Source organism: Micromonospora sp. WMMA2032 (genome assembly GCF_002688545.1).
Classification (GTDB): Bacteria; Actinomycetota; Actinomycetes; order Mycobacteriales; family Micromonosporaceae; genus Micromonospora; species Micromonospora sediminicola.
The window spans coordinates 456918-513153 of the sequence record NZ_CP024052.1; the positions used below are offsets into that span (position 1 = coordinate 456918).

Sequence of the window (56236 nt, forward strand, 5' to 3'; positions counted from 1 at the left end):
GTGCCACGGTGGTCCAGGCGTCTGGGACTACCTCGGTCAGGTCGCCCGGCTGGTCGACGACCATGCCCGCGTCATCCGGTGGGACCAGCGTGGGTGCGGACGCTCCGAGCGGCGCGGGCCCTACACGGTCGACCGTTTCGTCGCCGACCTCGACGCGGTACGCGAGCACCTGGCCGGGCCGCGAACGGCCCTGCTGGGCCACTCGTGGGGTGCCCACCTGGCGCTGCGGTACGCGCTCGACCACCCCGAGCGGGTCAGTCACCTGATCTACGTCTCGGGAACCGGCATCGACTCTGACCGCGGCTGGCACCCGCACTACGAACGGAACCTGCGACGGCGGCTCGGTGCGCACCTGTCCCGGTGGGAGGCGCTCGGCACCCGTGCCGGCACCCCGGCCGAGGAACGCGAACGGGCGGTCCTGCAATGGTCGGCCGACTTCGCCGTCCCCGACACCGCGCTGCGTCACGCCGACGACATGGCCACGCCGTGGCTGGGGGTGAACGCAGAGTGCAACCGGGCTCTCGGTGCCGAGGTGAAGCGGGAGCTGAGCGAATCCGACGTGACCGCGCGGTGTCGAATGCTGGAGGTGCCGGTGCTGATTGTCGACGGCACCGAGGACATCCGTCCCCGCTGGGGCGTCGACTCACTGCACCGGGCGTTGCCGAACGCCGAGCGGGTGACCCTGGTCGGGGCCGGCCACCTGCCGTGGGTCGAGGATCCGCAGGGCTTCCGTCGCGCAGTGACCGGGTTCCTGACCACGCCCTGACGGGCCGGTCGGATCTGCGACCCGGTCGGAGGTAGCGGCAAGATCCGGTCTGGTGCAGGCTGTCCGATGTGAAGGCCTTCGTCGGCGTGACCGACGCGAAATGGCATCGGTTTCTGGCGGCCCGGCCCGACCTGACCGAGGTCAACTTCTGGCGGCCCTCCGGCGGCGCGTTCCGTGCGTTGACGCCTGGAGAGCCCTTCTTCTTCAAGGCGCACTATCCGCTCAACCGGGTCATCGGTGGTGGCTTCTTCAGTGGCTTCGAGCGGTTGACGATCTCCGAGGCGTGGGAACTCTTCGGCGAAGCCAACGGCGTCGCGAGCCTCGACGAGATGCGCCGGGTGGTCGGCGGCTACCGGCGTGAGCCGATCGCGCCGGCGGAGGACCCCTCCATCGGTTGCATCTTCGTGCGGGACAGCGTCTTCTTTCCCGACGACTCCTTCGCCGATCCGCCGCCGGCCTTCGCGCCGAACGTGGTGCAGGGAAAGACGTACGACCTGGCGGATCCGGTAGCGGCCGACTATTTCGGCCTGCTGCTGCACCGTCTGTTGGGCGGTGTCGTAGAGTTCGACCCGCGCGAGCCGTGGCACCGCCCCGGCCCGGTCTACGGCGATCCGCGGCTCACGCCACAACGCCTGGGTCAGCAGTCCTTCAAGGCCGTGGTCCTGGGCGCCTACGGCCGGCGTTGCGCGATCACCGGGAACAAGGTCCAGCCGGTCCTCCAGGCGGCCCACATCCGTCCCCTGCCGGCGGGCGGCGAGCACCGGATCGACAACGGCATGCTCCTCAAGTCGGACGTGCACATCCTCTTCGATCGGGGATACCTGGGCGTCGATCCGAAGTATCGGTTGTTGGTCAGCCCGCGGCTGCGCAGCGAGTTCGGCAACGGGGACCAGTTCTACGCCAAGGCCGGCTCGGTCATCGAACTCCCGGAGCGGCGGGTCGACCGGCCCGGCGCCGAGTTTCTCGAATGGCACCTGGACACCGTTTTCAAGGCGGCCTGAACCGCCTCCGCCGTAGAAGGAGCCGTCGCGCGTTGTCCACAGGTGAGCGGCGAGCCCTCGGGTTCGGGATAGCGTGACCGTGTGGGAGGACGGGGCCGGTGAGCGTGTGGGGGAACCTGGCGACGCAACTGCCCGCGCTGCTCGGCGTCCTGGTCGGTACGGCGGGCACGATGCTCGTCACGAGCCTCAACGAACGGACCCGGTGGCGGCGGAGTCAGACCGTCCGCTGGGACGAGCGGCGTCTCGACGCGTACGTGGAGCTGACGAAAGCGGTCAAGGAGATCCACGCCGTCGCCACCCAGATGCTCGGTGAGCATCGTCCGGAGGCGCGACGGCCGGCGCTCGACCGGGCCGAGGGGCTGGCCCGGCTGGCCGAGGCGGACGTGCGGCACACGCTGGCCTGGGAGGCGGTGCTCCTGCTCGGTGACGAGGCCACCGTCGAGGCCGCCGCCGAGTGGCGGCACGCGGTCCGCGACATCGAGTCGGCGGCGCGTGGCCTGCCCCGCCCGCCGTCCGACGTGCCCGGGATGATCCATCGGGCCGACGTGGGGCGCGACCGGTTCTACCACGCGGCCCGGCGGAGCCTCGGCGTCCGCGGGGGCTCGGTGGCGCAGGTGAGGCAGCTGCTCCCGGGATCCAGTGGGGCGGAGCCGGTGACGATCGCGCGGCGACGCCCGGCGGACCGGAGAGCGGCGGGCTCGGGGCAGCCATAGACAGACTGTCATTAATGGATGTTCGGCTGGTGTCGGTGCGTCGATCGTCCTGATCGGATGGCGCAACGGACATCGCCGTTCGACGATGACAGGAGGGACCGTGCGCACACCATCCCGTGCGTTGACGGGGACCACCGCGCTGCTCATGGCAGCCGGCATGGTCCTGACCGCCGCAGCCGGCGGCCAGGCGGCACCCCGGGAGGAGACCGCCACCCAGGCCTCACCCGACCACCTGCCGGGGGACCGGCACGACACCAAGGCCAAGGACAACCGGAAGGGCCGGGTCGCCGCCACCGAGCGGCAGCGGGACCGGGCCGCCGCGCTGGGCGCCCGGGTCCGCTGGACCGACTTCGGTACGCCGGCCACGCTCACCTCGACCGGCAAGCCGCTCGCCACCGGCCTGCCGGCCGACCCGGCGGCCGCCGCCCGCGCCTACGTGACGGCGAACCGGGACGTGCTCGGGCTGACCGCCGAGGGCGCCGCCGGACTGGAGCAGTTGACCGTCGCGCCGATGGGGAAGGGTGCGACCGTGCTGTTCCGGCAGCGCTTCGGGGACCTGCCGGCCGCCGTCGACGGCATGCTGGCGATCGGCGTACGCGACGGGTCGGTGTGGCACGTCAGCTCCTCGCTGGCCCGCGACGCCGGTACGCCAGCCCCCGCCACGATCAGCGCCGAGCAGGCCCGCGCGGCTGCCGTCGCCGACGCCGGCCGTGCCGACGCGCGGGTGATGCGTACCTCGCTGGTCGCGGTGCCCACCGCCGACCGGGGGCCGCGCGCGGCGTGGGAGGTGGTGCTCGGCGCGGACACCACCGGCGCGGACCCGGCCGCCTACTCCACCTACGTGGACGCCCGCGACGGCGCCGTGCTGGTCCGCGAGGACCTGATCGACCACGACGCGGACCATCCGTCCTGGGACGTCTTCCCGAACTCGCCGCGCGTCGACCGGTCCTCGGTCGACACCCGGGTGCGCTGGTGCGCCACGCCGGCCCCCGGCTGCCGCGAGGTGGTGGGCGTGCCGGGGCACCCGGCGTGGGACGTGGACCCGGCGACCGGGGCGTCCACCACGACGACCAAGGGCAACAACGCGATCGCGGTGCAGAACTGGTTCAGCAACGACCCGTTCAGCGTCGGCACCGAGACCGCCACGCCCCGGCCGGACCGGGTCTACGCGTACCCGTGGACCAACCAGTGGCAGGAGCGGCGCTGCGACCCGGAGGTGTTCACCACGCCGCAGGCCAACGACATCGACGCGGCCCGGGCCAACCTGTTCGCCATGCACAACCGGATGCACGACTGGACCTACCACCTGGGCTTCACCGAGGAGACCTGGAACCTCCAGCAGGACAACCTCGGCCGGGGTGGCCTCGGCGGCGACGCCGAGCAGGGCAACGCCCAGGCCGGCGGTGTCAGCGGCGGCCCGCCGACGTTCGCGGCGCGTAACAACGCCAACCAGATCACGCCGCCGGACGGGGTCGCGCCGACCACCAACATGTACCTGTGGCAGCCCATCGCCGGGGCGTTCTACGCGCCCTGCGTCGACGGCGACTTCGACATGTCGGTGATCGCCCACGAGTACGGCCACGCGGTCACCAACCGCATGATCGCCGGCCCGAGCGCCGGCGTCAGCTCGCCGCAGGGCATGAGCGAGAGCTGGTCGGACCAGCTCGCCATGGAATACCTCTACGAGCACGGGTACGCCGCACCCGGCCGGCGCGGTTTCACCATCGGCGAGTACACCACCGGAGACCCGAACGCGGGCATCCGCAACTACAACATGAGCGCCAGCCCGCTCAACTACGGCGCGGTCGACTACGACCTCGTCGGCCTTCAGGTGCACGCCTCCGGCGAGTTGTGGAGCGCCACCAACACCGACATCCGGGCGGCCATGATGCGCCGCTGGGGCAGCGGCACGCCGGCCGTGCAGAAGGCCTGCGCGACCGGGGCGCGCGAGGTGACCGCCTGCCCGGGCAACCGGCGCTGGATCCAGCTCGTCTTCGACTCGTTCCTGCTGATGGCGGTCAGCCAGGTCAGCATGGTCGACGCCCGGGACGCGATGCTCGCCGCCGACCGGATCCGCTTCGGCGGGGACAACCAGGACCTGCTCTGGAACGCCTTCGCCACGCGCGGCCTCGGCGAGACCGCGGCCAGCGTCGGCCACACCGACCCCGACCCCACGCCGGGCTTCACCTCGCCGTACGCCCGCGAGGGGTCGCTGCGGTTCCTGCCGATCGGCGAGCGCGGGCCGGTGGCCGGCGCGCAACTGTTCGTCGGGCGCTACCAGGCGCGTGCGGTGCCGGTCGCGGACACCGACGCGGCCACCCCGCTGACCGACCGGGTGGACCTGGTCCCCGGCACCTACGAGTTCGTGGTCCGGGCGCCCGGGTACGGGCACACCCGGATCGGCCCGGTGACGGTCAAGGCCGGCAAGACCCGCACTCTGGCGGTGCCGCTGCGGCCCAACCTGGCCTCGGTCACCGCCGGCGCGACGGTCGGCGGCGACGGGATCAACCTGCCGCAGATCGCCGACGACGACGAGGCCACCAACTGGGCGTCGCTCGGCGCGCCGGTCGCCGGCCGACAGGTCACCGTGGACCTGGCCGGCGGCCTCCAGCAGGTACGCCGGGTGCAGGTCAGCGCGATGCTGCGCCCGCCGGTCGCCGGTGACCCGGACGCCGGCACCCAGAACCGGTACTCGGCGCTGCGCCAGTTCCGGGTCCTGGCGTGTACCGCGAAGGGGTCGGTGACCTGCGCCGACGCGGCCGACTTCCGGCCGGTCTGGACCAGCCGGCCGGATGCCTTCCCGGCCGTGGCGCCGCGCCCCCGGGCGCCGGAGCTGATCCTGCGGTCGTTCGACATCCCGCGCACCAAGGCCACCCACCTGCGGGTCGAGGTGCTGACCAACCAGTGCACCGGCGCGCCGGACTACGCCGGTGAGCAGGACGCCGACCCCCGGGCGGCGACCGACTGCGCCACGGCCAGCCCGCAGGCGCAGAACGTGCGGATCGCCGAGTTCCAGGCGTTCGCGCGCTGACCACGCGGCGGGTGCGGACGGTCTCCGTCCGCACCCGCCATCGTGTGTTCACCAGCGATTCGGGGCGTGGACGCCGGACCGGGACTGTACGCCGGGCAGGATCCTCGGCAGACTGAGCGCCGACCGTCAAACGACGTCGGTCGATGTCCCGTCGGCTCGCTCAAGGAGGATCCCTTGACCCCGTTCCGCGCCGTCGCCACCCGCGTCCGCCGGGCCCTGGCCGCGTCCGCCCTGGTCACCGCCGTGGCCGCCGCCGCGCTCGTCGCCCCGTCCACCGTCTCCACCCGGCTGGCCGAGCCGGCCCGGGCCGCCGTCTACAGCTCGTGCACGCTGTCCCGCTGCGCCGACGCCCGCACCGCCCGCTCCGGCTGGTCGGCGAAGAGCTTCCCGACCAGCCGGGGCTGGTACTCGTGGAGCGGCGGCCGGTGCAACTTCGCCGGCGGCCGGTTCTACAACTACGAGGGGCAGCTGCCCACCAACGCCACCTACTACGAGTACGACGTCTACCCGCGCGCCTGCAACGCCTCCCGCGACGCGTACCGGATCGTGGTCAACAAGAGCACCGGGGCGACCTGGTTCTCGCCCGACCACTACGCCAACTTCTACCGGCTCTGAGCTCCGTCGGCGCCGGCCCTCCCGGCCGGCGCCGGCTCCGGAAAGGACTGACCCATGGGTGTCGCGCCCCCGCAGCCGCCGGCCTGGCTCACCCTGGACGGCCAGGCGGCGTCCGCGCCGGCCGGCGTGCCGGTCCCCGGCCCGGCCACCCGGACCCGGGCGGCCCTGCACGAGACGCTCGCCGACGCCCTGGCGCTGCCCTCCTGGTACGGCCACAACTGGGACGCCCTCGCCGACGCGTTGGCCGACCGGCTCGACACCGGGCCGCTCACCCTGGTCGTCACGGGCGCGGCGAACCTGCTCGCCGACGAGCCACCCGCCCAGCTCGGCACGTTGCTCGACGTCCTCGGCGCGGTCGCCGCCGGTGGCCACGAGACGCTGCGGGTGGTGTTGCGTGAGCAGCCGGACCGGCTGCCCGCCCTGCGTGCCCGGATCGCCGCCGCCCTGGGCGGCCACGTCGGCGCCCCGCCCTCCGACGCGACCTGACCGCCTCGGCCGACGCCGTCCGCTGCGCCGCCGTCCGCGGCCGGGGTCCGGTCCGGCTCGGCGTCCGGAGGCGATGCCTGGTTCTACTGCGGCCACAGCCCGCTGCCGAACCGGCCCGAGGGGCTGCTCGGTGGAACTGAGAGGGCGGCATGGTCGCGCCTGCGGGTGACCGTCGCCCCGCACCCCAGAGCCCTCCGGGAGAATGGGCCGACTTTCAGTCGATATACCGCTGAGTCATAATTATGACTCAGCGGTATATCGTTCTCGATGAGTGTGTCCAGCTGCGAGGCTACGGACAGTGAGTGCTCGGCCCGGAGTGCCGTCTTCGTGCGGTGTCCGTCCTCCCCAGCAGCGCGTTGCCGTGCGGCGGTGCCGGGTCAGTTCGGCTGGTCGAGGATGGCGCTGAACCGCTCCTCGGCGAGGTCGAGCTGGGCGAAGATGTGCCGCTTGACCGGCGCCGAAAGCGGCGTGTCCGGCCGGGCGATCAGATCGCGGAAGACCGGCACCAGCGGCCGGTACTTGGCGGCCGAGGTCGCCACCTTGGGCCCGACCGTGTGGATCACGCCCACGCCGTTGTCGGTGAAGTCCGACACCTTGATCACCCGCGCCCAGGGCTCGCGGTCGAGACTGGCCGCCACGTGCTCCCGGTACTGCGCGTGCCGATCCCGACCCGGGTCGTACGCCGGGTTGGTCACCGCCGCGACGAGCCGCGCCACCCGCGGGCCGAAACGGGCGGCGAGCGTGGCCAGTGCCGCCGCCGTCGGATCGTCCGCCGCGGCACCGGCCAGCTCGGTCGGGTGGTCCTCCACGGCGTCGTGCAGCAGCCCCGCGACGATCACGTCGACGTCGCGCACCTGGTAGTGGTGCATCATCCGGATCGCCACCCGGAGCAGGTGGTTGAGGTACGGCTCGCGGACCCGCCGGTCGTCGCGGTGCAGGTCGGCGGCGAGGTCGAGAGCCTCGGTCAGCCGGTCGCGGGCGGCCTCGTCGAACGCCTCGATCTCCAGCCGGAAGCGGGCCAGCAGACCGGGCTCACCGTGGATCTCGGTGATCGCGTGCATCGGCATCGTGGCGAGGTACGCGGGGAACTCCATGCGTCCCTTATAGCTGATCTTCGCTAGCCGGTGCCGTCGGCTGGCCGACGCGAGGCGGGATCATCGACCGGTGAGGTGCTTGACCAGGCGTACGCAGGTGCCCTCCGGCGTGCCGACGATGGTCGCCTCGTCCATCACCCGGGACATGATCAGCCGCCCCCGGCCCCGGTCGCTGCCGTCGTCGCCGTCGGTCGGCCGCCAGCCGCCGTGGTCGCGTACCTCGATCTCCAACCGGTCGTCGTGCAGTTCCACCCGCAGCGTGGTGATCCCCTCGGGGGCGAAGCGGTAGCCGTGCTCGATGGCGTTGGCGCAGGCTTCCCCGGTGGCGATCAGGACCGTCTCGACGTCCCACTCGCCGACGCCCTGGGCCTGCAACCAGGCACGCAGCCGTTCCCGCGTGGGTGCGAGCCGTCCGGGGTCGGCCGGCAGGTCGATGGTGAGGAGCCGGCTGGTCCCGCCGGTTGTCCCACCCGCCACGTCCGGCCCTCCGTCCCGCGCCCGCCGCCGGGCCTGGGCACCCACTCGCGCTCTCACCGCCCGATTCTCACCCTGTTGTCCCCGATCGCCGCCGAATCAATCCTCCGGCGGACGATCCGCAAAGGTGATCATCGCGCATCCGGGCCCGCATGTCAGCCGACCCCTCCGGGAACGGCGCCGGGCCGGCGCCCCGGGGGAGACGCCGGCCCGGTCGGTGCGGGGATCAGCGGGCGGCTCAGAGCGGCAGTCGACCGGCGCCGGACCAGGCGCCGACGACCAGCGGGACCAGCGGCGTCGGCAGCGGCGGGGCGGCCCGCAGGGTGGGTGTCCAGCCGGCGTCGCCGCCGAGGTCGGGGTCGTGCTCGGCGTTGTACGCGGCGCGCAGGTCCACCGGTCGGGGCCGGCGCTCGCCCTGCCGCACCCAGCTGCCCCGCTCGCTGAGCGCGGTGCCGCCCCAGTCGTACAGCAGGTCGGCCGGGTCGACGTCGTCGGCGAGGGTGAAGAAGTTGTTCTCCGCGTGGATGGCGGACTGCACGCCGACGCCGAGGGCGTACGCGAAGTCCGGCCCGCCGAGCCGGTAGTGGTTCTCGTGCACGTCCACCTGGCCGAACCGCACCCGGGGCAGCCGTTGGAGGTCGCCGTCGAAGAGGTTGTGACGCACGGTGACCTTGAGCCGCCCGACGTCCGGGCCGACCGTGTTCGAGGAACCGATCAGCATCAGCTTGTCCCGGCCGACGAACCGGTTCCAGGAGGCGGTGACCAGGCTGGCGGTGTGCGTGACGTCGAGTGAGCCGTCGTGCACCTGGTAGGGCCGGCCGAAGTGGACGGGCTGGCCGCGGTCCGGGTTGTCGCCGTCGGTGAACGTGTTGTGGTCGACCCAGACGTGCTCGCTGCGCCGTACGGAGATCTGGTCGTACTGGGAGTTCCAGTTGCCGGCGTCGCCGTCGGTGGGGGACCAGGCGGGGAAGCAGTCCCGGGCGTCGGCCAGCTCCAGGTTGCGCACGATGACGTTGGAGACCCGGTCGATCATCAGGGTCAGCCCGGTCAGCCGGGCGCCGCGCAGCCCGATGATCGTGGTGTTCGAGCCGACGTTGATCTGCGTCTGCCGGGTCTGGGCGGCCACCGACCGCACCCGGGCCGCCTCCAGCGGGCCGCTCGGGTCCACCCGGCCCCAGACCGCCGGGTCGTACGCGGCCAGGTACGCCGGCAGCGAGTACTCCGGGTCGGCCAGGTCGGCGCAGTCGAGCGTCGTGCCGTCGGGTCCCTCGAAGCCGTCGACGGTGCCGGCCACGTACACGATCTTGGGGGTGGCGTCGGCGGCGTTGGTGGCGTTGTCGCCGCCGAGGGCGGCGATCAGCTCGGCGCGGGTGCGCACGACGCGTACCCGGTCCGGGGTGGCGGCCGCGCCGCCGGTGGTGCCGGTGCCCTCGGCGGCCCAGCCGTCGTTCGCCGGGAGCGTCTGGCGACCGAGCAGCTCGGCGGCGCGGGACAGCCCGGCGGGCGCGGCCGGCGCCGGCGCGGGGACGGTGATCGTGAGCGCCGCGGCGAGGAGCGCGGCGGCGGCGGTTCGGGTTCGCATCACTGGTTCCGTTCTCTCGACGGTGTTCACGGCAGATCCACCACGTACGGCCGGACCGCCCACGGGACTCCCGTCTCGGAGGGCAGCGCGCCGGTCTCCGCGGCCGTGCGCAGCACCGCCTCGACGCCCCGGATCACCCGGACCCGCTCGGGACCGTCGCCGACCGTCCGGACCAGGTCGCCGCCGAGCAGCGTCGGAACGGGTGCGTCCCGCAGCGCGTCCAGCACGGCGGTGAACGGCTCGGTACGCGCCAGCGGCGCGATCAGCGGCGCACCCGTCGCCCGGTGGTCGAGCAGGTTCGCCAGCAGCCCTCGCCGGCCGGGCACCGCGCGGGCGGTGGGGTCGCCGGGCAGCCGCAGCCGGTCGTTCGGGTACTCCAGCGCCGCCCGCCCCCGCTCGCCGTCGACCAGGACGTCGCCGGCGAGGTACGCCTCGGCGGCGAGGGTGAGCGCGGCCAGCACCGGTGGCCCGGCGTGTGGGGTCAGTCGCAGCACGGCGGTGTCGTCGACCTCGATCGGGCGGACCCGGTAGCGCTCCACCTCGACGCGCGCCGGGCGCGCCGGCGCGCCGGTCACCGCCTCGGCGACGGCCAGGCACTGCATGAGCGCGTGCGCGAGCGGGTTGGCCAGCGCGCCGTCGAGCGCCGGTGCGCCGTCCAGGGAGCGCCGGCCGGCCCAGCGGGAGCGGGCGTAGTAGCCGTCCGGGCGCTGCCACGCCGCCACGGTGGCGATGCGGTGGACCGGGCCGAGCCGCCCGGCGGCCAGCGCGTCGGTCAGCTCGGTCAGCGCCGCCGAGCCGAGGGCCTGGAAGTTGACCTGCACGGCCCGCCCGGCGGACGCGGTCAGCAGCGTGCGGTGCTCGGCCAGGTCGAGCACCGGCGGCTTCTCCAGCAGCAGGTCCGCGCCGGCGTCGAGCGCGTCCAGCGCGATCGGCAGGTGGGTGTGCGGCGGCGTGCAGACCACCACCACGTCCGGCCGGGTCGTGGCGAGCATCGCCCGGTGGTTGGTGAGGACGGCCGCCCGCGGCGGGACCGGCGCGTCCGGTTCGACGGCCGGCGGGCGCACGTCGACGAGCGCGACCAGGCGCAGCCGCCCGGCCGCTTCCAGCTCCGCGATCGTCCGGCGGTGCCACCGGCCGTGCCCGTTCGCGCCGACCAGCGCCACCCGGGGCGGCCCGCCGCCGGTCACCGGGCGCCCGCCAGCGTGGCGCGGACGCCGTGCCGCTCCAGCGCGGTCAGCCAGCCGGTGACGTCGGCGCGCACCTCGTCGTCGGCGGCCAGGTCGGCCGGGAACACCTCGCGGACCGCGAAGACGGCGTCCACCACCCCGGCCGGGGTGTGCCGGCCGGCGGCCAGCGCGGCGCGCAGCCGGCCGGCGAGCGGGTCGTCCAGCGGCAGCGGCCGGCCGTCGTCGGCGTACCCGAGCAGGAACCGCAGCCACGCGGCCACCACCAGCGCGCTCCACCGCGCCGACCGGCCGGCCGCCCGCAGGTCGGCCACGGTGTGCAGAACCCGCTGCGGCAGCTTCTGCGAGCCGTCCATGGCGACCTGGAGGGTGCGGTGCCGGATCGCCGGGTTGCCGAAGCGGGCGAGCACCTGTTCGCCGTAGGCGGTCACGTCGACGCCGGGCGGGGGTGCGAAGCTCGGGGCGACCTCCTCGACGACCAGTCGGCGCAGCACCCCGTCCAGGTGCGGCAGCGCCAGCGCCTCGGCCACCGTCTCCGCGCCGGCCAGAGCGCCCAGGTAGGCGGTGGCGGAGTGCACACCGTTGAGCGCCCGCAGCTTCAGCCGCTCCCACGGGCCGGCGTCGTCGGTGAGCACCGCCCCGGACCGCTCCCAGGCCGGTCGGCCGCCCGGGAAGTCGTCCTCGATCACCCACTGCGACCACGGCTCGGCCGCCACCGCCGCCAGGTCGGTCACGCCGAGCGCCCGCCGCGCGGTGTCCCGGGTCGCCTCGGTGCTGGCCGGCACGATCCGGTCGACCATCGTGCCGGGGCAGGTCACCGCCGCCAGCACCCGGTCGGCGGTCGCGTCGGACACCCGGGCCAGCACCAGGCACTGCTTCACCAGCCCGCGCAGCCGGCGGCCGTTCGCGGGCAGGTTGTCGCAGCTGACCAGCGCGACCGGCCCGGCGTCGGCGGCGGCCCGGGCGAGCAGTCCGCGCACCAGCAGGCCGGGCACCGTACGGGGTGGCCGGTCCGTGGTGAGGTCGGCGGTCAGCTCCGGGTCGACGGTCAGCGCCGCGGTCACCGGGTCGAGCCGGTACGCCTTCTCGGTCACGGTCAGCGTGACCACCCGGATCGTCGGGTCGGCGAGCAGCCGGACCACCGCGTCCGGGTCGGAGGCGGCGTGCCGGACGCCGGCCAGCGCGCCGACCACCCGGGTCGTCGGGCCTTCGGCGGCGAGCGTGGTGACGCTGAACAGCGCGTCCTGCGCGGCCAGCGCCTCGACCACGTCGGTGCTGCGCGGCGCGACCCCGATGATGCCCCAGTCGCCGCCGGCCGCCCCGACCGCCGCCTCGGTGTGCACCGCCTGGTGGGCGCGGTGGAACGCGCCGAGCCCGAGGTGGACGATGCCGGCCGGCACGGTGCCGGGGCGCAGCAGCGGCCGGGACTCCGGTGGCAGGTGGCGCAGCGTGGCCAGGCCGAGCCGGTCGGCGGTCAGCGCCATGCCGGGCCGTCCGGGAAGCGGAACCGCGCGATCGACTCCGGCCGCATGGTGGCGCTGTAGCCGGGTGCGGTGGGCAGCAGGTAGCGCCCGCCCCGGGTGCGCACCGGGTCGACGAAGTGCTCGTGCAGGTGGTCGACGTACTCGACCATCCGGCCGTCCAGCCCGGTGCCGACCCGCAGGTGGTCGAAGACCGCGAGGTGCTGCACGTACTCGCAGAGGCCGACCCCGCCGGCGTGCGGGCAGACCGGCACCCCGAACTTCGCCGCCAGCAGCAGCTCGGCGAGCACCTCGTCCACGCCGCCGACGCGGCACGCGTCGACCTGCATCACGCCGATCGCCTCGGCCTGGAGCAGCTGCTTGAAGATCACCTTGTTGGCGGCGACCTCGCCGGTGGCGACCCGGCAGCGTCCGCCGGTCAGCTCGGTGACCGCGCGGGCGATCCGGGCGTGCCCGAGCACGTCGTCGGCGTGCGTGGGCTCCTCGATCCAGTACGGATCGACCTCGGCGAGCACGCCCATCGCGGCGATCGCCTCGTCCACGTCCCAGACCTGGTTGGCGTCCATCATCAGCAACGCGTCCGGGCCGATCTCGGACCGGATCAGCCGGGCCCGCCGCAGGTCGTCCTCGAGCCGCCCGCCGACCTTCATCTTCACCGCGCGCCAGCCCGCCGCGTACGCCTCGCGGGTCAACGCGCGTACCCGCTCGTCGGGGTAGCCGAGCCAGCCCACCGACGTGGTGTACGAGGGGAACCCGTCGGCCTCCAGCCCGGCCAGCCGGTCGGCCATGCCGTCGCGTCCCTTGTCGAGGATGGCCGCCGCCTCGTCCGGGGTGAGCGCGTCGGTGATGTGGTGGAAGTCGACGGTGGCCACCAGCTCGTCGGTGGGCGCCTCGGCGAGGAACCGCCACATCGGCTTGCCGGCCAGCTTGGCGCGCAGGTCCCAGACCGCGTTGACCAGCGCGCCGGTGGCCATGTGGATCACGCCCTTCTCCGGGCCGAGCCAGCGCAGCTGCACGTCGGCGGTGAGCGAGCGCCAGAACGCGACCGGCTCGGCGGCGATCTCGGCCACGGTGCGCCCGCGCACGTGGTGCGCCAGGGCCCGCACCGCCGCGCAGGTGATCTCGTTGCCCCGGCCGTTGGTGAACGTGAACCCGGCGCCGGTCGGCCCGCCGTCGGTGGTCAGCTCCACGTACGTGGCCGAGTAGTCGCCCCGGTTGATCGCGTCCGAGCCGTCACCGCCGGCGGCGGTGGGGAAGCGCACGTCGTGCACCTCGACGTCGACGATCGTGGTCATGAACGCCCACCTCCGAACTTGAAGACCTGCTTCGGCAGCCGGTAGGCTAGGTCGACGATGGTCTCGGCGGCCTCGTCGGCGTCCAGCCGGTGCTCGGCGACGAGACGGGCGAGGAAACCGGCGTCGACCCGGCGGGCCACGTCGTGGCGTACCGGGATGGAGCAGAACGCGCGGGTGTCGTCGACGAACCCGGCGGTGTTGTAGAAGCCGGCGGTCTCGGTGACCGCCTCGCGGAACCGGCGCAGCACCTCCGGCGAGTCGAGGAACCACCAGGGCGCGCCGAGGCGCAGCGCCGCGTACCCGCCGGCGAGGGGGCGAGTTCCCGGGTGAACGTGTCCTCGTCGAGCGTGTAGAGCACCACCGTGAGCCGGGGGTCGTTGCCGTGCGCGTCCAGCAGCGGGGCGAGGCCGTGCACGTAGTCGGTGGCCTGCGGCACGTCGCCGCCCACGTCGCGGCCGTGCCGGGCGTGCAGCCAGCGGTTGTGGTTGCGCACCGCGCCCGGGTGCAGCTGCATCACCAGGCCGTCGTCGAGCGACATCCGGGCGAACTCCAGCAGCATGTGGGCCCGGAACGCCTCCGCGTCGGCGGCGTCGGCCAGCCCGCGCCGACCCCGGTCGTAGAGCGCTGCCGCCTCCGCCGGGCCCAGATCGAGGGTACGGGCGGTCGGGTGGCCGTGGTCGGACGAGGTGGCACCGGCGGCGGCGAACGCCTCCCGCCGGGCCCGCAGCGCCGCCAGGTAGCCGGCGTACGTGCCGGTGTCCTCCCCGGAGACCTCGGCGAGCCGGTCCACGTTGGCCGACCAGTTGTCGAACTCCATGTCCACCACGTCGTCCGGGCGGAACGTGGTGACCACCCGCCCGCCCGGCCCGCCCCACCCGTCGGCGGCGAGCTTGGCGTGGCGGCCCAGGTCGTCCAGGGGCGACTCGGTGGTGGCCAGCACCTCGATGCCGAAGCGCTCGAACAGCGCCCGGGGCCGGAACTCCGGCTCGGTCAGCCGGGTCGCCAGTTCGTCGTAGACCGCGTCGGCGGTGGCCGGGCCCAGCGGGGTGGTCACGCCGAACACGTCCCGGAACGTCTGCTCCAGCCACAGCCGCGACGGGGTGCCCCGGAACAGGTGCCAGTGCGCGGCGAAGCGCCGCCAGATGGTCCGCCCGTCGGTCTCCACCGGGCTGCCGTCGACGCTGGGCACGCCCAGGTCGGCCGGGGGCACGCCCTGGCTGAGCAGCATCCGGGTCAGGTAGTGGTCGGGCACGACGAGCAGCCGGGCCGGGTCGGGGAACGGGTGGTCCTCGGCCAGCAGCGCCGGGTCGACGTGCCCGTGCGGGGAGATGATCGGCTGCTCGGCGGCGAGCGCGTACAGCTCGCGGGCCAGCGCGCGTCGGCCCGGTTCGGCGGGCAGGAGCAGGTCGCTGGGGGAGATGATCGGCACGGGGTCGGGCTCCTCGGTCAGGGGAGGGTGAGCAGGTCGGCGACCCGGACGGGCGCGCCGGTCTCCAGCGAGCGGTTCGCGGCCAGGCCGGTGAGCAGGGCGAGCGCCCCGTCCCGGGCGGTGGCGGCCCGGCCGAGCGGGTCGGTTTCGCCGCCGAGCAGCACCCGGGTCATCCGGGCGTCCGCGCCGCCGTGCCCGCGTCGGGTCCAGCCGTCCACCGGTATCTCCACCGGGGGCGCCCAGAACGGCCGCAGCGTGAGCCGGGCGGCGCCGCGTTCCACGGCGGCCTCGTCGCCGTGCAGCGCGGCGCCCTTGAGCGCCGACGCCCCGCCGGGGCTGACGTGGTCGCTCTCGGTCACCTCCAGTTCGAGGCGGCCCCGGCTGCCGTTGACCATCACCCGGTAGCCCTCCCAGGGGGCGTACGCGGTGAGGTGGTAGGTCATGGTCGCGCCGGTGTCGTAGCGGGCCAGCACCGCCAGGTCGTCCTCGATGGTCACGCCGGGGGCGAAGACGTTGCGGTCGCGGTGGTAGCCGTCCTCGGCCTCGGCGTCCAGGTACAACTCGCGCAGTCTCGGGTGCTCGGCCAGCCGCAGCGCGAACGGGTCGCCCTCGGCGGCGGGGGAGCCGTGCGCCCGGTCGTAGTCGCGGGCGTAGCCGTGCCGGCGGCCGTCCGCGCCGTAGAAGAACAGCCGGCCGTACGCGTGCACCTCGACGGGACGCGCGTCCAGCCACCAGTTGACCAGGTCGAAGTGGTGGCCGGACTTGTGCACCAGCAGGCCGCCGGAGGTGGCCTTGTCGCGGTGCCAGCGGCGGAAGTAGTCGGCGCCGTGGCGCACGTCGAGCAGCCACTCGAAGTGCACCGACCCGATCTCGCCGACCGCGCCGTCGGCGAGCACCCGCCGGACCTGCTCGTGCAGGGGGTTGTAGCGGTAGTTGAAGGCAACGGTGACGTGCCGGCCGGTCTCGGCGACCGCGTCCAGGATGCGCCGGCACCGCTCTGCGTCGACGGTCATCGGCTTCTCCACGACCACGTCACAGCCGGCGCGCAGGGCCGTCGTCACGTACTCGTCGTGGGTGACGTCGACGCTCGTCACCAGCACCACGTCGACCCGCTCCCTGGCCAGCATGGCGGCGACGTCGGCGGCGTCGTACGTGGGCACCGGCGGGTGGCCCAGCTCGGCCAGCCAGCGGTTGTGCGCGTCCATCCGGGTCCGGTTGACGTCGGCGAGCGCGACCAGCTCGGCGGTGTCGGCGTGGTCGAGCGCGAGCGCGCGGACGAACATCTCGGCGCGCGCCCCGGCGCCGACCAGGGCGTGACGGACCCGTTCCCGGGCCGGTGGTGACATGACGTCGGCCTCCCCGGCGATCGACTGCAAAGGTTTGCAGCCGAAGAAACCATGGCGATGGATGCATCGTCAACGCTTCCCGACGAAGCCGCCCCATCCATCCGCATTGATGCCCATTCGTTCACTCGGCCGGCGTCGTGCCGAAATCGAGTCGCAACAATGGACCGTTGACACGGGAGCAACCGTTTGCATTAATGGGCGACACCCCGTGACCCCCACCACATCGGACGAGGGAGCCCACCGTGCCAGCCACCATCCGGGACGTCGCCCGGGCCTCCGGTGTGCACATCTCCACCGTCTCCCGCACGTTCTCCGCCCCGCATCTGGTCAACCCGGAGACCCGGGTCCGCGTGCTGGCCTGCGCCGAGGACCTCGGCTACCGGCCCAACCGGGCCGCCCGGGCCCTGATCACCGGCCGCACCCACAACATCGGCCTGATCGTGGCCGACATCGCCAACCCGTTCTTCCCGCCGCTGATCAAGGCGGCGGAGGGGCAGGCCCGGCACCGCGACTACCACGTCTTCGTGGCCGACACCAACGAGGACCCGGCCGCCGAGGAGGACCTGGTCCACGCGCTCGCCAAGCAGGTCGACGGCGTCCTGCTCTGCAGCCCCCGGATGAGCAACAGCCTGATCGAACAGGTCAGCCGCGAGGTGCCGGTGGTGGTGATAAACCGCCAGGTCGCCGGTCTGCCCTGCGTGATGATGGACGTCGGGCAGGGCGCGCGGGCCGCGATCGAGCACCTGCTCGGCCTCGGCCACCGGCGGATCGCGTTGCTCGGTGGCCCGCGCGGTTCGTGGACCGCCCGGGAGATGCGCCGCGCCGCGTCCGCCGCCGCCCGCGGCGGGGGAGCGGAGTTGACCCTCCTCGGGCCCAACCAGCCCACCGAGACCGGCGGCGGCGCGGTCGCCGAGCAGGTGCGCCGCAGCGGCGTCACCGCCGTGCTCGCCTACAACGACCTGATGGCGATCGGCCTGATCGAAGGGCTGGACGCGTTGGGGCTGCGGGTGCCGCAGGACGTCAGCGTGGTCGGCGTCGACGACATCGCGCTGAGCCGGCTCACCCGCCCCAAGTTGACGACGGTGGCCACGCCGACCGCGGCCGCCGGCCGGACGGCCGTCGACATGCTCCTGCAACTCGACTCCGACGCGCCCCGCGGCGCCCGGGGTCGGGGCGCGGCATCCGGCGACCGTCGCACCACCGCACAGGTAATGCTCCAGACCGCACTGGTCGTCCGTGACTCGACCGGGCCCGTCCCCGCGCCCGGTCGGGACGGCACCGGGGCCTGAGCAGGTGGCCCGGGCCCGCACAGCACTGCGGACCCGGGCGGCCCGTGGACGGCCGCCGGTGACGTCGTCGCCTCCCACATCCGAGGAGTGAGCGCAGATGCACCCCGCAACGTCCCCCACCGCCGGCGCACCCGCCGGGCGGAATCACCGTACCCCCCTGTCCCGACGCCGATTCGTCCGCGGCCTCGCCGCCGTCGCGCTGGCCGCGCCGCTCGCCCTGGGCGCGGCGGCCTGCGGCGGCGACGACGGCGGCGGCGACGGCGGCCCGGTCAAACTCTCCGTCTTCTGGTGGGGCGGCGAGGCCCGGGCCAAGCTCACCGAGGACGCCCTGGCCCTCTACACCAGGAAGCACCCGGACGTGACGTTCGAGAAGACCTGGCAGGCCAACCAGGGCTACTTCGACAAGCTCGCCACGCTGACCGCCGGCGGCAACCCGCCCGACCTGTTCCAGATCGACGACAACTACCTGGCCGAGTACGCCGGCCGCAGCACCACGCTCGACCTGGGCAGCTACCGCGACTCCGGCAAGCTCGACGTGTCGAAGTTCCCGAAGAGCCTGCTGGAGTACGGCGTGGTCGACGGCAAGCTCGCCGGGGTGGCCGCGGGGGAGAACACCCAGGGCCTGGTCTACAACAAGACGCTGCTGCAGAAGAACGGACTGCCCGAGCCGACCACCGGGATGAGCTGGGAGGAGCACATCGCCTGGGCCGAGCAGGTGACGAAGAAGACGAAGGTCCCCGGCACGCAGGACCCGAGCGCCGACTACAAGGCGCTCTGGGTGTGGCTGCGCCAGCAGGGCAAGGACCTCTACGAGGGCAAGGAACTCGGCTTCACGGTCGAGGACGTGACGAAGTGGTTCGAGCTGTGGAAGGGCGCCCGCGACCGGGGCGCCACCCCGACCGCCGACGTCATCCACCAGGGCAACGCCACCGACATCACCAAGCAGCTCGTGGTCACCGGCAAGGCGGCCACCTCCTGGGTCTGGGCCAACCAGATGCCGGACCTGAAGAAGAACACCACTGACGAGCTGGGCGTGGTCGCGTACCCGGGTGACCCGAGCGCCCAGTGGGCCCGGGCGTCGATGTACTGGTCGGTGTTCAAGGGCAGCAAGCACCGCGACGTGGCGGTCGACGTGATCAACTTTCTGAACAACGACCCGGAGGCGGTCGCGCTGCTCGGCACCGACCGCGGCCTGCCGTCCAACATGGACCTGCGGGCGAAGGTCAGTGAGACCGCCACCGACCCGGCCATGAAGCAGTCCATCCAGGTCGAGTCCGAGCTGGCGCAGAAGTTCGGCCCGTCCCCGCAGGTCCCGATCAAGGGACACAGCAAGGTCAAGGCCGAGCTGACCAAGGCCGCGGAGAACGCCCAGTACGGCCGTGCCACCCCGGCCCAGGCGGCGGAGCAGTTCGTCACCGCCTGCAGAGCCGCGATCGCCTGAGACCCCGCCGAGAAGAAAGGAACCGACCGTGGCCCTCACCACGGCGCCCGGCCGGACCTCACGAACCGGACCGGCCGGCCCCCGCCCCACGCGGCGCGGGGCCGGCCGGGCCCGGCTCGGCGAGGGCCTGGCGGGATACGTCTTCCTCTCGCCCTGGCTCATCGGACTGATGGGCGTCACGGCGATCCCGATGCTGCTCTCGCTCTGGCTGAGCTTCACCGACTACGACATCCTCACCCCGCTGTCCGAGGTGCGCTGGGTCGGGCTGGCCAACTACGAGCGGATGTTCACCGCCGACCCGTCGTACTGGCACGCGGTCCGGGTCACGCTGACGTTCGCGCTGGTCGCGGTGCCGCTGAAGCTGGCCGCCGCGCTCGGCGTGGCGCTGCTGCTCAACCGCGCCTGGCGCGGCGTCGGGCTGTTCCGCGGCCTGTTCTACCTGCCGTCGCTGCTCGGCGGCAGCGTCGCGCTGGCCATCGTCTGGGTCAACATGTTCAACCGGGACGGTGCGTTCAACTCGTTCCTCGCCCTGTTCGGCGTCGAGGGGCTGCCCTGGGTCGCCGACCCGGACTGGGCGTTGCAGACGCTGATGGTGCTGGCGATCTGGCAGTTCGGCGCGCCCATGGTGATCTTCCTGGCCGGGCTCAAGCAGGTGCCCACCGAGCTGTACGAGGCGGCGGCCGTCGACGGCGCCGGGACGTGGCGGCGGTTCCGCGCCGTCACGCTGCCCATGCTCTCCCCGGTGATCTTCTTCAACCTGGTGCTGGAGACCATCCACGGCTTCCAGGGCTTCACCGCCGCGTTCGTGCTGAGCAACGGCACCGGCGGACCGGTCGACTCCACCCTGATGTACACGCTCAAGCTCTACATCTCCGGCTTCACCGACCTGGAGATGGGCTACGCCTCGGCGATGGCCTGGGTGTTCCTGCTCGCCATCGCGGTGATCACGGCCGTCTTCTTCAGCACCGGCCGGTTCTGGGTGCACTACTCGGACGGAGACGAATCATGACCGCCGTGCCCGTCCGCCGCCGCCCGGGCAACCGGCAGGCGCTGCGCCTCCTGGTGCTCCTGGTGATCGTGGCGGTGGTGCTCTACCCGCTGATCTGGATGCTCGGCACCTCGGTCAAGTCGCCGGCCGAGATCGTCAACAACGTCGGCCTGCTGCCGGAGCGGTTCACCCCCGGCAACTACGTCGACGGCTGGACCAACTTCGACGTCGGATTCGGCCGGTTCTTCCTCAACAGCGCCCTGGTCAGCCTGCTGACCGTGGTCGGCAACGCGCTGTCCTGCCTGCTCGCCGCGTACGCCCTGGGGCGGCTGCGGTTCCGGCTGCGCAAGGTGTGGTTCACCGTCATGATCGGCACCCTGCTGCTGCCCGGGCACGTGCTGATCGTCCCGCAGTACATCCTGTTCCGCACCCTCGGCCTGGTCGGCGGCGACTGGCCGTACCTGCCGCTGCTCATCCCGCACTTCCTGGCGACCGAGGCGTTCTTCGTCTTCCTCATGGTGCAGTTCATGCGCGGCATCCCACGCGAGCTGGACGAGGCGGCCCGGATCGACGGCGCCTCCCCGTACGGCGTGTTCCGCCACGTCATCCTGCCGCTGAGCCGCCCCGCGCTGGTCACCACCGCGATCTTCTCGTTCATCTGGACCTGGAACGACTTCTTCCGGCAACTGGTCTTCCTGTCCAACCTGGAGGACTACACCGTCCCGGTGGCGCTGACCCTGTTCATCGACTCGACCAGCCAGAGCGCGGTCGGCCCGATGTTCGCCATGTCGGTGCTGTCCCTGCTGCCGGTGTTCCTGTTCTTCCTCGCCTTCCAGCGGATGCTGGTCGAGGGCATCAACACCAGCGGGTTGAAGGGATGAGCGCCGGGACCGCCCCCACCGACGCCGTGCCGGCCCGCACCGACTGGCGGGACACGCTGCGCGAGGCGAGCGACCTGGCGCTGCTCGGCTTCGCCGTGGCGGTCGCCGCGCTGCCGGTGCTCACGCTCGCCCCGGCGGTCGCCACCGCCAGCGCCGCGCTGCACGACCGGAACGTCACCGGGTCGTGGCCCGACGCGCGGACCAGCCTGACCCGGTTCGGCCGCGCGCTGCCCGCCGGGCTGGCGGTGAGCGCCGCCGCGCTCGCCGCCGCCGCGGTGCTCGCGGCCGACCTGCTCGCGCTCGCCGGCGGCCGGGTGCCCGGCGGCGGCCCCGCCCTGGCGCTCACCGCCGTCGTGGTGGCGGTCCTGCTCGGGTACGCGGGCCTGGTCGCCGTCGCGGTCGGGCGCACCGGTGGCCGGGGTTGGCGGGCCGCCGCCCGGCGGGCGGCGCGTGCCTGCCCGCAGCGCCCCGGCGTGTGGGCCGCCGCCTCCGGCGTCTGCGTGCTGGCCGTGCTGCTGGCGGTGCTCGTCACCCCGGTCGCGGTGCCGATCCTCGGCGGGTACGCCCTCGCGGCGCTGCACGCCGTCGACGCCCGCCGCCCGCCGGAGCCGTCGTGACCGCCGACCGCCGGGCCGCCGCGCCGCACCGCGCGGCGGTCGGCCGGGAGGACGTTCCGGCGATCGTCCGGGAGACCCAGGATGCGGGCCCGGCCGAGGCGGCACGCGACGCCGATGAGCGGCTGGTCGTGGCCGGCGTCGAGGTGGCCCGCTACGTGGTCCGGCCCGACCTCGACCCACGGCACGGGCCCCGGCCCCACCTGCACCCGGTGCGGACCCGGGCCGGCACACCGGTCACCGACGCGCGCCCGGCCGACCACGTCTGGCACCTCGGCGCGTCCCTCGCCGTGCAGGACGTGGACGGCGCCAACCTCTGGGGCGGCCGGACGTACGTGCGCGACCTCGGCTACACCTGGCGCGACGACCACGGCGTCATCGCCCACACCGGCTGGCGGGCACGGGCCGCCGACCGGCTCGAGCACGACCTCGACTGGCGCGACCGGGACGGTCGGACGCTGCTGCGCGAGCACCGCACCGTCACCGCCGCACCGGCCGGCGACGACGCCTGGTGGCTCGACCTGTCCGCCACCCTCAGCTCCGCCACCGGCGCCGACGTCCACCTGGGCAGCCCGGCCACCAACGGCCGCCCCGGCGGGGCCGGCTACGGCGGGTTCTTCTGGCGCGCGGCGGCGACCGGGGAACCCCGGGTGCACACCGCCGACGCGGTCGGGGAGGAGGCCGTCAACGGCTCGGCCGCGCCCTGGCTGGCGCTGCTCGGCACCGGGCCCGGCGGCGGCGCGTACACCCTGGTCTTCACCGGCCTCGGGCCGGGCGACCGGTGGTTCGTCCGCACCACGGCGTACCCGGGCGTCTGCGTCGCGTACGCGTTCGACCGGCCGGCGGTGGTCGCCGCCGGGCGGCCCCGCCGCAACCGGCACCGGGTGCTGGTCGCCGACGGTCACCTCGACCCGGCGGACGTCCCGGCCCGGCTCGGCCCGGTGGGCGGCGCGTGAACGGCCCGCAGGTCGTCTGCGCGGGCGAGACCATGGCGGTGCTCGCCCCCGCCGACGGCGGGCCGCTGGAACACGCGGCGCTGCTCGCGGTCGGTGTCGGCGGCGCGGAGTCCAACGTGGCCACCGGCCTGGCCCGGCTCGGCCACCGCGTCGCTTGGGTCAGCCGGGTCGGCGACGACCCGTTCGGCCGTCGCGTGGTCGCCGAGGTCGCCGCCGCCGGGGTCGACGTCTCCCTGGTCGCGGTCGACCGGGACGCCCCGACCGGCGTCTACCTCAAGGACCCCGGACCGTCGGGCACCCGGGTCCACTACCACCGCGCCGGGTCGGCCGCGAGCCGCCTGCACGCCCGGGACCTCGCCCACCCGCGCCTGGCCGGGGCGCGGCTGCTGCACCTGTCCGGGATCACCGCCGCGCTCTCCGACTCCTGCCGGGACCTGCTCGTCCAGGCGCTGACCGGGCGGGCGCTGCCCGGCGCCCGGGTCAGCTTCGACGTCAACCACCGGCCGGCGCTCTGGCCCGCCGACCGGGCCGCCCCGGTCCTGCGCGACCTGGCCGACCACGCCGACGTGGTGCTCGTCGGGCTGGACGAGGCGGTGACGCTGTGGGGCGTCACCGGGCCGGCGGCCGTCCGCGACCTGCTGCCCGGGCCGGACCTGGTGGTGGTCAAGGACGGGCCGGTCGGTGCGACAGCGCTGCCGCGAACCGGACCGGCGGTGTTCGTGCCGGCGGTGTCGGTGGACGTGGTCGAGCCGGTCGGCGCCGGGGACGCGTTCGCCGCCGGCTTCCTCTCCGGGTCGCTGCGCGGGCTCGACCTGGGATCCTGCCTGCGGACCGGCCACCTCACCGCGGCCCGGGTGCTGGCCGTGCCCGGCGACACCGCCCCGCCGCCCGACCCGATGTGGACCGCGCGGGCGCTGGCGCTGTCGGACACGCAGTGGGCGGCCGGGGCGTACCGGCACGACGGAGGGAGCGGCGGATGACCGCGCACGACTTCACGCCGGTGTTCGGCGACGCGCGGGTGATGGTGATCCTGCGCGACCTGCCGCCCCCGGAGACGGTCCGCCTGGCGGAACTGGCCTGGGACCTCGGCATCGCCGTGGTGGAGGTGCCGATCCGGACCCCCGGCGCGGTGCCCGCGCTGCGCGCCGCCGTGACGGCCGGCCGGCGGCGGGACCGGATCGTCGGCGCCGGCACGGTCCGCACCCCGGCGCAGGTCCGCCAGGCGGTGAGCGCGGGCGCGGCCTTCACCGTCGCCCCCGCCCTCGACCTGGCGGTCGCCGACGCGGCGGTCAGCTACGGCATCCCGCACCTGCCCGGCGTGGCCACCCCGACCGAGGCGCAGCAGGCGCTCGACCACGGCCTGGTCTGGCTCAAGGCGTTCCCGGCGGTCAGCCTCGGCCCGGCCTGGTTCCGGGCCGTCGCCGGCCCGCTGCCGGAGGCGTGCTTCGTGGCCACCGGCGGCATCGACGCCGGCAACGCCGCCGAGTTCCTGGCCGCCGGCGTGCGCGTGGTGGCGGTCGGCTCGGCGCTCACCGACCCGGCGCAGCTGCCCCGCCTGGCCGCGTTGGCCACCGCCGGCCCGGTCAGCTGACCGTCCGGCCGGACGTGGTCGCGGTGGTGCGCACCGCCTTCACGATCGCCGGGATCGAGCCGATCAGCAGCACCAGCGCCCAGATCAGCGCCACCACGGCGAAGACCACCGCGCCCAGGTCGTCGAGGATGCTGACCAGGATCACCGGCACCAGACCGTGCAGGAACTGCAGCACCACCGTGCACAGCAGCGTGGTCAGCGCCAGCAGCACCAGCCCCTTGTTGCGCAGGAAACGCGGCTGGGCGGCCAGCAGCAGGCCCGCCCAGACCAGCTTGAGCAGCAGCGCCAGCCCGAGCAGCACGGCCGCGTCGCCGACCGGGAAGAACCCCCACACCGCCAGGTACGCCAGCGTGCCGAACGGCGGCGCCAGGAACAGCGAGACCATCACCGTCAGCTCGACGAACGCGACGACCAGCAGCACGATCGACACCAGCAGCAGCACGATCGAGAAGACCAGCGTGGCCGCGCCCTGCACCCGGCCCTGGACCCGGTCCGGCAGCACCAGGCTCAGGCAGAACAGCCCGGTGGTCCACAGCGCCACCACGTCGATCAGCGCGAGATATCCGGTGCCCCGCCCGGACGGCTCGCTGACCCCGCCCACGTCGCCCAGCTCGACGCCGAGCTGTCCGGCGCTGTCCCGCAGCGCCCCGCCCGCGTCCCCGCCGCCGGTCAGCGCGGCGGCGCCCAGCTCCACCGCGACCACCAGCGCCACCGCGAACAGCGCCAGCAACAGGAACGGCTTGCGCAGCTCACCCATCTCGCGCCTCCACCCCGGTCAGGACCGGGCCAGCGTGACCGCGCATCCGCCACCTCCCGGACAGCGCAGGAGCACCTCGGTCTCCCGGTCCACCGCCACCTTCGCCACCGCCGCGCCGTCCGGCCCCGGCGTCACCTCGTCGGTGACCGTGACGTCCGCGTCGCCGGGCGCGCGGGCGGTCACCTCGAACGGCGCCGCGCCCCGCAGCACCAGCGTGCGCAGCGCGCCCGGATCGGCGACGCGCAGCCGGCAGGTGGCGCCGAACGCGACCACCACGCCGTCGGCGGTCGGGGCCGGGTCGGCGGCCGGCGGCAGGCACGCCACGCCCACCGTCGCCGGGTCCACCGCCCCGGCGCCGCGCCCCAGCCGGCCCAGCGGCCCCGGCCCGGCGGCCGGGTCGCCCCGGTCGTCGCCCCGACCGGCGACCGCCACCACGTAGAGCGCCACCAGCACCACGGCCAGCGCGACCAGCAGCACCTTCTGCCGCCCGCTCACGGTGTTCCCTCGGTTCGCGACTGCGGGGCTCGCAACACCGGCTCACTCCTCGCGCTCACGGTGCCTTCTCTGTTCGCGGCTGCGGGGCTCGCAACACCGGCTCACTCCTCGCGCTCACGGCTGCCCGGCGGGGGTGAAGCGGATCTGGTCCACCCCGGCGAAGTAGCGGTCGGTGCCCTGGGTCTTGCTCACCGCCACCAGCGTCAGCTTGTGCGTCCCCCGGGCCAGCTCCACCGTGCCCACGTCCACCTCGTCGGTGCGGACCACGGTCGGGGTGAATCCGAAGAACGTGTCGCCGACCTGCCGGCCGTCGACCAGCCAGATCGTGTTCGCGTAGTCGAACGAGGTGGTGCGCACGGTGGAGAACCGCCAGGTGCCGTCCGTCGGCAGGTCCACCTGCACGGTCACCCGGTCGCCCACCGCCCGGCCCAGGAAGAACAACTGCGCGTCGCCGGACCAGACCACGTCGCAGCAGTTCTCCTGCGCCACCACCTCCGCCTTCGCGGCGGTCGTCGACTGCACGGCGGCGCCGGCCACGAGCGTCTCCGCCTCCACCGTCACCGCCGCCCGGGGCGGCGGCTCGGTGTCCGGGCCGCGGGTCACCAACCACACCACCACGCCGGTCACCACCAGCAGCAGCACCGCCGCGGCCGCCAGCCACGGCCACGGGGAACGCTTCGGCGGTACGACCGCGCGCACGTCGTACGTCACCCGGCCGCTGGAGCGGGAACTCTCCTCCGGAGCGGTGTTCGCCGAGTACGCGAACCCGGTCATGTCGTAGCGCCGCGGCGGCGTGCCGGGCGGCACGGCGAGCCGCACCAGGAACGACACCGAGCCCTGCCCGGGCACCACCCGCTGCGGCTCGGCGACCGTGAACCAGGCGCGCTGGCTGCCCTCGCCGGGCGCGACGTCGAACACCACGGTGTCCGGCGCGGTGCCCGGGTTCGACACGGTGAAGGTCAGCTCCCCGGCGTTGCGGGCGTCCAGGGTGAACTGTTCGGCGGCGGCGACGACGGTCCATTCGGTGGTCATGACGGCTCCTCGGGCGGCTGGTGGGGCGGGGGTGGGGGCACGTGCGCCCGGCCGACCGCGCGCACCGACGCCACCCCGGTCGCGCCGTCCGGGGCGGTCTCGTCGGCCTCCGGACCGGTCGGCGCCGGGTCGGCCGGCTCCGGACCGGGCGGGTCGGGGTCCGGCGGCGCGGGGTCGGACGGTGCGGGGTCGGACGGCGCGGGGTCGGACGGCGCGGGGTCGGGCGGCGCGGGGTCGGGCGGCGCGGGGTCGGGCGGCGCGGCGTCGGGCGGGGGTGGGTCCGTGGGCGGCGTCGGTTCGCCGGGCGGCGCGTCGGTGGCGGCGAGCACCTCGACGGTGACCGCGGCCGGTTTCTCCGCCTCGACGATCCGGGTGACCAGCGCGATGCGGTCCACGGCGGCTGGCGGCACCCGCACCACCAGGTGGAACGGCCGGTCGGCCGGCTCGTCCAGCACGAACCCGGTCACCCCGGTGGCCAGTTCCAGGGCGGTGCGCATCCCGTACGGGGTGCCCCGCCACCGGGCCAGCAGCGCGCCGTGCGCGACCAGGTCCCGCAACCGGCCCACCGGCAGCGGCAGCGGCGCGTCGACGCGGGGCGCGGCGACCACGTGGTCCATCGCCACCCACCGGGTCAGGTACGCCACGAACCCGTCCGGCGTCCGGTACGGCCCGAACAGCGCGTCGACGTCGGCGAGCACCGCCTCGTCCGGGGCGTGCAACGCCTCCATCACGTCCAGCAGCGCGCCCAGCACGCTGCCCGGGCCGGCGGCCCGCTGGTAGGCGGCCGGCAGCAGCCGCTCAATCGCCGTTCGACGCATCCTGCCGCACCACCTCGATGTCGTGCTCGCCGGAGCAGAGCAGCCAGGTGCCGGGAACGGTGACCACGTCGGCGGTGGCCTGGTTGGCGCTGGCCGCCCAGTCCTCGGCGTCACCGCTGCGGAACACGCCGCGCTCCCCGCCGGCCAGGACCAGCCGCCCGGCGCCCGACGCGCCGGAGGGCGCGGTCGCGGCGATGGCGTCCACCGGCACGAAGCGGGTCCGGTCGCGCAGCGGGAGGCCGCAGTTGACCATCACCGACTGCCACTGCGGCTGCCCGGCCAGGGTGTCCAGCCGCACCACGCCGCCGCTCTGCGTGGCCGCCAGCGCCAGCGGGCCGCTGAACGCCAGGTCCCGGCAGGTGCCGCCGATCCAGCCGGCGGCCATCGACTGCCACTTGACGTCCGACTCGAACAGCCGGGTGCGGTGGCAGCCCTGGCCGGGTTTCTTCGGGTCCGGTTCGCCCGCGCCGCACCACAGCAGCGTGGCCGGGCCGTCGTACTGCACGGCGAGGACCCGGTTGTCCACGTTGGCCAGGCCGACGTGGGCGAACGTGCCCGGCCGGCCGGCCGCGGTGGACAGGTAGACGCCGAAGCCGGCCTGCGCGGCCACCGCCACCCCGGGCGCGCCCCGCTCGGAGACGAACGAGCGGACCGCGTAGAAGCCCCGGTCCGCGTCGGCCGGGTCGACCAGGATCTGCAACGGCACCGCGCCGGGCAGCAACGGCACCTCGTAGAGGCCGGCGTCGGTGGCCAGCAGCAGCGCGCCGGTGCCGTCCCGGTCGATCCAGGCCAGGTCGCGTACGCCCGAGTCGAGGTCGGTGAGCAGCGTCCAGGTCTCGCCGAGGTCGGTGCTCAGCCGTACCCGGGAACCGCCGGCGTCGCGGGCGGTCACCACCGCCACCGAGCCGGCCCGGGGCACCACGCCGGGGCGGGCCGGTGCGGGGGCGGGGACCACCCGGACCACGGTCTCGTCGTCGTCGAACCGGCCGGCCGGTTCCCAGCCCGCGCCGGCGTTGGTCGAGCGGAACAGCACCGGGCCGCCGCCGGCGTACCAGGTGTCGGGCTGGTACTGGTCCACCGCGACGGTGCGCACCCGCGCGTCCGGCGCCTCGTCGACCACGAACCGCACCGACTCGACGTAGCGCACGCCCGGCTCGGCGTGCTCCAGCATCCGGTAGACGTTCGAGGCGCGCAGCGGCTCGCCGAACGCCCACCCGGTCGGGTTCAGCGGCGTGGGCAGCGGGCTCAGCGTCTGGTGCAGCCGGTCGTGGATGCGGCGGCGGACCGCGTCGACGTCCTCCTCGCGGCGCACCACCACCCGGGCCCGGATGGAGACCGCCTTGTAGCGCGCCCAGCTCGCGCGCACCGCCGTACCCAGGGCGCGCCGCCGCTCCAGGTCGGCCTCGACCCGGCGGCGGGCCTCCTCCACCTCGTGCTCGCGCAGCACCGCCACCGGCAGCCGGCCACCGGGCCGGGTCGCCTGCGGCACGTACGGCACCAGCACCACCTCGACCTCGCCGGGGCGGGCGAAGCTGTAGACGGCGGCGCGGGTGAACGCCCGTGCCCGCGCCACCGCGCCCGACCCGGCGGCCAGGATCTCGAAGTCCCGGGCGGTGACCGCGCGCTGCTGGGCGAAGAACTCGTACGGCCCGCGCGCCAGCACCGACTCCAGCGACTCCAGCTCGCGGCCGCCGGTGGCCGGCTCCGGGTTGTCCACCTTCACCCCCGGCAGCGGGTCGCGCAGGCTGGTGAGCACGCCCGCCGCGACGTTGCCGGCCGGCCCGCCGCCGCACCGGTACCAGAGCCGCACCTGCCGCCCGGCCGGCGGCACCGCCGCCACCGTGGTCACCCCGGCCGCCCCCTCGACGGCCGGGTCGTCCCCGTGGGCCGGGCGCAGGTCCAGCGCCGGGGCGAACGTGAGCACCCCGGATGCCCGGTCCACCAGGTAGACCTTCGCCTGCGGGCCGAGACCGGCGAAGCTGTCCACCGGCCGCCAGATCTCGTACGTGCGCCCCTCGTGCTCCCGGGCGGCGGCGCCCAGTTCCACCGAACCGGTCGGCACCTCCACGCCGAGCAGCAGGTCCAGCGCCTCCGTGGTGCGGGTCAGCGGCGCGCGGGCGGCCCGGAACACCTGACCGGGCTGGCCGGTGCCGGTGCCCAGCAGCTCCGCCTCGACCGGTTCGCAGTGGTGCACCCGAACCGTCACCGTGGTCTCGCCGGCGGGCAGCACCGCCGGTTCGGTGGTCACGAAGACGACCGGCCGGGGGTCCGCGCCCCGGGCGGCGGCGACCCGGGTGCCGGCCGGCACCCGGACCGCGCCGCGGTCCGCGCCGGTGCGGGTGAAGCGCACGTCCGCCCAGGCCGCCGCCGGTGGGTGCCGGCTCACGCCGAGCAGGTTCAGGAACGCCACGTACGCCTTCTCCGGCAACTGGTTCAGCCGGTAGATCATCACCTCGGTCAGGTAGGCGAACGCCTCCAGCAGCGCCACGCCCGGGTCGTGCGCGGACAGGTCGGTCCAGTCCGGGCAGGACCGGCGGATCCGTTCCCGAGCCTCGGTGACCAGGTCGAGGAAGGCGCGGTCGTCCAGGTGCGGCACCGGCAGCGTCATGACGTGCCCTCCTCGTCAGGGATGTCGTCGTCGGCGGGGAGCAGGTCCACGGAGAACACGAGCTGGCCGGGGGAGAGGCTGGCCCGCACCCGGTAGTCCAGCCGGATCACCAGGCGCCACGGGTCGTCCGGGTCCGGCCCGGCGTCCACGTCGAGCACCTCCACCCGGGGCTCCCACCGCCGGATCGCCTGCCGGACATAGTGGATGGCCAGTCCGGCGGTGGTGTCGTCGTTCGGCGCGAACACCAGGCGGTGCAGCCGGGAGCCGTAGCCGGGACGCATCAGCCGCTCGCCGGGAGTGGTGGACAGCAGCAGGTACAGCGCCTGGCGTACCGTCTCGTCGCCCTCGGTCATGGCGAGACCGCCGGCGGCGGTCAGCGCCAGGCCACCGGCGCGACCCGCGTCGAAGCCGGCGCCGACGAAGCGGAAGGCCCTCATGCGTCCGCCCCCAGGAACGCCTGCCGCGGGTCGCGGACCTGGTGGTGCACGGTGCCCGGCGGGGTGCCGTCGGTGAGGCCGTCCAGGTGCGACAGCACCACCGGCTGGCGGTCCACCCGCAGCCAGGTGCTGTAACCCACGGTGACGGTCTTGGTGTGCAGGCAGGGTTTGATCGTCGGGCCGTAGTTCGGACAGGCGGTGATGTCGCGCTCCTCCGGGTCGGGTCGCACCAGCACCGGGACACCCCGCACGGTGACCCAGTGCTGCGACGGGCGGTTCGCCACCCGCCCGTCGTGTCCGCAGGTGATCAGCGAGTCGCGGTGGATCCAGCGCATCAGCCACCTCCGTGGGCGCGGGCGAGCGTACGGGCCTGGGCGGCGGCGGTCTCGGCGTCCTCCGCCGTCGGGGCGTGCAGGAAGTCCACGGTGCGGGCGCGCACCACCATGGCCCGTCCGGGCGCGGAGAGCACCAGGTCGCCGGCGGCGTGCACGGTGGTCAGCTCGGGGCGCAGCTCGACGAAGCTGCCGGCGTCGGTGGCCAGCCGCAGCGTGCGCCCGTCGTCGTCGATCACGATCGACTGGCCGGTGCCGGTCCGCATCGACCAGCGGCGGGACCGCCCGGAGACGATGCCCGCGTCGTACGGCTCGACCGCGCCGAACAGCGAGCCGAGCACCACGCCCGAGGCCGGCTCGCCCCCGGGCAGGGCCACCAGCACGGTGTCCTCCGGGTCGGGCAGCGCGACGATCCCCTTGCCCCGGCCCGCGCCCGGGCAGAGCACGGCGAGCCAGCCGGCGTCCAGGTCCCCGTACGCGGGCAGCGTCACCCGGGCCCGGCCCAGCCCGTCCGGGTCGTCCACGTCGGTGACCGTGCCGAGGGTGACCGTGGCCGGGGGCGGCGCGGCGGCCGAAGACGGGGCGGGCGGGACGGTGGAGAACCGGGTCAGGTGTCCGTCCGCGTCCACGGTGTGCACCACCTCGGTCAGCACGTACACGCCGGCGACCGGCTCGGGCACGCCGGCCAGGGCGATCCGTCGACCCGGCCGCAGCGCGGGATCACCCTCGGCCGTGCCCTCGGCGGTGACCAGCGCGGCGACCCGGGCGTCCAGCCCGGCCTGGGCCAGCGCGGCCAGCTCGTCGTCGCTGCGCCCGGGCTGGTCCACCGCCGTGCGCACTCCGTCCGCGCCCACGTCGCCCGGATCCGGGCGCAGCGGGATGCGCCGCCCGCTGCGGGCCTCGTCGGCCCGCTGCGCCAGCGGCTCGGCGCGTTGCGGGTGCCAGCCCAGCGCGGCGCACTCGCGGCCCGCGCGGTCCAGGTTCTCGGTGACCCGCAGCGCGTGCACGGTCTCGCCGAGCGTCAGCGCGACCGGGTCCCCGTAGCCGTCGAGGGTGAACAGCCGCAACCGGTCGCCGTCCACGGCCAGCCGCAGCCCGGCCCGACCGGCCACCTCGCGCAGCAGCTCCAGGTCGGTGTGCCGGTGCTGGAGCAGCCGGTCCAGGCGCGGCCCGTCGTCCTCGGCGGCCACGCTCAACCCGAGCCCGGCGCACAGTTCCCCGGCCAGCTCGGCGGCCGTCACCGACTCGAACACCCGCAGCTCCTGGCGCTTGCGCAGCCGGTGCAGCGGGTCGTACGCCCGGATCCGGAGCAGCGCGGCGCCGTCGCCGGCGTACTCCACCTCCACGGCGGTCACCTCGCCGGCGAACAGGGTCTCCGGTTGCCCGTCCAGGCGGACGTCGAGGGCGCCGCCGGGGCGTACCGGCGGGTCCAGGGCGCCCGCGCCGGGGGCGGTGGCCAGGGCCAGCTCGCACTGGGTCGGCTGGTCCAGCCGGGCGGCCACCCGGATGCCGCGCAGCCGGGCCGGGTCGGCGAGCGGCCGACCGTCGACGGTCACCGCCACGGCCCGGATCACGGCCGGCCCGCTCTCGGCGTGCGGGGCTGCGGTCGCCGGTCGGCGTGCCTCTCGTCCGCTGCGCGCAGGGTGACCGGGGCGAGGGTGGCGCCGGCCCGGGTCGGGGCGGGTGGTGGTGTGGTCACGGGGCGCCTCCGGTGGTGGTGGCGTCGGGCGGTGGGCCGGCGACGCCGGTCGCCGGCACCGCCAGCGCGGTGCCGGCCGGCACCGCGAGCGGGTCGGTGATCCGGTTGTGCTCGGCGAGCAGCCGCCAGCGCAGCGGCGAGCCCAGCGCGTCGTGGGCCAGCAGGTCGAAGCGCACCCCGGACCAGCCCGGCTCGGCCGCGCCGTCGGCGGCGGCGACCACCGCCGACCCGGGCGCCACGGTCGGCGTGCTCGCCGCGGCCAGTTCCTCCTCGAAGCCGGCGCGGGCCGCGTCGGCGGTCTCCGCCACCCGCACCAGGCGCAGGCGCAGCCAGGAGCGCCGCGGCGTGCCGGTGAGGGTGAACGCGTCGAAGCGCTCCGCGATCGCCGTGATCACGCCGGGCACGTTCCAGGTCTTGCCCCAGACCAGCCGGACCAGCGGCGGGCGCGGCCAGCCGTGCTCGACGGTCGAGTTCTCCGCCAGCATCCACAGCGGACGGGTCAGCGCGCGCACGTCCGCCGGGCGGGTCGGTGACTCCACGAAGTCGATGTCGAAGAGCAGGTCCAGCACCAGCTCGGTCCGACCGCCGCCGGTGAAGACCAGTGGATCGTCGGCCCGGCCGGCGCCGACGAGCGGCCCGTCGGGGCCGCCGCGCGGGCGTACTCCGGCCAGCCGGGTCACCTGCACGGTCTCCGGGTTGAGCAGGCAGTCGACCCGGTTTCCGGACTCGTCCACGAGGAAGGCGACGCGTTCCATCAGCCACCCGCCTGTTCCCGGTCCAGCCGCGCCGTGTCGCCCCACGGCACGGCCCGCGTCGCCGGGGTCCACCGCACCGGCTCGCCCGGCAGCGCCGGCCACGGATCCGCGTCTGCCGCGCCGCCCTCGGTCGCCCGGCCCGCGCCGGTCGGCGCCGGGGCAGTGGTGCGGGTCGGCTCCGCGTCGGTCGGCAGGGCGGGCCAGGGGCCGGCGGACGCGGGGCGGGCGGATCGCTGCCCCGGTCGCGCCGGGAACTCGCCGCCGGGTGCCGCGTCGTGTCCGTCCGGGTACGGCGAGCCCGTGACCTGCCCTGGGTGGTGGCCGGCGGACTCGGCGAGAACACGCCGGCCGTCGCGGGTGGCCGGTGCCGGCCGCAGCGCCGGTAGCGCGGCAGCGGTCACGAACGGGTGTCCGTCCCCCCTGCTGGACGGGAGGTCTGCACCGGCGACGTCACCCGGGTGCGGTCCGCGGCCACGGTTGGCCGGCGCGAGGTCCTCGCGGTCGGACCGTCGGGCGGGTGACGATGTCCGCTCCGGTGCGCGCAACGGCCTACCGCCGCGCGACACGACAGCGCCGGCTGCGTCGACCATGCGTGCCGAACCGACCGTGCCGGTCGTGGCCGCCGAGCCCGCGTAGCCATTCGGCCCGGTTGCACCGGTCATGCCGGCTGGACCGGTCGCGCCGGCTGCACGGGTCCCGCCGGTCGCGCCCGCGCCGCCGGCTGTGTGCGCCGTGTCGGCGATGCGCGGCGTTCTCTTCGGGCCGCCTGACCCGGGCACCGACCGGTACGCCGGCGCGATGGAAGGCGCCGCGGGGTCGCCCGGCCGCTCGTCACCGCCGGCGGGGAACCCGGTACCCGCCGCCGAACATCCCGTCCCGGCCGGTTCGTTCCCCACCACCGCCCAGGTGGACGCCGATCCCGGCCGCGGCGATCCCGTGTCGGGTGGTGCCGTGCCCCGTTGCGCCGGCCCGCCGTCGACCCCCGTCTCCGGCCCACCGATGGGGCCCGCCGGTGCGGCACCCCGTCCACCGATGTCCTCCCGTGCCCGGCCCCCGCGCCGACCCGTCCCGCCGCAGTCGGCACACACCCCCGACGACGCGGAGCTCCCACCACCCGAGACCCCTGTCTCGCCGTCCGGGAGCTGCGGGAGATCTTGGTAGGAAACGGCCCCTCCAGGGGCCTTTTCGTACCAAGATCTCGACGGATCGGGAGCGAGGGAGCGCTGCCGGGATCGGGGCAGGCCGCGCCACAGTGCCTTCCAGCTCCGCCGCAGCCGACTCGCCCGAGCTCGTCGCGCCGGAAACCGGTCCGCGTTGCCGCGGGCAGACCGGTCCGCGTCTCCGCTCACCGGCCGACCGGCACGGGAGGAGGCGCCGGACGGCCGGTCGACGTGAGCCGGGTCCCGGGGCGGGGGAAGGTCGCGCAGCAGGCCGGGCGCGTGCGCCGCCACCAGACGCCGCCAGTGCTCGGGCGGCTGGCCGGGCGGGGGCGGCACGTCCTCCGGTGACGACGGTGAGCCCGGCCCGGACAGGCGGTCGGCGGCGGCCCGCAGGGCGCGGGCCAGCCGGTCACGCGGTCGTCGGGGCGGCGGCACCGCCGGCCTCCAGCTCCAGTCCCTCGTACGCCAGGGTGAGCGCCTCGATGGCGATCTCCTGCGACAGGGTGTTGAGGTGCGCGCCCCGCCACCGGGTCGGCCAGGCGTTGATCATGTTCCAGCGCAGCACCTCGGCGGTGCCCGCCGGGTCGAGCAGCACCACCGAGACGTTGCGCCGGTTGACCGTGCCCTTCGCCGCCGCGTTCACCCAGTCCCACAGCTCGCGTGAACTGGTCAGGCCGAAGTGGAGGGTCACCGGGGCGTACTCGACCTGACCCGGCACGGCCCGGATGCGCTCGTTGCCGGCCTCCCGGTACGACAGCGCCGGTATCGCCACCTCGAAGCCGCTGACCTCGGTGAAGTGCCCGTTGGTGATGCCGTTGATGAGCAGCTTGAAGTGGTACGCGCGGTACGGGTCGACGGGTGCGCCCGGCTGCGGCGTGGCCGTGGTGGGCATGTCAGCCTCCGATCGTCTCGGTCTCGGTGCCGCCGGCCCACTGGCTCAGCTTGAACACCACGAACTCCGCGGGCTTGACCACCGCGATGCCGATGTGCGCCACCACCATCCCGGCGTCGCGTACGTCGGCCGGGTTGGTCTCCTCGTCGCACTTGACGAAGAACGCCTCCTCGGGGGTGCGGCCCAGCAGCGCGCCGTCGCGCCACACCCGGGTGAGGAACGCGCCGATGTCGCGGCGGATCGAGCGCCACAGCGTGAAGTCGTTCGGCTCGAACACCATCCACCGGGTGCCGTTGGCGATCGCCTGCTCGATGGAGATGGAGAGCCGCCGCACGTTCAGGTAGCGCCACTCGCTGGCCTCGGCGGCGAGCGTGCGGGCGCCCCAGAGTCGGATGCCCTCGCCGGCGAAGAACCGGATCACGTTGACGCCCTTGGGGTTGAGCACGTCGTGCTCCGGCCGGGTGACCCGGTACGCCAGGTCGACCGCGCCGCGCACCGGCTCGTTCGCCGGGGCCTTGTGCACGCCGCGCAGCGCGTCGGTGCGGGCCCAGATGCCGGCCACGTGCCCGCTGGGCGGGGTGAGGACGAGGTCGCCGCTGAGCGGGTCGCGGACCCGGATCCAGGGGAAGTAGAACGTGGCGAAGTCCGACTGCCGGGGCCGGTCGCCGCCGGTGCCGGGCGGCTCGTCGTCGCCGTCCTTCGGCGTGTCCTCGGCGGGCTTGCCGGCAGACGGCTCGGCCGGCTTGGCGGGCTTGCCGGGGGTGGCGACCCGGGTGAGTCGGGAGACGTCGGCCACCTCGGGCGGCGGGTCGCAGATCGCCACCATCGTGCGCAGCCGTTCGGCCATGCTGATCAGGGCCTCGTGCGAGACCGGGTCGTGGTAGCCGGGGGCGGCCAGGATGGAGATCTCGTCGATCGCCTCCAGCAGTTGCAGGCCGCCGCGCCGCCCGCCGGTGCCGGTGAGCTGGCCGCCCTCGCCGACGTTGACCACCCAGCAGCGGGTGCCGCCGTTGTCCAGGAAGCCGAACACGGCCCGGGCCAGCGGGGTGCTCTCCAGGTGCTCGCCGTCGGCGTACAGGCGCAGGAACTCGGTCCAGCTGTTCACCGCCAGCGCCTGGCCGACGTGGGCGCCACGGTTGGGCGCCAGTCCGACGAACGCGGCGGTGCTCATGCCGACCGGGCCGATCGGGCGGGCCCCGCCGGGCACCTCCTCGACGTAGATGCCGGGGGAGAAGTAGGTGGGCATCGGTCCTCCTCGGGACGTCAGTCGGGGGCGCGGACGACGACCAGGTCGTCGCCGTTCGGGTCGAGTTCGGCGGTGTGGACGCGCCCCCGGCCGATCAGCCGGATCCGCACCGGAGCGTCCGGGGCGTCGGGGTCGTGCGGCACGCCGACCAGCCGGAACCGGCCGGTGGCGTCGGTCTCGGTGGCCTGGGCGGTGCCGACCAGCTCCACCCTCAGGGCGGCCAGCGGCTGGTCCTGCGGCCCGACCACCCGGCCGGCCACGGTGCGCATGTCGAGCTGCCGCAGCCGCAGCGGCTGCCGCACCGGCGGCGCGGTGGGCGCCGGCCGGTCGATGCGGGCCGGCACGTCGAGCAGCAGCGCCGGCCGGGGCGCCACACCGAGCGCCCGCCACAGCGCCGGGTCGCCGGCGGCCAGCACCAGCTCCGGCTGCCCGGCCGCGGTGGCCGCGGCGAGCACCCGGTCCAGCGCCGGCAGCGCCGCCGGCCCGCCGCCGCTGACCAGCAGCCGGACCACGAACCGGTACGGCTCGCGGGCCGCGCCGCCGGTCGCGGTCTGCCGGGCCGGCCGCAGCTCCAGCGGCCAGACCGTGAGGCCGCCGTCCGGGTCGTCGCGCGGCGGGCCGACCGGGACGGGCGCGCCCGCCGTCCCGGTCAGCCAGGCCGCGACGTCCGCGACGGCCGCCTCGATCGCACCGGTCATCGCGGCGGCGTCCCCTGGATCCGGTACGCGATGGCCTCGTTCCAGACGTGCGGGTAGACGCCGATCTCGAAGTAGCGGGTGAAGCGGTTGATCGGCGCGTTGGTGTGGTCGTGCCAGAGCAGCCACACCGGGGCGATGGTGAACAGCGCGTAGTTGAGCGCGACCAGCGGCAGGTAGAGCGGGCCGAGCAGCCGGGCCTGGAACACGTGCACGTCCTCGTGCCGCTGGATGCCCGGGCTGGAGCCGGCGCAGACCGTGCCGATGGTGGTGGCGTACCTCGGGGAGACGCCCTCGACCACGTTGACCCGGCCGCTGGCGGCCGAGACGACCCGGTCGAGCTGGTGGCCGAAGACCAGGTGCAGCGCCAGGTAGAGCGCGCCGGCGAACGTGTTGAGCAGGCTCCAGGTGTGGTCGACCACGAAGAGGAAGATCCCCTTCGGGTCGGCGCCGTACGTGCCGGCGGAGGCGACCGCCCAGCCGAAGGGCGCGCCGACGAGCAGTCCGACGACCGCGCCGACCAGCAGGCCGACGGTGCCGGCGGCGGCCTGCCCGAGCACGGCGCCGAAGACGATCTGGACGGCGGCGCTGATGATGCCGAAGACCATGGGGGTCACCTCTCTCAGACCCAGGAGCGGACGAAGCGGGGCTCGTGCCCCTGGGCGAGCTGGGTCGGCGACGCCTGTGTCGCCTGCCGGTTGCCCGGGGGCAGCTGGTTGATGCCGAGCGCGGCGGAGAAGATGACCAGGCCGTTGAAGAACGCGATGATCCACTTCTCCGGTCCGGCGTCGGCGGCGAACGCGGCGGTCAGGTAGGACAGCAGGAGCGCGAAGCCCAACGCGATCCACTTGCGCGCCTTGTCGCCGCTCGGTCCGATCAGGCCGCCGATGACGTTGGTGGCGAGCAGGGTGGCGGCGCTGGCGCCGGTGAGACTGCCCAGGGCGGCCCAGGTGAAGAGATCGTTCACGGCGATCCCCCTTTTCGATCGTGCGGTGGTGCGGTCGGGGTGGGATGGTGCGGCGGTCCGTGGCGTCGCCACGGTCGCGCCCGGGTCGGCGGTGGGGGACCGGCGAGGCCTCGCCGGTGGTGGGAGGGCCGCTGCGGCGGGACTCAGGCGGGTGGGCCGGTGGGAGGCGTCGGCGCTGCCGGGGCCGCGGGTGCGGGCGTGGCGGCGACCGGTGCGGGGGCGGCGCCGTCGCGGGAGCGACGTCGCAGCAGGACGACGACCGCCACCGCGACCAGGAGCAGCAGCACCACCACCACGCCGCCGACGACCAGCAGCCAGGGGAAGGAGCCGCCGGTGACCGCGGCGACGGCCGCGCTGGTGGCGGGCGCGGGTGGCGCCTCGGCGACGGCGCGCAGCTCGGCCGGCTTGGGCTGGTTGGCGACGACCTTCCAGCTCACCGAACGCCCGTTGATCGCGCCGTTCGTGTCGAGCACCCGGCCGGGGAACGTCACGGATATCTCGAACGACATCAGCGTCATGAACGCCTGCTGGTTGCGCGGATCCTGCTCGGCCACCTTTCCGCCGTATTTCTTCGGATCCAGCGGCAGTGAGAAGCGGTAGAGATCGCCGTCGCGGACAAGATTCACACTTTCGCTGGTGAATTGCGACAGCGGTGTTTTCCGGTACGCGATCTGAATGCCGTAGTAGGTGGCGTCCTCGTACCGGCTCTCGACGCCGGCGGGAAGCGTGGGAATGTTCTGCCGCAGTTCGGCGAAGGCCGCCGCGACGTCCGGGTTCCGCTGCTTGAGCACGGACTTCTGGGCGGTCAGCAGGAGCTGGCCGGAGACCGTGTCGTCGGTGTTCACGGTCAGCCCGAGGTTGAGCTGCATGCAGCCGCTCAGTGTCGCCACGAGGGCGAGACACACCGCGAGGCGGAATGCCCGGCTGCGGCGGAGTCTCGTATTCATGCGCCCAGTGTGGGCGGTCGCGTCACGGTCGGCAGTCAGCGATCAGCCAGCGCTTTGTCGCCGATCTTACCGGCCGGCTCTCCCATTCGGACGACCCCGGATTCCCCGGCGATCGATATTCTGGAAGGTTGTTCGCGAATATCATTCCGCCGCGATGATCCGAAAGACCGGGAGGTCGGCGGCGACCCGGGTGAAATCGGCGAGCGGGGCGTCGCGGTCCACCGGGACGTGCGGACGCGCGCCGGGGGCCAGCGCCAGGTGGCGGCGCAGGATCGGCGGCCGCTGCGCCACCGGCACCTCGACCAGCCGCACCGGTTCCCGGCGGCCCCGTCGCAGCACCGCGCGTCCGCCGGCGGCGCGGACGTTGGCCACCCAGTTGACCCGTTCGCCCAGCATGGACACCAGGTAGCGCTCGCCCTCGTGGTCGGCGACCACGAGCGGCACGGCGACGGTCCGGCCGGTGCGCCGGCCCGGCACCTCCAGGGTGACCCAGTTCCGCGGGCCCAGGCCGGCGGCGTACTGCGCCGCGGTCAGGGCGTTCATCGCCCGGGCGAGCCGGTTCGGCCGGCCACCCCGGTACATCCACCTCAGCTGTCGGTGCCACGGCCCCGTACCCATCGGGATCTCCCTCCGTCCCCTCCATTACGGACCCGGCCGGGTGGCGCCGGCCAGGGCCGTTCGGCCCCGGGTGCCGGGCCCTTTACCGGATTGAAATCGACTGTTATCTTTCCGGCAAAACTTGCAAGGTCTTGCAGCAACCGGAAGTCGGCCGGCGTCCGTACGCACCATCCACCCCCGCGTCCCGTCGGAGACCGCCATGTCCAGACCCCGTCCGGTCCTCGCCCTCCTCCTCGCCACGGTGCTGGCCGCCGTGGGCCTCACCGCCGCCGCACCCGCCGGCGCCGCCGTCGACGCCCGCGCGCTCGGCGCCCGCTACGACGCCACCGGCTCGACCATCACGTTCCGGGTCCACTCGACCGCCGCCACCCGCATCGCCGTCTACCTGTACGCCACCCCCACCGGCGCGGCCGAGAAGGTCAGCCACGTGCTGAGCCGGGACGCCTCCGGCGTCTTCGCCGTCACCGTCGACGTCGCCACGCTGCGCACCACCCACGGCATCACCGGCACCGTCTGGTACGGCTACCGCGCCTGGGGGCCGAACTGGCCCTACAGCAGCGCCTGGACGAAGGGCTCGGCCGCCGGTTTCGTGGCCGACGTCGACGCCGCCGGCAACCGGTTCAACCCCAACAAGCTGCTGGTCGACCCGTACGCGCGGGAACTGAGCCACGACCCGCTGCGCCCGGGCGCGACCGACGACTCGGTGTACGCCTCCGGACCGGCGTACCGGACCGTGGACAGTGGCCCGTACGCGCCGAAGGGCGCCGTGCTCGCCGCCGCACCGACCGGCGCCACCGGCGTCAAGCCCACCCGCCCGCTCAAGGACGACGTGATCTACGAGGTGCACGTGCGCGGCCTCACCCGCGACGACCCGAGCGTGCCGGCGGCCTGGCAGGGCACCTACCGCGGCGCCGCGACGAAGGCCGGTTACCTCGCCTCGCTCGGCGTGACCGCGGTGGAGTTCCTGCCGGTGCAGGAGACGCAGAACGACACCAACGACGTCGACCCGACCGGCACCGCCGGGGACAACTACTGGGGTTACATGACCCTGAACTGGTTCGCCCCGGACCGGCGCTACGCCGCCGACCGGTCGTCCGGCGGGCCGACCCGGGAGTTCCAGGCGATGGTCAGGGCGTTCCACGACGCCGGCATCAAGGTGCTGCTCGACGTGGTCTACAACCACACCGGCGAGGGCGGGGCGCGCACCGCCGGCGGCGCGACGGTCTACGACCTGTGGTCCTGGCGCGGCCTGGACAACCCTACCTACTACTCGCTGACCGCCGACCGGCAGGCGCCGTACGACAACACCGGCGTCGGCGGCAACTACAACACCTACCACCCGGTCGCCCAGGATCTGATCGTCGACTCGTTGGCGTACTGGAAGGACACGCTCGGCGTCGACGGGTTCCGGCACGACCTCGCCACCGTCCTGGGCAACACCTGCCAGCACGGCTGCTACCGGTACAGCCGCACCGACCCGGGCACCGCGCTCAACCGCATCGTGCGGGAGATGCCGCCCCGGCCGGCCACCGGGGGCGCCGGGGTCGACTGGATCGGCGAGCCGTGGGCGATCGGCGACGGCACCTACCAGGTCGGCAACCTCCCGGCCGGCTGGTCGGAGTGGAACGGCCAGTACCGGGACACCGTGCGCAGCGACCAGAACCGGATGGGCTACGACCCGGTCACCCCGGGCCGGCTCGCCACCCGGATCGCCGGCTCCGCCGACCTCTACGGCGACGACGGCCGCCGGCCGGGGAACTCGGTGAACTTCCTGGTCGCCCACGACGGGTTCACGCTGCGCGACCTGTACGCCTGCACCGCCAAGAACAACACCCAGCCCTGGCCGTACGGCCCGTCCGACGGCGGCAGCGACGACAACCGTTCGTGGGACCAGGGCGGCGCCCCGGCCGACCAGCGTCGGGCCGCCCGCACCGGGCAGGCGCTGCTGCTGCTCTCCGCCGGCACCCCGATGCTGACCGGCGGCGACGAGGTGCTGCGCGGGGTGCGCTGCAACAACAACCCGTACAACCTGGACTCGCCGGCGAACTGGCTGAACTGGAGCCCGGACGGCAACCAGACCACGTTCCGCACCTTCACCTCGCGGCTGGCCGCGTTCCGGGCCGCGCACCCGGCGCTGCGCCCGGCGACCTTCTACTCCGCCGGTGACGGCAACGGCAACGGGATGGCGCAGCTGAGCTGGTTCACCCCGGCCGGGACCGCGCCGGACGCCGCGTACTGGGACGACCCGAACAACCACGCGCTCGGCTGGCGGATCGACGGCACCGAGTTCGGCGACCCGGCGGCGGCGGTCTACGTCGGCTACAACGGCTGGTCCGGCGACGTGAGCTTCACGCTGCCCGCGCCCGGCCCCGGCCGGCAGTGGTACCGGGTCACCGACACCTCCACCTGGGCGGAGGGGCCGGACCAGGTGGCCCGCCCGGGCACCGAGGTGGCGGTGGGCGGCCAGGGCGCGACCTACCTGCTGCGCGGCCGGGGACTGCTGCTGCTGGTCGCCCGCTGAGCGGCGGGGCCCGGTGCGCCGGCGGTCAGCCCGGCGGCTGCCAGTCGGCGTACCGGGCCATACCGCGCAGCGCCGTCCGGGACGGGGTCAACCGGATCGCCGTGTCGCGCAGGGCGAGCGCCACCGGGTTGCGCACCTGCTGGCCGTACCGCGCGGTGCGCAGGGCCGCCCGGGCGACGGCCTGGCTGCGCGGTCGCCGCTGCCGGTCGTACGCGGCCAGCGCGCCGGCGAGGTCCGCCGGGCCGTCCGCGCAGACGACGCCCAGCACCACCGCGTCCTCGATCGCCTGCCCCGCCCCCTGGCCCAGGTGCGGCGTCATCGCGTGTGCGGCGTCGCCCAGCACCGCCACCCGCCCCCGCACGTACGACGGCAGCGGGGTGGCCAGGTGCATCAGGTCCGTCCGGAGCACCGCCTCCGGTGGTGTGGCCGCCAGCAGCGCCGGGATCGGCTCGTGCCAGTCGCCGAACCGCTCCCGCACGGCGGCCAGTTCGTCCGGCTCGTGCCCGCCGGGCGCGGCGACCTCCGCCGCGTACCAGTAGAGCCCGCCGTCGCCCAGCGGAACGGTGCCGAACTCGCGGCCGGCGCCCCAGGTGACGGCTGTCGCCACCGGCGCGGGCCAGGCGATCGCCGCCCGCCAGGCCGTCGAGCCCGAGTAGGCCGGTGGCGGTAGCTCCGGCCACAGCCGGCGGCGCAGCGTGCTGTGCAACCCGTCCGCGCCCACCACCAGATCCGCCGCCAGGACCTCGGTCGTGCCGTCCACCCGGCAGGTCACCGACGGCGCGTCGGCGTCGACGTCGACGACCTCGACGCCGGTGCGCAGCGCCCCGGCCGGCAGCGCGCCCCGCAGCAGGCGGTGCAGGGCGGTCCGGTGGATGCCGAGCGCCGTGGTGCCCAGCGCGCGTTCCAGGTCGGCGCTCTCGATCCGGGACAGCCACCGGCCGGAGCGGCGGCGCAGCCCGCCGGGGGTGTCCGGCACACCGTCGCGCCGGACGGCGTCGCCGAGACCGAGCGCGTCGAGCCCGCGCAGCGCGTTGGCCATCAGCGTCAGGCCGGTGCCGAGTTCCCGGGGCCGGCCGGCGCGCTCCAGCACGGTGACCCGCCACCCGTGCCGGCCCAGCGCGAGGGCCGCCGCCAGCCCACCGATCCCGGCGCCGACCACCACCGCGTGTGGTTCGCCCACCCCACGCCCCCTTCTACAGATGTAGAAAGCGATACTACCCCCGTCGGGTCCGGCTGAGGAGAGTGGACGTGAGCGCACGAGCGACCCGGGTGGCGACGCTCGCCGACGCGGCGGTGGGGCTGCTCGCGGCCGGCGGCATGCGGGCGCTGACCCACCGCGCGGTCGACGCCGCCGCCGGGATGCCGCCCGGCACCACGTCGGCCTACCTGCGGACCCGGCGGGCGCTGATCGAGGCGGTCGTGCAACGCCTGGCCGACCTCGACCGGGCGGACCTGGTCGACCACGACCTGCCCACCGCGCCGACCGGGCCCGCGCCGCCGCTCGGGCCGGAGGGGCTCGACCACCTCGCCGCCGGGGTGGCGGACGTGCTCGACCGGTGGCTGACCGTGGGGCGCGACCGGACCCTGGCCCGGTACGCCTGCCTGCTGGAGGCCACCCACCGGCCCGAGCTGCGCGCGATCCTGCACCACGGCAGCGTCCTGCGCGTCCAGGCCCGTGAGCTGCTGGCCCGGGCCGGCGCCGCGGACCCGCTGCGGCAGGGCGACCAGTTCGTGGCGTTCGTCGACGGGTTGCTCTTCGACCGCCTGGTCGGCGCCGGCGCGCTCAGCGCACCACCGCCCGGCACCCCGGCCAGCCGGGACGACCTGCGCGCCGCCGTGCGCACCCTGCTGCGCGCCTTCACCGGCGCCTGAGCCGGCCGGCGCGCCCCCGTTCCCGGCCGCCCGACCTGGCCGTCCGCGCGCCGGAGCCGGCCCGCCGCGCCAGGCACGGGCACCGCCCGCCCGACCCGGCCGGAGCGCGAGACCGGAGGATAGGTGCCGACGGCACGGGAGGTGGGCGATGGCAGCGGGAACCGGGGGCCGGACCGCTTCGGCGGTCCGGGAGGCGGCCGGACGGCTGCGGCGGGGCTGGGTGCCGGTGGTCGAGGCGACGCTGGCGGCCACCGTCGCCTGGGTCCTCGCCACCCGGATCGTCGGGCACCCGCAGCCGTTCTTCGCGCCCGCCGCCGCCCTCATCGTGCTCGGGCAGGCCCGGGGCCAGCGGATGCGCCGGGCGGTGGAGGTGGTGCTCGGCGTGGCCGCCGGCGTGCTCGTCGCCGACCTGGTGGTGCAGGCGCTCGGGCCGCGGACCACCTGGACCGTGCTCACCGTCATCCTGCTCACCGTCGCGCTGGCGGTGGCGGTCGGGGCCAGCTCGGTCACCGTGGTGCAGGCCGCCGTTTCCGCGCTCTACCTGGTGGTGGTCTCGCCGCCGACCGAGTCGCTGGTCCCGTTCCGGTTCGTCGACGCGCTCATCGGCGGCGCGGTGGCGGTGGTCGCCAGCCAGCTCGTCGACGCCCGCCGGCCGCTCGCCCCACTCGTCGCCGAGTTCCGGCACACCTTCGCCGAGCTGGCCGGCGTGCTCGACGACGTCGCCGCCGCGCTCGACGACACCGACGACGAGGCGGCCCTGGCCGCGCTGGAGCGGGCCCGGCACGCCGACGCCGGGGTGGAGCGGCTGCGGGGCGCGGTCCAGGCCGCCGGCGAGGCGCTGCGGCTCAACGTACGCCGCCGCCGGCACCTCGGCCGGCTGCGCTCGGTGGAGGGCTCGATCCGGCAGATCGACTACGCGGTCCGCAACGTGCGCGTGCTGGCCCGCGCGGCGGTCACGCTGACCCGCAGCCCGTCGCCCGTCCCGGCCGACCTCGGCGCCGCGGTACGCACGCTCGGCGAGGCCGTCCGCTCGGCCGGCGACGCGCTCGCCGCCGACCTCGACGGGCAGGAGCAGATCGCCGACAGCCACGCCGCCCGGGTCGACGTCGCGGCGTTGGAGGCGGTCCGGTCGGCCGGGCGGCTGTTCACCGCCGGCCCGACACTGCCGCTCGCGATGATCATCGGCCAGGTCCGGGCCACCGCCATCGACCTGCTGCGCGGCGTGGGCGTGGACGACGACGCCACGGTGCTCAGCCGGGTCGACACGGCGGTCGGCGGGCCGGAGCGCTGAGCACCGGTCAGGCGCTCTCCCGGGCCACCAGCGTGGACGCGAAGGCGGTCGTCGGCGCGACCGGCGCCCGGGTCAGCACGGCCGTGGCCGCGGCGGCGGCGATCCGGTCCACCGGGTGGGTCGCGGTGGTCAGCGGCGGGCTGCTCACCGCGGCGTACGGCAGGTCGTCGAAGCCGGCGACCGCGACGTCGTGCGGCACCCGCAGGCCCCGCCCGCGCAGCGCCGCGATCACCCCGAACGCGGTGGCGTCGCTGGCCGCGTAGACCGCGTCCACCTCCGGCCACCGGCGCAGCGCCTCCAGCGCCGCCCGGCCGCCCCGGGCCGTGGTGAAGTCGCCGGTCACCACGCGTTCCGGCAGCCCCGCCGCGCGCATCAACCCCCGGTACGCGGTCACCGAACGCTCCGCGCAGACCAGCCAGCGCGGACCGGTGACCATGGCGATGCGGCGGCGGCCGGTGGCGTGGAGGTGGCGCAGCACCGCCTCGGCCCCGGCCGCGTTGTCCACGTCGAACGAGGGCACCGTCGCCGAGCCGGTGCCGATCGAGACGACCCGGCCGCTCAGCCGGGCCGGCACCGCCGCCAGCGCCGCCGGGGTGGTGTTGACCAGGATCACGCCGCAGACGCCCCGGTCGGCGCCGAGCCGGCCCAGCCCCGACGGGTCGCCCAGCGGCAGCCACTCCAGCGCCACCCCGACGCCGTGCGGCGCGCACACCCGCGACGCGGCGCTCACCACCCGGTGCACGTACGGGTCGTCCAGGACCGTCCCGGCGCGGCCGATCACGGCCACCACCAGCCGTACCCCGGCGCCGCGCACCAGCGCCCGGGCCGTGACGTCCGGGACGTAGTCGAGCCGGTCGGCGGCGGCGCCCACCCGCGCCCGCGCGTCCGCCGAGGTGAAGCCGTAGCCACCGAGCACCCGGGAGGCGGTGGCCCGCGACACCCCGGCGGCCCGCGCCACGTCGTCGAGCGTGGCGGGTCGTGCGGTCGGCGTGCCCATGCCCGCATCATGCCCGGTCGGGGCCGGCCGGGGTAAGGGGTGGGAGCGCTTGTGGTGGTAGCGCTCTCAGGTGTGCGATGGTCGTCGGGACCACTTCGGGGAAGGGACGACCGCACCGTGAGCAGCACCCTCGACGCACCGGCCGGGCAGCGGCCACCGGTGCCCCGGCCGGTTCTGGCCGCCCGCACCGGCGTCGCCGTCGTGTTCGCGCTCAACGGGCTGGCGGTGGCGAGCTGGTTCTCCCGGGTGCCCGCGGTCCGGGAGGCGCTCGGGCTCAGCCCCGGCCGGCTCGGCCTGCTGCTGCTCTGCATGTCGGTGGGCGCGCTGCTGGCCATGCCGACCGCCGGTCTGGTCACCCAGCGGCTGGGCCCGGCCCGCACGGTGGCGGTGGCGACGCTGCTGGTCGCGCTCGGCATGACGGTGGCCGGGCTGGCCACCGGGCTGGCCGGCTGGGTGCCCGGCGTGGGGCTCGGGCTGGCCGCGTTCGGCTTCGGCTCCGGCCTGTGCGACGTGGCCATGAACGTCGAGGGCGCGGCGGTGGAGAAGCGGATCGGCCGCACCATCATGCCCCGGTTCCACGCCGCCTGGAGCCTCGGCTCGGTGGCCGGGGCCGGGCTGGGCGCGGGCGCCGCCCGCCTCGGCGTACCCATCGAGGTGCACCTGCCGGTGCTCGCGGCGCTGATCCTCGCCGGCACCCTGCTCGGCGCCCGGGCGTTCCTGTCCGCGCCGGCCGAGGCGGCCGGCGCGGGCGAGCCGGCGGCCCGCCGGCGGGCGTTGCTGGCCGCCTGGCGGGAGCCGCGCACCCTGCTGGTCGGCCTTCTGGTGCTGGTCATGGCGTTCACCGAGGGCAGCGCCAACGACTGGCTGGCGGTGGCGTTCGTGGACGGGTACGGGGTCAGCGAGGCGGTCGGCGCCGCCGTGTTCGGCGTGTTCGTGGTGGGCATGACGCTGGGCCGCACCGTCGGCACGATCGCCATCGACCGGTGGGGGCGGGTGCCGGTGCTCTTCGGCACCATCGGGCTGGCCGCCGCCGGCGCCACCCTGGCCGTGCTGGCCGGCTCGGGTCCGCTGGCCGTGGTCGGCGTGGCGCTGTGGGGGATCGGCGCGTCGCTCGGCTTCCCGGTCGGGATGAGCGCCGCCGCCGACGACGAGGACAAGGCGCCGGCCCGGGTCAGCGTGGTCGCGGTGATCGGTTACACGGCGTTCCTCGCCGGCCCGCCGCTGCTCGGCTTCCTCGGCGACCACTTCGGGGTGCTGCCGGCGCTCGGCCTGGTGCCGCTGCTCCTGCTGCCCACGCTCGCGCTGGTCCCGGTGCTCCGCCAGCCGGCCCGCTGACGGCTCAGCCGACTCCCACCCCGCTCCCAGGCGGCTGCCAGGCCGGCGTGCTGCACTGGGACGGACGCCGAGGAGAGGAGGCGGGCATGGGCTGGTTCAGCCGACGGGCCGCCGACCCGACGACCCCGACGAAGCTCGACCGCGAGGCGAACCGGGAGGACCTGGCCCAGCTGGAGGCGTTCGTCACCAGCCGCAGCGGGGTCGAGTTCTATCTGGAACCGGAGACCACCGCCACGGACACCACGGTGGTCGCCATCGCCCACGACGGCGAGTGGATCCGCCGCCGCACCGGCTCACCCCGGGCCGCCGGCAAGATCGCGCAGCGGTACGCGGTGCCGCTCTACGAGGCGGCCCGCACCGGCTACCCGGAGCGGATGCGGGCGTGGAACCGGGCCCACCCGGAACGCCACGCCCGCTGACCCCGGCGGGTCAGAACGCCGCGACCACCGCGTAGCCCAGGAACGCCGCGCCGAGCCCGGCGACCACGCTGGCCAGCACGTTCGCGTACGCGTGCCGGCGCGCACCGGAGCGGGCCAGCCGCAGTGTCTCGTAGCTCAGCGTCGACCAGGTGGTCAGCGCGCCGCAGAAGCCGGTGCCGACCAGCGCCGTCACGCCGGGGTCGGCGGGCACGGCGAGCACCGCGCCGAGCAGCAGCGACCCGGCCACGTTGACGGTCAGGGTGCCCCACGGGAAGGCCGAGTCGTGCCGGGACTGCACGGCCCGGTCGGTGAGGTAGCGCAGCGGCGCCCCGAGCGCGGCCCCGAGCGCGATCAGCAGGACGGTCACCGGGCCACCTCGTCCCGGGCGGTGAGCAGCCGGGCGGTCACCGCGTCCCCGACCGCCACCGCGACCAGCGCCCCGAGCACGGTCAGGGCCAGGTAGACCAGCGCCGTACCGGCCGCGCCGGCGGTGACCAGCCGTTGCGCGTCCACCGCGTACGCGGAGAAGGTGGTGAACCCGCCGAGCACCCCGACGCCGAGGAACGGGCGGGCCAGCGGGCCGGCCGGGCGGGCGGTGAGCACCGCCATCAGCACGCCGATCAGCAGGCAGCCGGTGACGTTGACGCCGAAGGTGGCCCACGGGAACCCGGTGGGCGGGTGCGGGACGGCGGCCTGCACGCCGGCGCGGGCCAGTGCGCCGAGCACGCCGCCGGCGGCGATCACGGCGAGCACCGCCGCCGGGTGCGCGGTCAGTTCACCCCGGTCCGCGGGTACGCGGAGATCGACATCCGGATCGACGCGGGACTCGGGCGGTCGTGACACGGTGCCTCCCACCAGGACGGGTATCACTGGCAGGGACCGTTGGCGTGTCCGCGGTTCTCCCGGCGCCTCCCGGGACGGCGGGCCCCACCGCCGGCTTCGTTCCCGAGCATAACCCGCCCGCGTCCGGTCCCTGGTGTCGTCGATCGCGGCCCCTGCTGTCGTCGATCATGGAGTTGTGGCACCGCGCGAACGTCGCGTAGGCGGACATCGGAGGCGCCACAAGTCCAAGATCGGCGGGCCGGCCCGGACGGGGTGGGGTGGGTCAGCGGGTGGCGTCGGCCAGGTCGCGGGGGGCGGGCGTGGGCTCGTGCCGGGTGTGGCGGGCGGCGCGTTCGGCGATCAGGAGCACCGCCAGGCCGAGCAACGTCAGCACGGCGCCGGCCCAGATCGGTGCGGTGAACCCCAGCCCGGCGCCGATGGTGAGGCCGCCGATCCAGGCCCCGAGCGCGTTGCCCAGGTTGAATGCCGCGATGTTGGCGCCGGAGGCGAGCGTGGGCGCCTCGTGGGCGTACCGCATGATGCGCATCTGCAGCGGCGGCACGGTGGCGAAGCCGAACGCGCCCATCAGCACCAGCGCGACGACCGTGAGGGCCGGGCTCGCGGCGGTGAGCGCGAAGCCGACCAGCACCACTGTGAGCACCGCGAGCACGGTGACCAGAGTGGTCGACAGCGAGCGGTCGGCGGCGCGCCCGCCGGCCAGGTTGCCGGCGAACAGGCCGACGCCGAAGAGCACCAGCAGCCACGGCACGGTGCCGGTGGCGAAGCCGCTGACCTCGGTCAGCGTGTAGGCGATGTAGGTGAACGCGCCGAACATGCCGCCGAAGCCGAGCACGGTGACCACCAGCGAGAACCAGACCTGCGGTCGGGTGAAGGCCCGCAGCTCGCCCCGGAGCCCGCCGCCGGTGGCGGCGTCGGTGGCCGGCCCACGGCCGGGCACCAGCAGCGCCAGCCCGGCCAACGCCAGCACGCCGATGCCGGTGATCGCCCAGAACGTCGACCGCCAGCCGAAGTGCTGGCCGAGGAAGGTGCCGAACGGGACGCCGAGGACGTTGGCGACGGTCAGGCCGGCGAACATCATGGCGATCGCGCCCGCCCGGCGGGCCGGCGGGACCAGGCCGGCGGCCACCACCGCGCCGATGCCGAAGAACGCGCCGTGGCACAGCGCCGCGACGATCCGGCCGGCGAGCATGGTGGCGTAGTCGCCGGAGAGCGCGGAGAGCAGGTTGCCGGCGATGAAGAGCACCATCAGCCCGAGCAGCACCGGCTTGCGGCGCAGCCGGGTGACCGCCGCGGTGAGTGCCACCCCGCCGACCGCGACGCTGAGCGCGTACCCGGAGATCAACCAGCCGGCGACCGACTCGCTGACCGCGAAGTCGGCGGCGACCTGGGGGAGCAGTCCCATGATCACGAACTCGGTCAGTCCGATGCCGAACGCCCCGATCGCCAGGGCCAGCAGGCCGCCCGGGAGCGCGGAGGTGCGTGGTGACATGACAGTCCATTCCCTGCGTGAGAAGACAGAGTGCGCGTGCAATTACCCGCGCCTGCAATGAAATAGTTGCACGCGCCTGCTATCGGCGCAAGCGTGCTAGGCTGGGGGCCGTCCAGGTCACAGCGGAGGAGGGCCGGATGGGCATCGGTGACGACGCGGTCGAGATCCGCGCCCAGGGGTGGCGCACGCTCGCCGCGCTGCACGGCCTGATCGAGACCGCCCTGGAACGCGCCCTCCAGACCGAGCACGACCTCTCCGTCGTGGAATACACGGTGCTCGACGCGCTCTCCCGGCAGGACGGCTGGCACATGCGCATGCGGCAGCTGGCCCGCGCCGCCGCGCTCTCCGGCAGCGCCACCACCCGCCTGGTCACCCGCCTGGAGGAGCGCGGGCTGCTCACCCGGATCCTCTGCGCGGACGACCGGCGCGGCATCTACACCGAGCTGACCCCGGCCGGCTCGGAGCTGCTGGCCCGGGCCCGACCCACCCACGACCGGGTGCTCACCGACGCGCTGGCCGAGGGTGGGCGCACCCCCGAGCTGGCCCCGCTGGTCGACGCGCTGCACCGGCTGCCGGCCGCCCGCTGAGCGCGCCCGGCCCCGCCGATCCCGACGGCGCTGACCTGGCAGGACGGCCCGTACGGGCGTACGGTGATCGGCATCGCCCGGCGCGGCGGCGTCCGGGCCCGTCGCGCAGGAGGCACCCGTGCAGGACCGCACCCCTCGTCCGGACGAGCTGGATCCCGTCGAGCGGATCGGCGTCGACGAGCTGCGCGCCCTGCAACGCGACCGGCTGCGGCACTCGCTGCGCCACGCCTACGCGCACGTGCCGCACTACCGACGCGCGTTCGACGCCGCCGGCGCCCACCCCGACGACCTGCGGGACCTGAGCGACCTGGCCCGCTTCCCGTTCACCACCAAGGCGGAGTTGCGGGAGAACTACCCGTTCGGCATGTTCGCGGTGCCCCGCGAGCGGGTCGCCCGGCTGCACGCCTCGTCGGGCACCACGGGACGCCCGACGGTGGTCGGCTACACCCGCGCCGACCTGGACACCTGGGCGACGCTGATGGCGCGCTCGATCCGCGCCGCCGGCGGTCGCCGGGGTGACCGGGTGCACGTCGCGTACGGCTACGGACTGTTCACCGGCGGCCTGGGCGCGCACTACGGCGCCGAGGAACTGGGCTGCACGGTGATCCCGGTGTCCGGTGGCATGACAGAGCGCCAGGTCATGCTGATCCGCGACCTCGCGCCGGAGGTCATCATGGTCACCCCCAGCTACATGCTGGCCATCGTCGACGAGATGGAGCGGCAGGGCCTCGACCCGCGCGCCACGTCCCTGCGGGTGGGGGTCTTCGGGGCCGAGCCGTGGACCGAGGACATGCGCCGTGAGCTGGAACAGCGCCTGGACATGCACGCGCTGGACATCTACGGCCTCTCCGAGGTGATGGGTCCCGGCGTGGCCGTCGAGTGCGTGGAGACCAAGGACGGGCTGCACCTGTGGGAGGACCACTTCTACCCGGAGATCATCGACCCGGTCAGCGGCGCGGTGCTGCCCGACGGCGAGCGGGGCGAGCTGGTGCTGACCTCGCTCACCAAGGAGGCCATGCCGGTGGTCCGTTACCGCACCCGCGACCTGACCCGCCTGCTGCCCGGCACCGCCCGCCCGATGCGCCGGATCGAGAAGATCACCGGGCGTACCGACGACATGATGATCGTGCGGGGGGTGAACGTCTTCCCGACCCAGATCGAGGAGCTGATCCTGCGTACGCCCGCCCTGTCACCGCACTTCCAGTGCGTGCTCGACCGGCGGGACCGGCTGGACACGCTCACCGTCCACGTGGAACGGCGCGCCGGGACGGCGCCGGACGAGGCGGAGCGGGCCGGTGCGGCCCTGGCCGAGCAGGTCAAGAACACCATCGGGGTCTCCGTCGCGGTGCGGGTGATCGAGCCGGACGGGGTGGAACGCTCGATGGGCAAGATGCGCCGCATCGTCGACCAGCGGCGGGAGCGCTGAGATGGCGGGCGACGACGGCCGCACCGCCGCGCACGACATGTTCGACGCCGACGTGGCGTCGAAGGGGCTCGGCATCGAACTCGTCTCGGCCGGCGACGGCGCCGCGGTGGCCCGGATGCGGGTCACCCCGGCGATGCTCAACGGCCACGCGATCGGCCACGGCGGCTTCGTGTTCCTGCTCGCCGACACCGCGTTCGCGCTGGCCTGCAACAGCCACGGACCGGCCACCGTGGCCGCCGGCGGCGAGATCTCCTTCCTCCGCCCGGTGCGCGAGGGCGACCTGCTGCAGGCGTACGCCAGCGAGCGGGTGCGCCACGGCCGCAGCGGCATCTACGACGTCACCGTCCGGCGCGGCGACGAGGTGGTCGCCGAGTTCCGGGGGCGCAGCCGGACCATCGCCCGCGACTGACCGGCGCGCCCGACCGGGACGGGTGTCCGGTTGCGCGACGATGGGTCGATGGCCGACGTCCTGCTCCTGCACTCCGTCTTCGGGCTGCGGCCCGCCGTGCCGGCCGCCGCGGATCGGCTGCGGGCCGCCGGGCACCGGGTGACCACCCCCGACCTGTACGGGGTGCCGGCCGCGCGGACGGTGGAGGCCGGGTTCGCGTTGTTCGGCGAGATCGGCCACGAGGCGGTGCTGGACCGGGCTCGCGCGGCGGTCGCCGCGATGCCCGACGAGACCGTGCTGGCCGGGTTCTCGATGGGCGCCGGCATCGCCGGGGCGCTGCTGGCCGAGCGGCCACGGGCGGCGGCGCTGCTGCTGATGCACGGCACCGGCGGCGCGCCCGAGTCGGTCCGCGCCGGGCTGCCGGTGCGGCTGCACCTGGCCGATCCCGACGAGTACGAGACCGACGCCGAGGTGGACGAGTGGCGAGCCGCCATGGGCGACGCCGGCGCGGAGGTCGTCGTGCACCGCTACCCGGGACCGGGGCACCTGTTCACCGACCCGGACACGCCCGACTTCGACGCGCTCGCCGCCGCCCTGGCCTGGGACCGGGTCCTCGCGTTCCTCGCCGAGGTGTGACGTACCTGCGCCGGCCCCGGTGACGCCCGGGCCGGAGTGGCCCCGTGCCCGCTCCGACCCGGACGCACCCGCTCAGGCGGCGAGCCCGAGCGCGGCGGGCCGCTGCGACCCCGCCGTTCCCGGCCGCCGCCCCGCCCGTTCCGGCGGCCCGGTAGTCGACCCCGCCGAACCCGCCCCGAGCCGGAGCACGCTCCCCGCGCCGGCGGACGCCCCGGCGCCCGCCCTGGACGGCGCCCCGGCACCTGCTCGGGACGGCGCCCCGGCACCTGCTCGGGACGGCGCCCCGGCACCTGCTCGGGACGGCGCCCCGGCACCTGCTCGGGACGGTGCCACGGCTGCTCGGGACGGTGCCACGGCTGCTCGGGACGGTGCCACGGCTGCTCGGGACGGTGCCACGGCGGCCGTGCCCCGTGGCATCGCGGCGTCCGCCGGCGGTGCGGCGGCCGTCGGAGGCCCGGCGCCGGATGCGACCGGCGCGGCGTACCCCGAGCGGTGCGACGCCGCCCGGATCGGCGGGACGGGCGCCGGTCGGGCCCCTCCACCCGACCGGCGCGACCGCCCCACCCCGAGCGGGCAGGTCGCCCGCCCGTCGACGTCCCCGCGGGGAACGTCGAGCCTCGACGCGGCGCCCGGCCGGCGCGTGGCGGGGACAGCCCTCGACCGGCCGTTGGTCCCGTCGCCGCGAAGTCGCCGGGCGAAGTCGGCCCGTGCCGCGCGGGGCAGTCGGTACGCGGCCATCCGGGCGACCACCGGCTCGGCGATGGTCCAGCCGCCCGCGCGGGTACGCCGGAGCAGGCCCGCCGCGGCCAGGGTGCGCAGCACCGGCCCGACCCGGCCGGCCGCCCAGCCGAGCATCCGCTCGACCGTGGCGGGGGCGAGCGTGCCGCCCGCCGTGGCGCCGGCCATCAGCACGGCGCGCTGGGCGCCGTCGAGCCGGTCCAGTCGCGCGTCCACGAGCCGGCGCGCCGCGGCGGGCACCCCGGCCGGCTCGTCGCCGGAGTCCTCGGCGGCGTACGCGGTCGCGACCGCCGGGTTGCCCCCGACCAGCGGCAGCAGCCGCGCGGCCAGCGCCGCGGGCCGGTCGGCCCGGTCGAGCAGGTGCCGCAGCAGGCGTCCGCTGTCCCGGGCCCCCAGCGGCGCCAGCCACACCCGGCGCCACCGCTCGCCCGGCCCGGGCGACGGGTCGGCCCGTCCGGCGCTGTGGGTGGTGACCACCGCGAGCGCCAGCCGTCGTTCGCCGGCCGTCGCGTGCAGGTGACGCAGGAACCGGTGCAGCGCGGGCGCCGCGCGGTCCAGGTCGTCCACCGCCACCACCACCGGCGCTCCGGCGGCCCGGTCGAGCAGCAGCTCGCGGCAGGCCGCCACGGCCCGGGACGCCGCGGCGGGATCGTCCGGGGTGGCGAGGAACGCGGCCAGCGCGGGGCTCGCCGAGGCCCACCCCGGGTCACCGGCGGTGGAGCCGGGCAGCGGGCGTACCGCCGGGTCCGGCGTGAGCAGCGCGCGGACCAGGTCGGCCAGCGGCGCCAGCTCCCCGTCCGGGTAGGGCGGGCAGTGCGCCACGCACCAGCGCACCTCGGTGCCGTCCACCCGGGACACCGCGCGGGTCAGCTCGTGCAGCAGCCGGCTGCGACCGCTGCCCGGCGGGCCGGCCAGGGAGATCCACCGGGGACGTCGCTCGCGCAGCGCCCGGACGACCTCGTCGGCCGCGCCGGCCAGCTCGCGCCGGCGGCCCACCAGGGGACCGTGGTGCCGGGTGGGCCGGTGCCGGGACACCCCGGTCACCCGCCACACGTCCACCGGCCCGGCCTTGCCGGCCATGGTCATCGTCGCCAGTGGACGCTGCTCGACCAGGCCCGCGACCGCGCGTCGGGTGCTCGGGCAGACCACCACCCCGCCGGGCGGGGCGTACTCCTGCAGCCGGGCGGCGGTGGTGATCACCGCGCCGCTGGCCGCGCCGTGGCCGCCGTCGTGCGCGCCGGTCAGGTCGACGAGCACCTCACCGGTCGCGACACCGACGCGGACCCGCAGCCTGATGTCGCCCGCCGGCCGCCGGTCGAGCGCCGCCTGGATCTCCAACCCGGCCCGCACCGCCCGGTACGCGTCGAAGCCGTCGCAGCCGTGCGCGCCGAACAGCGCCATCACCGCGTCGCCGACGTACTTCTCCACCACGCCCCGCCACCGGCGCAGCACCCCGGACACGGTGCCGAAGTAGGCGCGCTGCAACGTCCGCACGTCCTCCGGGTCGAGCCGCTCCACCAGACCGGTCGAGCCGACGATGTCGACGAAGAGCACCGTGACGGTGCGGCGTTCCTCCGGCACCGGCCAGCGTGCCGCGCTGACGGCTTCCCGACTCGCCGCGGGCGTGGTGATCAACATCGCACCCACCCTTTCCCTGGTCCGGTGCCTGACGACCACCGGAGACTTTCACCACCGGGTCCTCGGGGGATCGGTAGGACGACGTATGTCGACCACCCGCAACCGTTAGTCGTGTTGTCGACGCGAGGAGTACGAGTACGCCCGTAAGCCCGTAGAACGGTGCGGGGACCTGTGACTAGGCTGCGTCCCATGGCCAGCGATGTGGACACCGCACCGCTCGTCGGCCGTGTCGGGACCCTGGCGACGCTGCGGTCGGCGCTGCTCGACGACGTCGCCCCCGGGCAGACGGCCGCGGTGTTCCTCACCGGCGAGAGCGGCGTGGGCAAGACCCGGCTGCTGGC

54 protein-coding genes and 1 pseudogene (2 of these 55 only partly in view) are annotated in these 56236 nt (G+C 75.2%); 24 read left to right on the forward strand and 31 right to left on the reverse strand.

Features of this window, described 5'->3' with window-relative positions; genetic code table 11:
- The 6 genes from CO540_RS02015 to CO540_RS02040 all read left to right on the forward strand — a co-directional run.
- On the forward strand, nt 1-766 hold the 3' portion of the coding sequence (locus CO540_RS02015) for an alpha/beta fold hydrolase (RefSeq protein WP_099160664.1). 77 nt of this gene lie to the left of the window's left edge; the window shows 766 of its 843 coding nt (coding positions 78-843); its start codon lies off the left edge, out of view; the stop codon is at nt 764-766.
- Between the two features lie 68 nt (nt 767-834).
- A complete protein-coding gene (locus CO540_RS02020; RefSeq protein WP_099160665.1) occupies nt 835-1767 on the forward strand; it encodes an HNH endonuclease in 933 nt (310 codons plus the stop codon).
- A gap of 98 nt (nt 1768-1865) precedes the next feature.
- Nucleotides 1866-2480 (forward strand): hypothetical protein, encoded by a 615-nt coding sequence (locus tag CO540_RS02025; protein WP_253866364.1) that lies wholly within the window; start codon nt 1866-1868, stop codon nt 2478-2480.
- 121 nt (nt 2481-2601) lie between these two features.
- A complete protein-coding gene (locus CO540_RS02030) occupies nt 2602-5511 on the forward strand; it encodes a M36 family metallopeptidase (protein WP_253866366.1) in 2910 nt (969 codons plus the stop codon).
- A 174-nt stretch (nt 5512-5685) separates the two neighbouring features.
- Entirely contained in the window at nt 5686-6126 is a 441-nt protein-coding gene (locus CO540_RS02035; protein ID WP_099160667.1) for a ribonuclease domain-containing protein, read from the forward strand.
- 54 nt (nt 6127-6180) lie between these two features.
- On the forward strand, nt 6181-6612 hold the full coding sequence (locus CO540_RS02040) for a barstar family protein (protein ID WP_099160668.1): 432 nt from the start codon (nt 6181-6183) through the stop codon (nt 6610-6612).
- A 377-nt stretch (nt 6613-6989) separates the two neighbouring features.
- Here CO540_RS02040 and CO540_RS02045 read toward each other — a convergent pair whose 3' ends face one another.
- The 8 genes and pseudogenes from CO540_RS02045 to CO540_RS02080 all read right to left on the reverse strand — a co-directional run bounded on the left by CO540_RS02045 (nt 6990) and on the right by CO540_RS02080 (nt 16497).
- On the reverse strand, nt 6990-7706 hold the full coding sequence (locus CO540_RS02045; RefSeq protein ID WP_099160669.1) for an HD domain-containing protein: 717 nt from the start codon (nt 7704-7706) through the stop codon (nt 6990-6992).
- A gap of 60 nt (nt 7707-7766) precedes the next feature.
- A complete protein-coding gene (locus tag CO540_RS02050) occupies nt 7767-8183 on the reverse strand; it encodes an ATP-binding protein (protein WP_099160670.1) in 417 nt (138 codons plus the stop codon).
- A gap of 235 nt (nt 8184-8418) precedes the next feature.
- Nucleotides 8419-9762 carry a polysaccharide lyase family 1 protein gene (locus CO540_RS02055; RefSeq protein WP_099160671.1) on the reverse strand — a complete coding sequence of 448 codons (1344 nt, stop codon included), beginning with the start codon at nt 9760-9762 and terminating at the stop codon, nt 8419-8421.
- Between the two features lie 26 nt (nt 9763-9788).
- Nucleotides 9789-10949 (reverse strand): Gfo/Idh/MocA family protein, encoded by a 1161-nt coding sequence (locus CO540_RS02060; RefSeq protein ID WP_099160672.1) that lies wholly within the window; start codon nt 10947-10949, stop codon nt 9789-9791.
- A complete protein-coding gene (locus CO540_RS02065; protein ID WP_099160673.1) occupies nt 10946-12430 on the reverse strand; it encodes a mannitol dehydrogenase family protein in 1485 nt (494 codons plus the stop codon). Before CO540_RS02065 ends, CO540_RS02060 begins: the two co-directional genes overlap by 4 nt.
- Nucleotides 12421-13722, reverse strand: a complete 1302-nt coding sequence (locus tag CO540_RS02070) for an enolase C-terminal domain-like protein (protein ID WP_099160674.1) — start codon at nt 13720-13722, stop codon at nt 12421-12423. Before CO540_RS02070 ends, CO540_RS02065 begins: the two co-directional genes overlap by 10 nt.
- A pseudogene (uxaC, locus tag CO540_RS02075) lies at nt 13719-15151 on the reverse strand (glucuronate isomerase). Before uxaC ends, CO540_RS02070 begins: the two are co-directional and overlap by 4 nt.
- A gap of 17 nt (nt 15152-15168) precedes the next feature.
- Nucleotides 15169-16497 (reverse strand): Gfo/Idh/MocA family protein, encoded by a 1329-nt coding sequence (locus CO540_RS02080; protein ID WP_099164549.1) that lies wholly within the window; start codon nt 16495-16497, stop codon nt 15169-15171.
- A gap of 242 nt (nt 16498-16739) precedes the next feature.
- Between CO540_RS02080 and CO540_RS02085 the strand changes: the two genes are divergently transcribed.
- The 8 genes from CO540_RS02085 (at nt 16740) to CO540_RS02120 (ending at nt 24257) form a co-directional block, all read left to right on the forward strand.
- Entirely contained in the window at nt 16740-17786 is a 1047-nt protein-coding gene (locus CO540_RS02085; protein ID WP_091574085.1) for a LacI family DNA-binding transcriptional regulator, read from the forward strand.
- A gap of 97 nt (nt 17787-17883) precedes the next feature.
- Complete coding sequence (locus CO540_RS02090; RefSeq protein WP_099160675.1) at nt 17884-19227, forward strand: ABC transporter substrate-binding protein; 1344 nt, start codon at nt 17884-17886, stop codon at nt 19225-19227.
- A 28-nt stretch (nt 19228-19255) separates the two neighbouring features.
- On the forward strand, nt 19256-20236 hold the full coding sequence (locus tag CO540_RS02095) for a carbohydrate ABC transporter permease (RefSeq protein ID WP_099160676.1): 981 nt from the start codon (nt 19256-19258) through the stop codon (nt 20234-20236).
- On the forward strand, nt 20233-21096 hold the full coding sequence (locus tag CO540_RS02100; protein ID WP_099160677.1) for a carbohydrate ABC transporter permease: 864 nt from the start codon (nt 20233-20235) through the stop codon (nt 21094-21096). The genes CO540_RS02095 and CO540_RS02100 overlap by 4 nt, the downstream gene beginning before the upstream one ends.
- Nucleotides 21093-21713, forward strand: a complete 621-nt coding sequence (locus CO540_RS02105; protein ID WP_099160678.1) for a hypothetical protein — start codon at nt 21093-21095, stop codon at nt 21711-21713. Before CO540_RS02100 ends, CO540_RS02105 begins: the two co-directional genes overlap by 4 nt.
- Nucleotides 21710-22666 (forward strand): PmoA family protein, encoded by a 957-nt coding sequence (locus CO540_RS02110; protein WP_099160679.1) that lies wholly within the window; start codon nt 21710-21712, stop codon nt 22664-22666. The genes CO540_RS02105 and CO540_RS02110 overlap by 4 nt, the downstream gene beginning before the upstream one ends.
- Nucleotides 22663-23646: a sugar kinase gene (locus CO540_RS02115; RefSeq protein WP_253866368.1), complete on the forward strand. Its 984-nt coding sequence runs from the start codon at nt 22663-22665 to the stop codon at nt 23644-23646. Before CO540_RS02110 ends, CO540_RS02115 begins: the two co-directional genes overlap by 4 nt.
- Entirely contained in the window at nt 23643-24257 is a 615-nt protein-coding gene (locus CO540_RS02120; protein ID WP_099160680.1) for a bifunctional 4-hydroxy-2-oxoglutarate aldolase/2-dehydro-3-deoxy-phosphogluconate aldolase, read from the forward strand. Before CO540_RS02115 ends, CO540_RS02120 begins: the two co-directional genes overlap by 4 nt.
- On the opposite strand, the gene CO540_RS02125 is transcribed toward CO540_RS02120, so the two are convergent.
- The 17 genes from CO540_RS02125 to CO540_RS02205 form a co-directional block, all read right to left on the reverse strand.
- Entirely contained in the window at nt 24250-25014 is a 765-nt protein-coding gene (locus CO540_RS02125; protein ID WP_099160681.1) for a hypothetical protein, read from the reverse strand. The two genes, CO540_RS02120 and CO540_RS02125, sit on opposite strands and share 8 nt — an antisense overlap.
- A gap of 18 nt (nt 25015-25032) precedes the next feature.
- Nucleotides 25033-25509 (reverse strand): hypothetical protein, encoded by a 477-nt coding sequence (locus tag CO540_RS02130; protein WP_099160682.1) that lies wholly within the window; start codon nt 25507-25509, stop codon nt 25033-25035.
- 114 nt (nt 25510-25623) lie between these two features.
- Nucleotides 25624-26541, reverse strand: coding sequence for a hypothetical protein (locus CO540_RS02135; RefSeq protein WP_099160683.1), 918 nt, complete (start codon nt 26539-26541; stop codon nt 25624-25626).
- On the reverse strand, nt 26538-27359 hold the full coding sequence (locus tag CO540_RS02140; protein ID WP_099160684.1) for a phage tail protein: 822 nt from the start codon (nt 27357-27359) through the stop codon (nt 26538-26540). Before CO540_RS02140 ends, CO540_RS02135 begins: the two co-directional genes overlap by 4 nt.
- A complete protein-coding gene (locus CO540_RS02145; RefSeq protein WP_099160685.1) occupies nt 27340-29967 on the reverse strand; it encodes a putative baseplate assembly protein in 2628 nt (875 codons plus the stop codon). The genes CO540_RS02140 and CO540_RS02145 overlap by 20 nt, the downstream gene beginning before the upstream one ends.
- Nucleotides 29964-30404 carry a GPW/gp25 family protein gene (locus tag CO540_RS02150; protein WP_099160686.1) on the reverse strand — a complete coding sequence of 147 codons (441 nt, stop codon included), beginning with the start codon at nt 30402-30404 and terminating at the stop codon, nt 29964-29966. Before CO540_RS02150 ends, CO540_RS02145 begins: the two co-directional genes overlap by 4 nt.
- A complete protein-coding gene (locus CO540_RS02155; RefSeq protein ID WP_098744535.1) occupies nt 30401-30739 on the reverse strand; it encodes a hypothetical protein in 339 nt (112 codons plus the stop codon). Before CO540_RS02155 ends, CO540_RS02150 begins: the two co-directional genes overlap by 4 nt.
- A complete protein-coding gene (locus CO540_RS02160; protein ID WP_099160687.1) occupies nt 30739-32310 on the reverse strand; it encodes a phage baseplate assembly protein V in 1572 nt (523 codons plus the stop codon). The genes CO540_RS02155 and CO540_RS02160 overlap by 1 nt, the downstream gene beginning before the upstream one ends.
- A 121-nt stretch (nt 32311-32431) precedes the next feature.
- The gene (locus CO540_RS02165; RefSeq protein ID WP_099160688.1) at nt 32432-33190 is read right to left on the reverse strand and encodes a hypothetical protein; all 759 of its coding nucleotides are present in this window, start codon (nt 33188-33190) and stop codon (nt 32432-32434) included.
- A complete protein-coding gene (locus CO540_RS30705; protein ID WP_253866370.1) occupies nt 33190-33591 on the reverse strand; it encodes a hypothetical protein in 402 nt (133 codons plus the stop codon). Before CO540_RS30705 ends, CO540_RS02165 begins: the two co-directional genes overlap by 1 nt.
- Nucleotides 33592-34759: 1168 nt before the next feature.
- Nucleotides 34760-35242, reverse strand: coding sequence for a phage tail protein (locus CO540_RS02175; protein ID WP_091574102.1), 483 nt, complete (start codon nt 35240-35242; stop codon nt 34760-34762).
- 1 nt (nt 35243) lies between these two features.
- Nucleotides 35244-36488: a phage tail sheath subtilisin-like domain-containing protein gene (locus tag CO540_RS02180; protein ID WP_099160690.1), complete on the reverse strand. Its 1245-nt coding sequence runs from the start codon at nt 36486-36488 to the stop codon at nt 35244-35246.
- Nucleotides 36489-36505: 17 nt separating this feature from the next.
- Nucleotides 36506-37186 (reverse strand): carboxypeptidase-like regulatory domain-containing protein, encoded by a 681-nt coding sequence (locus tag CO540_RS02185; RefSeq protein WP_099160691.1) that lies wholly within the window; start codon nt 37184-37186, stop codon nt 36506-36508.
- Nucleotides 37183-37791 carry a glycine zipper family protein gene (locus CO540_RS02190; RefSeq protein WP_091574105.1) on the reverse strand — a complete coding sequence of 203 codons (609 nt, stop codon included), beginning with the start codon at nt 37789-37791 and terminating at the stop codon, nt 37183-37185. The genes CO540_RS02185 and CO540_RS02190 overlap by 4 nt, the downstream gene beginning before the upstream one ends.
- A 14-nt stretch (nt 37792-37805) precedes the next feature.
- A complete protein-coding gene (locus tag CO540_RS02195; RefSeq protein WP_091574106.1) occupies nt 37806-38150 on the reverse strand; it encodes a hypothetical protein in 345 nt (114 codons plus the stop codon).
- Between the two features lie 143 nt (nt 38151-38293).
- Complete coding sequence (locus tag CO540_RS02200; protein WP_253866372.1) at nt 38294-39097, reverse strand: DUF3153 domain-containing protein; 804 nt, start codon at nt 39095-39097, stop codon at nt 38294-38296.
- 141 nt (nt 39098-39238) lie between these two features.
- Nucleotides 39239-39715: a nitroreductase/quinone reductase family protein gene (locus CO540_RS02205; RefSeq protein ID WP_091574108.1), complete on the reverse strand. Its 477-nt coding sequence runs from the start codon at nt 39713-39715 to the stop codon at nt 39239-39241.
- Nucleotides 39716-39914: 199 nt separating this feature from the next.
- Here CO540_RS02205 and CO540_RS02210 point away from each other — a divergent pair, with 199 nt between their 5' ends.
- Nucleotides 39915-42236, forward strand: a complete 2322-nt coding sequence (locus tag CO540_RS02210; protein WP_099160693.1) for a glycogen-debranching protein — start codon at nt 39915-39917, stop codon at nt 42234-42236.
- Nucleotides 42237-42261: 25 nt separating this feature from the next.
- On the opposite strand, the gene CO540_RS02215 is transcribed toward CO540_RS02210, so the two are convergent.
- Entirely contained in the window at nt 42262-43416 is a 1155-nt protein-coding gene (locus CO540_RS02215; RefSeq protein WP_099160694.1) for an FAD-dependent monooxygenase, read from the reverse strand.
- Between the two features lie 68 nt (nt 43417-43484).
- Between CO540_RS02215 and CO540_RS02220 the strand changes: the two genes are divergently transcribed.
- On the forward strand, nt 43485-44108 hold the full coding sequence (locus CO540_RS02220; RefSeq protein ID WP_253866374.1) for a TetR/AcrR family transcriptional regulator: 624 nt from the start codon (nt 43485-43487) through the stop codon (nt 44106-44108).
- A gap of 148 nt (nt 44109-44256) precedes the next feature.
- On the forward strand, nt 44257-45399 hold the full coding sequence (locus tag CO540_RS02225; RefSeq protein WP_099160696.1) for an aromatic acid exporter family protein: 1143 nt from the start codon (nt 44257-44259) through the stop codon (nt 45397-45399).
- A 7-nt stretch (nt 45400-45406) separates the two neighbouring features.
- Here CO540_RS02225 and CO540_RS02230 read toward each other — a convergent pair whose 3' ends face one another.
- A complete protein-coding gene (locus CO540_RS02230; protein ID WP_099160697.1) occupies nt 45407-46396 on the reverse strand; it encodes a LacI family DNA-binding transcriptional regulator in 990 nt (329 codons plus the stop codon).
- 117 nt (nt 46397-46513) lie between these two features.
- Between CO540_RS02230 and CO540_RS02235 the strand changes: the two genes are divergently transcribed.
- Both CO540_RS02235 and CO540_RS02240 read left to right on the forward strand, forming a co-directional pair.
- Complete coding sequence (locus tag CO540_RS02235; protein WP_099160698.1) at nt 46514-47731, forward strand: MFS transporter; 1218 nt, start codon at nt 46514-46516, stop codon at nt 47729-47731.
- 86 nt (nt 47732-47817) lie between these two features.
- Nucleotides 47818-48150 carry a hypothetical protein gene (locus CO540_RS02240; RefSeq protein ID WP_091574113.1) on the forward strand — a complete coding sequence of 111 codons (333 nt, stop codon included), beginning with the start codon at nt 47818-47820 and terminating at the stop codon, nt 48148-48150.
- 10 nt (nt 48151-48160) lie between these two features.
- Here CO540_RS02240 and crcB read toward each other — a convergent pair whose 3' ends face one another.
- From crcB to CO540_RS02255, 3 genes are all read right to left on the reverse strand, one after another.
- A complete protein-coding gene (gene crcB, locus CO540_RS02245; protein ID WP_099160699.1) occupies nt 48161-48517 on the reverse strand; it encodes a fluoride efflux transporter CrcB in 357 nt (118 codons plus the stop codon).
- Nucleotides 48514-49005 carry a CrcB family protein gene (locus tag CO540_RS02250; protein WP_099160700.1) on the reverse strand — a complete coding sequence of 164 codons (492 nt, stop codon included), beginning with the start codon at nt 49003-49005 and terminating at the stop codon, nt 48514-48516. The genes crcB and CO540_RS02250 overlap by 4 nt, the downstream gene beginning before the upstream one ends.
- Before the next feature lie 250 nt (nt 49006-49255).
- Nucleotides 49256-50482, reverse strand: a complete 1227-nt coding sequence (locus CO540_RS02255; RefSeq protein WP_099160701.1) for an MFS transporter — start codon at nt 50480-50482, stop codon at nt 49256-49258.
- Nucleotides 50483-50619: 137 nt separating this feature from the next.
- On the opposite strand from CO540_RS02255, the gene CO540_RS02260 reads away from it, so the two are divergent.
- From CO540_RS02260 to CO540_RS02275, 4 genes are all read left to right on the forward strand, one after another.
- The gene (locus tag CO540_RS02260; RefSeq protein WP_099160702.1) at nt 50620-51069 is read left to right on the forward strand and encodes a MarR family winged helix-turn-helix transcriptional regulator; all 450 of its coding nucleotides are present in this window, start codon (nt 50620-50622) and stop codon (nt 51067-51069) included.
- 118 nt (nt 51070-51187) lie between these two features.
- A complete protein-coding gene (gene paaK / locus CO540_RS02265; RefSeq protein ID WP_099160703.1) occupies nt 51188-52495 on the forward strand; it encodes a phenylacetate--CoA ligase PaaK in 1308 nt (435 codons plus the stop codon).
- Between the two features lies 1 nt (nt 52496).
- Complete coding sequence (paaI, locus tag CO540_RS02270) at nt 52497-52904, forward strand: hydroxyphenylacetyl-CoA thioesterase PaaI (RefSeq protein ID WP_099160704.1); 408 nt, start codon at nt 52497-52499, stop codon at nt 52902-52904.
- Between the two features lie 48 nt (nt 52905-52952).
- On the forward strand, nt 52953-53519 hold the full coding sequence (locus CO540_RS02275) for a dienelactone hydrolase family protein (RefSeq protein WP_099160705.1): 567 nt from the start codon (nt 52953-52955) through the stop codon (nt 53517-53519).
- A gap of 72 nt (nt 53520-53591) precedes the next feature.
- Here the strand turns inward: CO540_RS02275 and CO540_RS02280 are convergent, their stop codons facing one another.
- Nucleotides 53592-55895: an AAA family ATPase gene (locus CO540_RS02280; protein ID WP_216642327.1), complete on the reverse strand. Its 2304-nt coding sequence runs from the start codon at nt 55893-55895 to the stop codon at nt 53592-53594.
- Nucleotides 55896-56084: 189 nt separating this feature from the next.
- On the opposite strand from CO540_RS02280, the gene CO540_RS02285 reads away from it, so the two are divergent.
- Nucleotides 56085-56236, forward strand: the 5' portion of a protein-coding gene (locus CO540_RS02285; RefSeq protein WP_099160706.1) for a helix-turn-helix transcriptional regulator. Its footprint extends 2788 nt past the window's final position; the window shows 152 of its 2940 coding nt (coding positions 1-152); its start codon is at nt 56085-56087; the stop codon falls past the right edge of the window.

Bases quoted from the DNA above. Each gene is read 5' to 3' on its own strand.
- CO540_RS02040 (WP_099160668.1), top strand. From the start codon at position 6,181: ATGGGTGTCGCGCCCCCGCAGCCGCCGGCCTGGCTCACCCTGGACGGC.
- CO540_RS02045 (WP_099160669.1), bottom strand. From the start codon at position 7,706: ATGGAGTTCCCCGCGTACCTCGCCACGATGCCGATGCACGCGATCACC.
- CO540_RS02055 (WP_099160671.1), bottom strand. From the start codon at position 9,762: ATGCGAACCCGAACCGCCGCCGCCGCGCTCCTCGCCGCGGCGCTCACG.
- CO540_RS02065 (WP_099160673.1), bottom strand. From the start codon at position 12,430: ATGGCGCTGACCGCCGACCGGCTCGGCCTGGCCACGCTGCGCCACCTG.
- CO540_RS02070 (WP_099160674.1), bottom strand. From the start codon at position 13,722: ATGACCACGATCGTCGACGTCGAGGTGCACGACGTGCGCTTCCCCACC.
- CO540_RS02080 (WP_099164549.1), bottom strand. From the start codon at position 16,497: ATGTCACCACCGGCCCGGGAACGGGTCCGTCACGCCCTGGTCGGCGCC.
- CO540_RS02090 (WP_099160675.1), top strand. From the start codon at position 17,884: ATGCACCCCGCAACGTCCCCCACCGCCGGCGCACCCGCCGGGCGGAAT.
- CO540_RS02100 (WP_099160677.1), top strand. From the start codon at position 20,233: ATGACCGCCGTGCCCGTCCGCCGCCGCCCGGGCAACCGGCAGGCGCTG.
- CO540_RS02105 (WP_099160678.1), top strand. From the start codon at position 21,093: ATGAGCGCCGGGACCGCCCCCACCGACGCCGTGCCGGCCCGCACCGAC.
- CO540_RS02120 (WP_099160680.1), top strand. From the start codon at position 23,643: ATGACCGCGCACGACTTCACGCCGGTGTTCGGCGACGCGCGGGTGATG.
- CO540_RS02125 (WP_099160681.1), bottom strand. From the start codon at position 25,014: ATGGGTGAGCTGCGCAAGCCGTTCCTGTTGCTGGCGCTGTTCGCGGTG.
- CO540_RS02135 (WP_099160683.1), bottom strand. From the start codon at position 26,541: ATGACCACCGAATGGACCGTCGTCGCCGCCGCCGAACAGTTCACCCTG.
- CO540_RS02140 (WP_099160684.1), bottom strand. From the start codon at position 27,359: ATGCGTCGAACGGCGATTGAGCGGCTGCTGCCGGCCGCCTACCAGCGG.
- CO540_RS02145 (WP_099160685.1), bottom strand. From the start codon at position 29,967: ATGACGCTGCCGGTGCCGCACCTGGACGACCGCGCCTTCCTCGACCTG.
- CO540_RS02150 (WP_099160686.1), bottom strand. From the start codon at position 30,404: ATGAGGGCCTTCCGCTTCGTCGGCGCCGGCTTCGACGCGGGTCGCGCC.
- CO540_RS02155 (WP_098744535.1), bottom strand. From the start codon at position 30,739: ATGCGCTGGATCCACCGCGACTCGCTGATCACCTGCGGACACGACGGG.
- CO540_RS02165 (WP_099160688.1), bottom strand. From the start codon at position 33,190: ATGGAACGCGTCGCCTTCCTCGTGGACGAGTCCGGAAACCGGGTCGAC.
- CO540_RS02175 (WP_091574102.1), bottom strand. From the start codon at position 35,242: ATGCCCACCACGGCCACGCCGCAGCCGGGCGCACCCGTCGACCCGTAC.
- CO540_RS02180 (WP_099160690.1), bottom strand. From the start codon at position 36,488: ATGCCCACCTACTTCTCCCCCGGCATCTACGTCGAGGAGGTGCCCGGC.
- CO540_RS02185 (WP_099160691.1), bottom strand. From the start codon at position 37,186: ATGACCGGTGCGATCGAGGCGGCCGTCGCGGACGTCGCGGCCTGGCTG.
- CO540_RS02190 (WP_091574105.1), bottom strand. From the start codon at position 37,791: ATGGTCTTCGGCATCATCAGCGCCGCCGTCCAGATCGTCTTCGGCGCC.
- CO540_RS02200 (WP_253866372.1), bottom strand. From the start codon at position 39,097: ATGAATACGAGACTCCGCCGCAGCCGGGCATTCCGCCTCGCGGTGTGT.
- CO540_RS02205 (WP_091574108.1), bottom strand. From the start codon at position 39,715: ATGGGTACGGGGCCGTGGCACCGACAGCTGAGGTGGATGTACCGGGGT.
- CO540_RS02210 (WP_099160693.1), top strand. From the start codon at position 39,915: ATGTCCAGACCCCGTCCGGTCCTCGCCCTCCTCCTCGCCACGGTGCTG.
- CO540_RS02225 (WP_099160696.1), top strand. From the start codon at position 44,257: ATGGCAGCGGGAACCGGGGGCCGGACCGCTTCGGCGGTCCGGGAGGCG.
- CO540_RS02230 (WP_099160697.1), bottom strand. From the start codon at position 46,396: ATGGGCACGCCGACCGCACGACCCGCCACGCTCGACGACGTGGCGCGG.
- CO540_RS02240 (WP_091574113.1), top strand. From the start codon at position 47,818: ATGGGCTGGTTCAGCCGACGGGCCGCCGACCCGACGACCCCGACGAAG.
- CO540_RS02255 (WP_099160701.1), bottom strand. From the start codon at position 50,482: ATGTCACCACGCACCTCCGCGCTCCCGGGCGGCCTGCTGGCCCTGGCG.
- CO540_RS02260 (WP_099160702.1), top strand. From the start codon at position 50,620: ATGGGCATCGGTGACGACGCGGTCGAGATCCGCGCCCAGGGGTGGCGC.
- paaI (WP_099160704.1), top strand. From the start codon at position 52,497: ATGGCGGGCGACGACGGCCGCACCGCCGCGCACGACATGTTCGACGCC.
- CO540_RS02275 (WP_099160705.1), top strand. From the start codon at position 52,953: ATGGCCGACGTCCTGCTCCTGCACTCCGTCTTCGGGCTGCGGCCCGCC.
- CO540_RS02280 (WP_216642327.1), bottom strand. From the start codon at position 55,895: ATGTTGATCACCACGCCCGCGGCGAGTCGGGAAGCCGTCAGCGCGGCA.